Source organism: Nonomuraea candida (assembly GCF_000725485.1).
GTDB classification, from domain to species: domain Bacteria; phylum Actinomycetota; class Actinomycetes; order Streptosporangiales; family Streptosporangiaceae; genus Nonomuraea; species Nonomuraea candida.
Genome location: NZ_JOAG01000021.1, coordinates 1 through 54706, shown reverse-complemented (window position 1 = coordinate 54706; position 54706 = coordinate 1). Strand labels below are relative to the sequence as shown.

Annotated in this window: 58 protein-coding genes and 1 pseudogene (1 of these 59 cut by a window edge); 33 read left to right on the top strand and 26 right to left on the bottom strand. The window is 72.4% G+C overall.

Going from position 1 to position 54706, the window contains the following annotated elements:
- Together IO39_RS22280 and IO39_RS22275 are read right to left on the bottom strand one after the other, a co-directional pair.
- Nucleotides 1-198 carry the 5' portion of a MerR family transcriptional regulator gene (locus IO39_RS22280; RefSeq protein WP_043626498.1) on the bottom strand. 207 nt of this gene lie to the left of the window's left edge, so only the first 198 of its 405 coding nucleotides appear in the window; it begins with the start codon at nucleotides 196-198; its stop codon lies off the left edge, out of view.
- 358 nt (nucleotides 199-556) lie between these two features.
- Nucleotides 557-1195: a flavin reductase family protein gene (locus IO39_RS22275; RefSeq protein WP_043626495.1), complete on the bottom strand. Its 639-nt coding sequence runs from the start codon at nucleotides 1193-1195 to the stop codon at nucleotides 557-559.
- 66 nt (nucleotides 1196-1261) lie between these two features.
- Between IO39_RS22275 and IO39_RS22270 the strand changes: the two genes are divergently transcribed.
- The 3 genes from IO39_RS22270 (at nucleotide 1262) to IO39_RS22260 (ending at nucleotide 3108) form a co-directional block, all read left to right on the top strand.
- Nucleotides 1262-1996: a winged helix-turn-helix domain-containing protein gene (locus tag IO39_RS22270; RefSeq protein WP_043626490.1), complete on the top strand. Its 735-nt coding sequence runs from the start codon at nucleotides 1262-1264 to the stop codon at nucleotides 1994-1996.
- A 330-nt stretch (nucleotides 1997-2326) separates the two neighbouring features.
- A complete protein-coding gene (locus IO39_RS22265) occupies nucleotides 2327-2752 on the top strand; it encodes a hypothetical protein (protein WP_157548753.1) in 426 nt (141 codons plus the stop codon).
- Nucleotides 2749-3108, top strand: coding sequence for a hypothetical protein (locus tag IO39_RS22260; protein ID WP_043626485.1), 360 nt, complete (start codon nucleotides 2749-2751; stop codon nucleotides 3106-3108). Before IO39_RS22265 ends, IO39_RS22260 begins: the two co-directional genes overlap by 4 nt.
- Before the next feature lie 273 nt (nucleotides 3109-3381).
- Here IO39_RS22260 and IO39_RS22255 read toward each other — a convergent pair whose 3' ends face one another.
- From IO39_RS22255 to IO39_RS22240, 4 genes are all read right to left on the bottom strand, one after another.
- Nucleotides 3382-3717: a hypothetical protein gene (locus IO39_RS22255; RefSeq protein WP_052423212.1), complete on the bottom strand. Its 336-nt coding sequence runs from the start codon at nucleotides 3715-3717 to the stop codon at nucleotides 3382-3384.
- A gap of 228 nt (nucleotides 3718-3945) precedes the next feature.
- A complete protein-coding gene (locus IO39_RS22250) occupies nucleotides 3946-4329 on the bottom strand; it encodes a VOC family protein (RefSeq protein WP_043626482.1) in 384 nt (127 codons plus the stop codon).
- Entirely contained in the window at nucleotides 4316-4687 is a 372-nt protein-coding gene (locus tag IO39_RS22245) for an ArsR/SmtB family transcription factor (protein ID WP_043626479.1), read from the bottom strand. Before IO39_RS22245 ends, IO39_RS22250 begins: the two co-directional genes overlap by 14 nt.
- Nucleotides 4674-5108 (bottom strand): SRPBCC domain-containing protein, encoded by a 435-nt coding sequence (locus IO39_RS22240; RefSeq protein WP_043626476.1) that lies wholly within the window; start codon nucleotides 5106-5108, stop codon nucleotides 4674-4676. Before IO39_RS22240 ends, IO39_RS22245 begins: the two co-directional genes overlap by 14 nt.
- On the opposite strand from IO39_RS22240, the gene IO39_RS59660 reads away from it, so the two are divergent.
- Nucleotides 5062-5658, top strand: a complete 597-nt coding sequence (locus IO39_RS59660; RefSeq protein WP_084773319.1) for a LysR family transcriptional regulator substrate-binding protein — start codon at nucleotides 5062-5064, stop codon at nucleotides 5656-5658. The genes IO39_RS22240 and IO39_RS59660 overlap by 47 nt on opposite strands.
- Here IO39_RS59660 and IO39_RS22230 read toward each other — a convergent pair.
- Nucleotides 5630-5992 carry a hypothetical protein gene (locus IO39_RS22230; RefSeq protein WP_043626469.1) on the bottom strand — a complete coding sequence of 121 codons (363 nt, stop codon included), beginning with the start codon at nucleotides 5990-5992 and terminating at the stop codon, nucleotides 5630-5632. The genes IO39_RS59660 and IO39_RS22230 overlap by 29 nt on opposite strands.
- A gap of 398 nt (nucleotides 5993-6390) precedes the next feature.
- Here IO39_RS22230 and recD2 point away from each other — a divergent pair, with 398 nt between their 5' ends.
- The 3 genes from recD2 to IO39_RS22215 all read left to right on the top strand — a co-directional run bounded on the left by recD2 (nucleotide 6391) and on the right by IO39_RS22215 (nucleotide 10468).
- A complete protein-coding gene (gene recD2 / locus IO39_RS22225) occupies nucleotides 6391-8568 on the top strand; it encodes an SF1B family DNA helicase RecD2 (RefSeq protein WP_211267108.1) in 2178 nt (725 codons plus the stop codon).
- Nucleotides 8569-8756: 188 nt separating this feature from the next.
- Nucleotides 8757-9956 (top strand): L,D-transpeptidase, encoded by a 1200-nt coding sequence (locus IO39_RS22220; RefSeq protein ID WP_043626463.1) that lies wholly within the window; start codon nucleotides 8757-8759, stop codon nucleotides 9954-9956.
- Nucleotides 9953-10468 carry a GNAT family N-acetyltransferase gene (locus IO39_RS22215; protein ID WP_043626459.1) on the top strand — a complete coding sequence of 172 codons (516 nt, stop codon included), beginning with the start codon at nucleotides 9953-9955 and terminating at the stop codon, nucleotides 10466-10468. The genes IO39_RS22220 and IO39_RS22215 overlap by 4 nt, the downstream gene beginning before the upstream one ends.
- Before the next feature lie 236 nt (nucleotides 10469-10704).
- On the opposite strand, the gene IO39_RS22210 is transcribed toward IO39_RS22215, so the two are convergent.
- Complete coding sequence (locus IO39_RS22210) at nucleotides 10705-11628, bottom strand: LysR family transcriptional regulator (RefSeq protein ID WP_043626455.1); 924 nt, start codon at nucleotides 11626-11628, stop codon at nucleotides 10705-10707.
- A gap of 95 nt (nucleotides 11629-11723) precedes the next feature.
- Between IO39_RS22210 and IO39_RS22205 the strand changes: the two genes are divergently transcribed.
- Both IO39_RS22205 and IO39_RS22200 read left to right on the top strand, forming a co-directional pair.
- The gene (locus IO39_RS22205) at nucleotides 11724-12476 is read left to right on the top strand and encodes an alpha/beta hydrolase (protein ID WP_043626452.1); all 753 of its coding nucleotides are present in this window, start codon (nucleotides 11724-11726) and stop codon (nucleotides 12474-12476) included.
- A 118-nt stretch (nucleotides 12477-12594) separates the two neighbouring features.
- Nucleotides 12595-13467, top strand: coding sequence for an oxidoreductase (locus IO39_RS22200; protein WP_043626449.1), 873 nt, complete (start codon nucleotides 12595-12597; stop codon nucleotides 13465-13467).
- 142 nt (nucleotides 13468-13609) lie between these two features.
- Here the strand turns inward: IO39_RS22200 and IO39_RS22195 are convergent, their stop codons facing one another.
- Nucleotides 13610-14563 carry a radical SAM protein gene (locus IO39_RS22195; RefSeq protein WP_245642135.1) on the bottom strand — a complete coding sequence of 318 codons (954 nt, stop codon included), beginning with the start codon at nucleotides 14561-14563 and terminating at the stop codon, nucleotides 13610-13612.
- 222 nt (nucleotides 14564-14785) lie between these two features.
- The gene (locus tag IO39_RS22190; RefSeq protein ID WP_043626442.1) at nucleotides 14786-15271 is read right to left on the bottom strand and encodes an Lrp/AsnC family transcriptional regulator; all 486 of its coding nucleotides are present in this window, start codon (nucleotides 15269-15271) and stop codon (nucleotides 14786-14788) included.
- Nucleotides 15272-15373: 102 nt separating this feature from the next.
- Here IO39_RS22190 and IO39_RS22185 point away from each other — a divergent pair, with 102 nt between their 5' ends.
- The 3 genes from IO39_RS22185 to IO39_RS22175 all read left to right on the top strand — a co-directional run bounded on the left by IO39_RS22185 (nucleotide 15374) and on the right by IO39_RS22175 (nucleotide 19519).
- A complete protein-coding gene (locus IO39_RS22185; protein WP_052423211.1) occupies nucleotides 15374-16378 on the top strand; it encodes a threonine ammonia-lyase in 1005 nt (334 codons plus the stop codon).
- Between the two features lie 124 nt (nucleotides 16379-16502).
- Complete coding sequence (locus IO39_RS22180) at nucleotides 16503-17279, top strand: NAD(P)-binding domain-containing protein (RefSeq protein ID WP_245642133.1); 777 nt, start codon at nucleotides 16503-16505, stop codon at nucleotides 17277-17279.
- Between the two features lie 290 nt (nucleotides 17280-17569).
- The gene (locus tag IO39_RS22175) at nucleotides 17570-19519 is read left to right on the top strand and encodes a S8 family serine peptidase (protein WP_043626438.1); all 1950 of its coding nucleotides are present in this window, start codon (nucleotides 17570-17572) and stop codon (nucleotides 19517-19519) included.
- Nucleotides 19520-19690: 171 nt separating this feature from the next.
- On the opposite strand, the gene IO39_RS22170 is transcribed toward IO39_RS22175, so the two are convergent.
- The gene (locus IO39_RS22170) at nucleotides 19691-20068 is read right to left on the bottom strand and encodes a winged helix-turn-helix transcriptional regulator (protein WP_245642131.1); all 378 of its coding nucleotides are present in this window, start codon (nucleotides 20066-20068) and stop codon (nucleotides 19691-19693) included.
- A gap of 105 nt (nucleotides 20069-20173) precedes the next feature.
- Here IO39_RS22170 and IO39_RS22165 point away from each other — a divergent pair, with 105 nt between their 5' ends.
- The 4 genes from IO39_RS22165 to IO39_RS22150 all read left to right on the top strand — a co-directional run bounded on the left by IO39_RS22165 (nucleotide 20174) and on the right by IO39_RS22150 (nucleotide 22280).
- Nucleotides 20174-20806: an NAD(P)-dependent oxidoreductase gene (locus IO39_RS22165; RefSeq protein WP_043626433.1), complete on the top strand. Its 633-nt coding sequence runs from the start codon at nucleotides 20174-20176 to the stop codon at nucleotides 20804-20806.
- 228 nt (nucleotides 20807-21034) lie between these two features.
- Complete coding sequence (locus tag IO39_RS22160; RefSeq protein ID WP_043626430.1) at nucleotides 21035-21358, top strand: DMT family transporter; 324 nt, start codon at nucleotides 21035-21037, stop codon at nucleotides 21356-21358.
- On the top strand, nucleotides 21355-21963 hold the full coding sequence (locus IO39_RS56810; RefSeq protein WP_052423210.1) for a TetR/AcrR family transcriptional regulator: 609 nt from the start codon (nucleotides 21355-21357) through the stop codon (nucleotides 21961-21963). Before IO39_RS22160 ends, IO39_RS56810 begins: the two co-directional genes overlap by 4 nt.
- Nucleotides 21960-22280: a DUF952 domain-containing protein gene (locus IO39_RS22150; protein ID WP_043626427.1), complete on the top strand. Its 321-nt coding sequence runs from the start codon at nucleotides 21960-21962 to the stop codon at nucleotides 22278-22280. The genes IO39_RS56810 and IO39_RS22150 overlap by 4 nt, the downstream gene beginning before the upstream one ends.
- On the opposite strand, the gene IO39_RS22145 is transcribed toward IO39_RS22150, so the two are convergent.
- A complete protein-coding gene (locus IO39_RS22145; RefSeq protein ID WP_211267107.1) occupies nucleotides 22268-22720 on the bottom strand; it encodes a VOC family protein in 453 nt (150 codons plus the stop codon). The two genes, IO39_RS22150 and IO39_RS22145, sit on opposite strands and share 13 nt — an antisense overlap.
- Nucleotides 22721-22941: 221 nt before the next feature.
- On the opposite strand from IO39_RS22145, the gene IO39_RS22140 reads away from it, so the two are divergent.
- From IO39_RS22140 to IO39_RS22125, 3 genes are all read left to right on the top strand, one after another.
- Nucleotides 22942-23274 carry a nuclear transport factor 2 family protein gene (locus tag IO39_RS22140; RefSeq protein ID WP_084773278.1) on the top strand — a complete coding sequence of 111 codons (333 nt, stop codon included), beginning with the start codon at nucleotides 22942-22944 and terminating at the stop codon, nucleotides 23272-23274.
- Nucleotides 23275-23988: 714 nt separating this feature from the next.
- Nucleotides 23989-25752 (top strand): alpha/beta hydrolase family protein, encoded by a 1764-nt coding sequence (locus tag IO39_RS22130; RefSeq protein ID WP_245642130.1) that lies wholly within the window; start codon nucleotides 23989-23991, stop codon nucleotides 25750-25752.
- Between the two features lie 479 nt (nucleotides 25753-26231).
- Nucleotides 26232-26486 carry a hypothetical protein gene (locus IO39_RS22125; RefSeq protein WP_043626418.1) on the top strand — a complete coding sequence of 85 codons (255 nt, stop codon included), beginning with the start codon at nucleotides 26232-26234 and terminating at the stop codon, nucleotides 26484-26486.
- A gap of 224 nt (nucleotides 26487-26710) precedes the next feature.
- Here IO39_RS22125 and IO39_RS22120 read toward each other — a convergent pair whose 3' ends face one another.
- The 5 genes from IO39_RS22120 to IO39_RS22100 form a co-directional block, all read right to left on the bottom strand.
- Nucleotides 26711-27154: a hypothetical protein gene (locus tag IO39_RS22120; protein WP_043626416.1), complete on the bottom strand. Its 444-nt coding sequence runs from the start codon at nucleotides 27152-27154 to the stop codon at nucleotides 26711-26713.
- Nucleotides 27155-27281: 127 nt separating this feature from the next.
- Complete coding sequence (locus IO39_RS22115) at nucleotides 27282-27689, bottom strand: hypothetical protein (RefSeq protein ID WP_157548751.1); 408 nt, start codon at nucleotides 27687-27689, stop codon at nucleotides 27282-27284.
- A 577-nt stretch (nucleotides 27690-28266) separates the two neighbouring features.
- Nucleotides 28267-29523, bottom strand: a complete 1257-nt coding sequence (locus IO39_RS22110; protein WP_043626410.1) for a cytochrome P450 — start codon at nucleotides 29521-29523, stop codon at nucleotides 28267-28269.
- A 284-nt stretch (nucleotides 29524-29807) separates the two neighbouring features.
- Nucleotides 29808-30419, bottom strand: a complete 612-nt coding sequence (locus IO39_RS22105; protein ID WP_043626408.1) for a hypothetical protein — start codon at nucleotides 30417-30419, stop codon at nucleotides 29808-29810.
- Nucleotides 30409-30978, bottom strand: coding sequence for a TetR/AcrR family transcriptional regulator (locus tag IO39_RS22100; RefSeq protein WP_052423254.1), 570 nt, complete (start codon nucleotides 30976-30978; stop codon nucleotides 30409-30411). Before IO39_RS22100 ends, IO39_RS22105 begins: the two co-directional genes overlap by 11 nt.
- 959 nt (nucleotides 30979-31937) lie before the next feature.
- Between IO39_RS22100 and IO39_RS22095 the strand changes: the two genes are divergently transcribed.
- From IO39_RS22095 to IO39_RS22085, 3 genes are all read left to right on the top strand, one after another.
- Entirely contained in the window at nucleotides 31938-33641 is a 1704-nt protein-coding gene (locus tag IO39_RS22095; RefSeq protein WP_052423209.1) for an enoyl-CoA hydratase-related protein, read from the top strand.
- 16 nt (nucleotides 33642-33657) lie between these two features.
- Nucleotides 33658-35187 carry a helix-turn-helix domain-containing protein gene (locus IO39_RS22090; protein WP_043626404.1) on the top strand — a complete coding sequence of 510 codons (1530 nt, stop codon included), beginning with the start codon at nucleotides 33658-33660 and terminating at the stop codon, nucleotides 35185-35187.
- Nucleotides 35188-35278: 91 nt separating this feature from the next.
- Nucleotides 35279-36361, top strand: coding sequence for a tyrosine-type recombinase/integrase (locus IO39_RS22085; RefSeq protein ID WP_043626401.1), 1083 nt, complete (start codon nucleotides 35279-35281; stop codon nucleotides 36359-36361).
- 277 nt (nucleotides 36362-36638) lie between these two features.
- Here the strand turns inward: IO39_RS22085 and IO39_RS22080 are convergent, their stop codons facing one another.
- The 3 genes from IO39_RS22080 to IO39_RS22070 form a co-directional block, all read right to left on the bottom strand.
- A complete protein-coding gene (locus IO39_RS22080) occupies nucleotides 36639-38168 on the bottom strand; it encodes an FAD-dependent monooxygenase (protein WP_043626397.1) in 1530 nt (509 codons plus the stop codon).
- Nucleotides 38169-38355: 187 nt separating this feature from the next.
- Complete coding sequence (locus tag IO39_RS22075; protein WP_043626394.1) at nucleotides 38356-39627, bottom strand: erythromycin esterase family protein; 1272 nt, start codon at nucleotides 39625-39627, stop codon at nucleotides 38356-38358.
- 40 nt (nucleotides 39628-39667) lie between these two features.
- Nucleotides 39668-40282 (bottom strand): CatB-related O-acetyltransferase, encoded by a 615-nt coding sequence (locus IO39_RS22070; protein ID WP_052423252.1) that lies wholly within the window; start codon nucleotides 40280-40282, stop codon nucleotides 39668-39670.
- Nucleotides 40283-40486: 204 nt separating this feature from the next.
- Here IO39_RS22070 and IO39_RS22065 point away from each other — a divergent pair, with 204 nt between their 5' ends.
- Nucleotides 40487-41068 (top strand): TetR/AcrR family transcriptional regulator, encoded by a 582-nt coding sequence (locus IO39_RS22065; protein ID WP_043626388.1) that lies wholly within the window; start codon nucleotides 40487-40489, stop codon nucleotides 41066-41068.
- Between the two features lie 348 nt (nucleotides 41069-41416).
- Complete coding sequence (locus IO39_RS22060; protein ID WP_043626385.1) at nucleotides 41417-42310, top strand: LysR family transcriptional regulator; 894 nt, start codon at nucleotides 41417-41419, stop codon at nucleotides 42308-42310.
- Between the two features lie 324 nt (nucleotides 42311-42634).
- Here the strand turns inward: IO39_RS22060 and IO39_RS22055 are convergent, their stop codons facing one another.
- On the bottom strand, nucleotides 42635-42889 hold the full coding sequence (locus IO39_RS22055) for a helix-turn-helix domain-containing protein (protein WP_043626383.1): 255 nt from the start codon (nucleotides 42887-42889) through the stop codon (nucleotides 42635-42637).
- Nucleotides 42890-43016: 127 nt separating this feature from the next.
- On the opposite strand from IO39_RS22055, the pseudogene IO39_RS22050 reads away from it, so the two are divergent.
- Together IO39_RS22050 and IO39_RS22045 are read left to right on the top strand one after the other, a co-directional pair.
- Nucleotides 43017-43547: pseudogene (locus tag IO39_RS22050) on the top strand (sugar O-acetyltransferase); the annotation flags it as partial.
- Nucleotides 43548-43761: 214 nt separating this feature from the next.
- Nucleotides 43762-44340 carry a TetR/AcrR family transcriptional regulator gene (locus IO39_RS22045; RefSeq protein ID WP_043626380.1) on the top strand — a complete coding sequence of 193 codons (579 nt, stop codon included), beginning with the start codon at nucleotides 43762-43764 and terminating at the stop codon, nucleotides 44338-44340.
- A gap of 1195 nt (nucleotides 44341-45535) precedes the next feature.
- Here the strand turns inward: IO39_RS22045 and IO39_RS22040 are convergent.
- A complete protein-coding gene (locus tag IO39_RS22040) occupies nucleotides 45536-46345 on the bottom strand; it encodes a MerR family transcriptional regulator (protein ID WP_043626378.1) in 810 nt (269 codons plus the stop codon).
- Between the two features lie 131 nt (nucleotides 46346-46476).
- Between IO39_RS22040 and IO39_RS22035 the strand changes: the two genes are divergently transcribed.
- The 3 genes from IO39_RS22035 to IO39_RS22025 all read left to right on the top strand — a co-directional run bounded on the left by IO39_RS22035 (nucleotide 46477) and on the right by IO39_RS22025 (nucleotide 48421).
- Nucleotides 46477-47238: a MerR family transcriptional regulator gene (locus IO39_RS22035; RefSeq protein ID WP_043626376.1), complete on the top strand. Its 762-nt coding sequence runs from the start codon at nucleotides 46477-46479 to the stop codon at nucleotides 47236-47238.
- 77 nt (nucleotides 47239-47315) lie between these two features.
- Nucleotides 47316-47627, top strand: coding sequence for an ArsR/SmtB family transcription factor (locus IO39_RS22030; RefSeq protein WP_043626374.1), 312 nt, complete (start codon nucleotides 47316-47318; stop codon nucleotides 47625-47627).
- Nucleotides 47624-48421 (top strand): SRPBCC domain-containing protein, encoded by a 798-nt coding sequence (locus tag IO39_RS22025; protein WP_043626371.1) that lies wholly within the window; start codon nucleotides 47624-47626, stop codon nucleotides 48419-48421. Before IO39_RS22030 ends, IO39_RS22025 begins: the two co-directional genes overlap by 4 nt.
- A gap of 62 nt (nucleotides 48422-48483) precedes the next feature.
- On the opposite strand, the gene IO39_RS22020 is transcribed toward IO39_RS22025, so the two are convergent.
- Complete coding sequence (locus tag IO39_RS22020; protein WP_342671436.1) at nucleotides 48484-49512, bottom strand: DUF4037 domain-containing protein; 1029 nt, start codon at nucleotides 49510-49512, stop codon at nucleotides 48484-48486.
- A gap of 154 nt (nucleotides 49513-49666) precedes the next feature.
- Here IO39_RS22020 and IO39_RS22015 point away from each other — a divergent pair, with 154 nt between their 5' ends.
- Entirely contained in the window at nucleotides 49667-50323 is a 657-nt protein-coding gene (locus tag IO39_RS22015; RefSeq protein ID WP_245642129.1) for a GtrA family protein, read from the top strand.
- A gap of 476 nt (nucleotides 50324-50799) precedes the next feature.
- On the opposite strand, the gene IO39_RS22010 is transcribed toward IO39_RS22015, so the two are convergent.
- Both IO39_RS22010 and IO39_RS22005 read right to left on the bottom strand, forming a co-directional pair.
- The gene (locus IO39_RS22010) at nucleotides 50800-51474 is read right to left on the bottom strand and encodes a response regulator (protein WP_043626365.1); all 675 of its coding nucleotides are present in this window, start codon (nucleotides 51472-51474) and stop codon (nucleotides 50800-50802) included.
- Between the two features lie 22 nt (nucleotides 51475-51496).
- Nucleotides 51497-52732 (bottom strand): sensor histidine kinase, encoded by a 1236-nt coding sequence (locus IO39_RS22005; protein ID WP_043626361.1) that lies wholly within the window; start codon nucleotides 52730-52732, stop codon nucleotides 51497-51499.
- 134 nt (nucleotides 52733-52866) lie between these two features.
- Between IO39_RS22005 and IO39_RS58980 the strand changes: the two genes are divergently transcribed.
- From IO39_RS58980 to IO39_RS21990, 3 genes are all read left to right on the top strand, one after another.
- A complete protein-coding gene (locus tag IO39_RS58980; protein WP_084773270.1) occupies nucleotides 52867-53232 on the top strand; it encodes a MarR family winged helix-turn-helix transcriptional regulator in 366 nt (121 codons plus the stop codon).
- A 38-nt stretch (nucleotides 53233-53270) separates the two neighbouring features.
- The gene (locus IO39_RS56805) at nucleotides 53271-53582 is read left to right on the top strand and encodes a hypothetical protein (protein ID WP_043626358.1); all 312 of its coding nucleotides are present in this window, start codon (nucleotides 53271-53273) and stop codon (nucleotides 53580-53582) included.
- A 180-nt stretch (nucleotides 53583-53762) separates the two neighbouring features.
- Nucleotides 53763-54266: a hypothetical protein gene (locus IO39_RS21990; protein WP_043626356.1), complete on the top strand. Its 504-nt coding sequence runs from the start codon at nucleotides 53763-53765 to the stop codon at nucleotides 54264-54266.
- A 264-nt stretch (nucleotides 54267-54530) separates the two neighbouring features.
- Here the strand turns inward: IO39_RS21990 and IO39_RS59655 are convergent, their stop codons facing one another.
- Entirely contained in the window at nucleotides 54531-54698 is a 168-nt protein-coding gene (locus IO39_RS59655) for a GNAT family N-acetyltransferase (protein WP_084773316.1), read from the bottom strand.
- Between the last annotated feature and the right edge of the window lie 8 nt (nucleotides 54699-54706).

Below are 54706 nucleotides of genomic sequence, written 5' to 3'. Positions count from 1 at the left end.
CAGCAGTTCCGCGATCGTGGCGCTGTTGAGTCCCGCGGCGAGCATGAGGCGGATGCCCCGCACGATGCTCACGTCCCCTTCGCCGTACTCGCGGTAGCCGCTGGGCAGCCGCGCCGGCCGCAGCAGGCCCTGCTCCTCGTAGTACCGTAGCGAGCGCACGCTGGCCCCGGTCCGCCGGGACAGCTCGCCTATCCGCATGACATGCACCCTCCGATCCGGCTCGACTCTCACGTCGGTGCGAGGGTCCAACCTATCCCTCATGACGAGTCCGCAAGAGGCGCGGGCCACGGAACGCCCGACTGGCCGGCCGAGGCCGCCGGGGATCTGCTCGCCTGCGGCGCGGACCGCTTCCCTGCGTCGCCGTAGCCGTTCCCGATAGGCGGAATGCCGGTCGTGCTCGGGGTTGGCGCAGTGTTCCGGCGGCCTGCCGGGCCGGTCCGATGGTGACGGCTCCAGCGCGGGCGGCCGCCGATGGAGACTCGTGGGGGCGCGCGCTCATCAGGCGGTACGCCCTGGCCACCGTCGGCGACCCGGCGTTCGTTCGATCCGCTGGCGACTATCGTCGCACCGTCTGGGAGCGGAAGCTGTGCCCCAGTTCGGGCCCGAGAGCGTGGTAGTGACGGAAGTTGAAGATCAACGGGCTCCACGCGGACGGATCGATGTGGTCGGTGCCGGGCACGACGATGCCACGGGCCGCGTGCACCCGCAGCACGTGACTCTCGACGATCAGGAATCGGCCGGTCGCGTCCGCCCGGCAGGCCCGCGCCCGCGCCTCCAGCTGGAGAGGACACCCCGCCACCCGGGGCGGCCGTACCAGATGGGATGGCTCGGCGCTCAGCCCCGCCGCCTCGAACTTGGCCCGTTCATGCCGGTAGAGCTCCCGCTTGTCGTCCGGGACGGGGTCGAGGCCGGTGAGCGGGGCCAGCCGCTCGACGGCAGGCCACTGCTCCGGCGCCGGCAGATTGATCACCATGTCGGGCCTGGTGGAGAGGTTGTAGGCGGTCTGGCTCGACCGCATCAGCCCCAGGACGACCACCTGGCCGAGCGCCCAGGCCGAAGAGATGGGGGCCAGGTTGACGGTGGAGTCCTCGTTCTCCGTGGTCAGCAGGGCGACCGGGGTGCCGAAGTAGAGGATGCTCGGGCTGATCACCAGGTGCCGGTCGGCGGGATGCGTCTCAGGTGTGTGCGTCGTCATGACGGCCCACCGTAGAGCCGCCACGTTTCGGTGATTCCCTAACTATGGTTTTGCGACGATAGGGCGATGAGCAGCCGTGACATGCCCGACGGCCACCCCGACGTAGCCGCCCTGGCCGCCCTCCTGGCCAACCGCAGCCGCGCCGCCTTCTGCCTGGCCATGCTGGACGGCCACGAGTGGACGGTCAGCGAGCTGGCCGGGTACGCGGGCGTGTCCGTTCCGACCGCCACCGAGCACCTCAATCTGCTCGTGGACGGCGGACTGCTGACCGAGCGGCGCCGGGGCCGCCACCGTTACCTGCGCCTGGCCGGCGCCGACACCGCCGAGCTGATCGAGAACCTGGCCGCCCGCGCCCCGCAACGTCCCACCCCCGTCCGCTCCCTGGCCGACGCCAACCGCCGCCGCGCCCTGGCCCACGCCCGCATCTGCTACGACCACCTGGCCGGCGGGCTGGCCGTCGCCATCGCCGACGCCATGACCGCGCGCGGGCTGCTGACCTGGGACGCACCGCAGTACGGCCCCCGCCTCAGCGAACGCGGCCTGGCCTGGCTCGCCGAACAGGGCATCGCTTCGCAACCGCTGCCCGCGGGCTGGCACCCCCACATCCGCACCTGCCTGGACTGGACGGAACAACGCCTTCACCTGGCCGGCGCCCTCGGCGCGGCGCTCTACCGCCACCTGCTCGACGCGGGCTGGCTGGCCAGGAACGGATCCGCGCGGCTCATCACGCTCACCCCCGAGGGGCGGGCTGCCCTGCTGCGGCATCTGAACGTGCCGGAGGAGGACCTCACCCCGAACTGACCCAGCCGCGCTCGGGGCCTCGCCGTGGTCCCGGGGAAGTCCCCACGAATGTTCCTGACCTGCAGAGCGTGCCGGCGCTCGTGGCGGCCGGCAGGCCGGCAGGTCGGCAGGCCGGCGCACCGGGGCCGGCGCACCGGGGGCGACGCGTCGTCCGCTTCACGTGGTCCGCCGCAGGCTGGAAGAGGGAGTGGGGCTGCCGCTGGGCGAGGGACACGCGCACGACAGAAATCGTTTACCGCCCGGCCATCCAAATTCGCCCGGCCGGACGTAAGTGATCTTTAGGTTTGCGGCGTTTAGGCAAGACCCCTCACTGCACGTGGAAGGACATCCATGCGTTCTCCGGCTCGGGCATTGGTCGTCGCGTTAGCGACGGCCCTGACGCTCAGCAGCGCGTACGTGGCCGGCACCCCGGCCTTCGCACAGGACGAAGACCCGGCACTGGCCGCCCTCACCCAGGTCGTCCCCGAGATCGTCGAAGAGGCCAGGACCGTCCCGCCCACGGTCATCCCCGACGGTGACGTGCAGCGGACTTTCGCCATCGCCACCGACCCCGACCGCACGCTGTCGGTGAACGTCAGCGAGGAGACGATCGGCATCGGCATGCCGGACGCCACCGGGGCCGGCAATCAGCCGCTGCCCGGCCTGGTCACCTACGCCGCCACCGAGCCCAGCGTGGCCTTCGCCCATCAGCGCACCGGTCAGATCGCCCGCGCGCTGACCATCATCAAGAACGCCTCACGCTCGTCCAGACCGTGAACCACGCGGGCGCCGCCTACCCCGTGGTCGCCGACCCGGCGCTGAAGCTGCAGTGCGAGTGGTGGAAGGCCATGTGCCGGGTGATCTTCTCCAAGAAGCTCACCAAGCAGATCCACAGCGCCTGGCTGTACGCCGGCGCGGCCGGCGCGGCCGAAGTGATCAAGTCCCGCTGCGACAAGATCAAGAACAGCAAGATCAAGCTGGCCTGCAAGGTGCTCACCGTGGGAGGCGTCGCCCAGTACCTCTACCGGATCAGGGAAGCCGCCAACAAGAACCAGTGCTTCGCGCTGCGCATCCAGATGCCCGGGCCCGTCTTCTGGGGTGAGGTCCGCAAGAAGAGCTGCCAGAGCAAGTAGCTCCCTCTTTCGACTCGATGCCCCCGTCGTAGCCCGGCGGGGGCGTCGCCCTGTCCCGGAGCCTTCATGCCTGCCCTCATGTCCAGGGCCCTCGCTGGTGGCCTCGCCATGGTGGCCGGGTGCGGTGAGTTCGGCGTGCCGAGCCGGTCGCTTCGTTACGGCCGGCGGGGCGGCGCGTTCCACCCGACCACCCTGGACGGGACGGCCCTGGTGGCGAACCGCCTGTACGATCCGCCGCCGGGCCGCTGCCTCCGGCGCCCCTACTGGGCCGGGTCAGGCCAGACAGACCGAGCCCGGCCGGACCGACAGCACGGTGTGCGTCCTGGTCGCCGTCTGGCGGGCGGACAGGACGTAGTTGTAGGGCGTGCCGGCCACGCAGTACGCCACGCCGGTCTGGTTGGACACCTTGCTGACCTGCAGCCCGCCCGGGAAGGACCGGGCGTCCCCCTCCTTGACGAGCAGGAGCCGGGCCGCGGGCGCGCTCGGCTGCAGGCACAGGTAGCTGGTCGGGCAGACGGCGGCGGCCTGGCTCGCGGCGACGGCCGGCTGCGCGGCGATGGCGGTCAGGGCGATCACGGTGGTGGCCAGCAAGTGGCGCTTGATCCTCATGTGATCTTGATGCCAGGCAGGGACGACGTTCCGGTGAACACCGGGTTTTCGATCTTGACCCTTCCGGCGAATTCCCTGACACCGCCAGGGACGGAGCGACGGGGCGTCACTCAGAGCGGTGATCCTTCGCGGCCGGCCTGATCCCGGTGGCCGAGGAGATCCGGCGCTGCCGCCGCAGGGCACGTACCGGCGGCGGCCTGACGTCTCGTCGAGGCCGAGACGCCGGGCTCAGGCCGACTCGGCGAGCAGGTGCACGACACCGGCCGGGTTCTTGATCCAGTGGGTTCTGGAGCCGGGGATCTCCAGGGGCTCGACCTCGTCGCACGGGTGGACGCCGCTGCCGGCCAGCGCGGCCGTCGCCGCGTCCAGGTCGTCGGTGTGCAGCTGCAGCCACAGGTCGGGCCGGCTGTAGTTGTCGACGCAGTCGAGCCACAACGTGGTGGGCCCGAACCGCACCGCGTGCGTTCTGGAGACGGTCGGAGCGTAGGAGACGTCGTCCTCTCGGACGTCGAAGCCCAGGGTGTCGCGGTAGAAGGCCACGGTGGCCTCGTACTGCGCCTTGGGGATCTTCATGGCGATGTTCAGGCCGGCCGTGAATTCAGGCTTGCTCATGGTCGCGTGACTCCTTGGTCGTGTCGGTGACGTCCAGCGCGTGTTCCAGCGCGGCCAGCCGGTCGTCCCACCTGGTCGCGAGCCGGGCCAGCCACACCTGGGCGGTGCGGATGGCGGCCGGGTCCAGCCGGTAGGGGCGGCGGCGGCCGGCCGGTTCGCCGGCGCTGACCAGGCCGGCTTCGGCGAGCCGGTCGAGGTGCTTGGCGATCGCCTGGCGGCTGATCGGCAGCCGCCGGGCCAGGTCGGTGACGGTGGCGGGCCCGGCGCGGGCGAGCTCCTCCAGCAGCGCCCGCCGCGTCGGGTCGGTGAGCGCCGCGAACACCGCGACGGCCCGCGCTTCCGCGTCAGGCGGCCGCATCGAGCCAGCTCTCCAGGTCGGCGAGCTCGGCGTCCCATCCGTGACTGTTGGCCTGGCGGGCGGAGCGGGCGGCTGCGGGCCCGGCCTGGGCGAACCCGCTCTCGACCAGGCGCAGCCGGGTGCCGCCCGGCACCGGCTCCAGGGTGAAGTCCACCAGCGTGTGGGGCGCGCCGTCCGCCGGCAGGCCCGGGATCGGCCAGCTGAACACGAGACGGCGGGGCGGGTTGACCGTCACGATCGTGGCGACGGATTCCTCGTCCAGGTCGTCCCAGCGAAAGAACGCGCGCCCGCCGGGCCGCAGATCCATCTCCGCCACCGAGCCGAACCAGCGCGAGAGCCCTTCCGCGGTGGTCAGCGCGGCCCACACCCGCTCGATGGGGTGCCGCAGCACTGTCACGCGTTCGATCGTGTCCGGATCCATGCCACCCTCTTTCGCAACCTCCGGGTTGCCATCAATGGCAACCTATAGGTTGCGATCGCCGTCCACAAGCCCCGGCAGCGCGGCCTTCCGCCTGCCGCCCAGGGTGCTGGCGCGGTTCGGGCGGCGGTATCCGAAGGTGACCGTGCGGATCGTGACCGATCTGGGCGGGGGATCGCGGGGGATCGCGGGGGAGGTGGCGGACGGGCGCGCCGGCGTGGGGGCGGTCTCACCGCCGGTGTACGTGGACGGGCTGGTGACCAAGAAGCTGTACGCCGAGCCGTACCTGCCGGCCTATCCGCGAGGGCATCCGGATCCGCAGTCGCCACATCCGCGATCCGCTCGGCGAGCTACGGGCGATGAAGGGCGTGCCCGGCCCGGCCCCCGCCGGGCAGTGATCTGTCCCGGCGGGAACGGTGCAGGGCCGGGGGAGCGGCGCAGGGCCGGGGGAGCGGTGCAGGGCCCGTGCCGGCCCCGCCGCCGGAGCGGGCGGGGCCGGATGGTGGCCGGTGACGGCCGGTCTGTCAGTCGGCGCAGATGGCGAAGACGCTGATGCCGACGTCGTTGTAACCGATCTGGCGGCCGAGGGCGATCCAGCCGCGTCCGTCGTCGGTGGGGAACGACCCCACCAGGATGGCGCCGTTGCCGCGAGCCTCCGCGCCGCCGCCCAGGACGCGCTTGGAGCCCGGGCAGTAGAGCGTGCGGCGCTGGAAGTTGGGGACGTTGGCGTTGGGCAGGGTGACGAGCTGCCAGCCCGGGGGCAGGGCAGACTGGCGCGCGAGCGCGGCGGCGGGGGCGGAGGGCTGCAGGGCCACGACGGTGGCCGTCACGCAGGCCGCCGCGGCGAGAGCGGAGATGGACAGGAGCAGAGACTTCTTGGATTTCACGGTCTCTCCTTGTCTTGTCCCCCGGCGGCCACGAGGTCCCGGGGGCAGCGCACGGCGAGCCGGCTTCGCGGCGCTGTGGGGACGGTGTGAAAGCAGAGGGAAGAGGGCTGACACGAAGAGTATCCGGCCAGTTCCTCTCCGTGTCTATAGGGTGTCCCAAGCGGTTCTTCGGCCCGGCCCGCGCACCTGGCGCGCGGATGACCCGGCGGCTGCCGCTGGACGGTCGCGGCGCCCGGCCCGCGCGTCGCCGGCACCCGCCGCGCGGGCGGCACCCGTGGCGGGTCGAGGCGCCCCGGCGCGGGCTGGGTGTCGGGGTGAGCAAGATCTGCCCTAATCTCGTCGATGTGGGGAGGCCTGAGGGGAGCCCGGACGCCGGCTCCGAAAAAGTCGGTACCAGTTTGAGCGCGGTACTCGAACGGGTGACGTACGCCAACGAGGAGACCGGCTACACCATCGCCCGCGTGGCCACCGAACGCACCGGCGCCGAACTGCTGACCGTCGTCGGCCCCCTGCTCGGCGCCCAGGTCGGCGAGTCGCTGCAGCTGCACGGCCGCTGGACCTCCCACCCCCGCTACGGCCGCCAGTTCGAGGTGTGGTCCTACACCACCGTGCTGCCGGCCACCGTCCAGGGCATCCGCCGCTACCTCGGCTCGGGCCTGATCAAGGGCATCGGCCCCAAGATGGCCGAGCGGATCGTCGACCACTTCGGCACCGGCACGCTGGAGGTGATCGAGCAGCACCCCGAGCGGCTGGCCGAGGTGCCCGGCCTGGGCCCCAAGCGCACCAAGATGATCGCCGCCGCCTGGGAGGAACAGAAGATCATCAAAGAGGTGATGATCTTCCTGCAGGGCGTCGGCGTGTCCACCTCCATCGCGGTGCGCATCTTCAAGCAGTACGGCGACACCTCCATCAACGTCGTGCGCACCCAGCCGTACAAGCTCGCCGACGACGTGTGGGGCATCGGCTTCAGGACCGCCGACACCATCGCCCAGGCCGTCGGCATCCCCCACGACAGCCCCGAGCGCGTCAAGGCCGGCCTGCGCTACACGCTGTCGCAGGCGGCCGACGACGGCCACTGCTACCTGCCCGCCCCCAACCTCGTCGCCGACGCCGTCAAGATCCTCGACGTGCCCGCCGAGCTGGTGACGGCGTGCCTGGAGGAGCTGGTGGCCGACGAGGGCGTCGTCCGCGAGCCGGTGCCCGCCGGCGAGGCCGTCCTGCCCGCCGTCTACCTGCCGCCCTTCCATCGCGCCGAGACCGCGCTGGCCGCCGGCCTGCTCACCCTGCTGCGCAGCGGCCACGACCGGCTCAAGGCCTTCGCCGACGTCGACTGGGAACGCGCCGAGACCTGGCTGCACGGCCAGACCGGCGCCGAGCTGGCCACCGAGCAGCGCCAGGCCGTCCGCCTGGCCCTCACCGAGAAGGTCGCCGTGCTGACCGGCGGCCCCGGCTGCGGCAAGAGCTTCACCGTACGCTCCATCGTGCTGCTGGCCCGCGCCAAGCGCGCCAAGGTCATCCTGGCCGCCCCCACCGGCCGCGCCGCCAAGCGCCTGGCCGAGCTGACCGGCCACGAGGCGACCACCGTGCACCGGCTGCTGCAGCTGCGCCCCGGCGGCGAGGCCACCTTCGACCGCGACAACCCCCTCGACGCCGACCTGGTCGTCGTCGACGAGGCCTCCATGCTCGACCTGCTGCTGGCCAACAAGCTCGTCAAGGCCGTCGCCCCCGGCGCCCACCTGCTGTTCGTCGGCGACGTCGACCAGCTGCCCTCCGTCGGCGCCGGCGAGGTGCTCAAAGACCTCCTGGCGGCCGACGACATCCCGCGGGTGCGCCTGACCCAGATCTTCCGCCAGGCGCAGGAGTCGGGCGTCGTCGTCAACGCCCACCGCGTCAACACCGGCCGCCACCCCGTGCTGGAGGGCATGGCCGACTTCTTCCTGTTCCCCTGTGAGGAGCCGGAGGAGATCGCCGCCCTCACCGTCGACGTCGTCGCCCGCCGCATCCCGCGCCGCTTCCGCCTCGACCCCCGCCGTGACGTCCAGGTCCTGGCCCCCATGCACCGCGGCGCGGCCGGCGCCGGCGCGCTCAACACCGCCCTGCAGGAGGCGCTGACCCCCGCCCGCGAGGGCATGCCCGAACGCCGCTACGGCGGCCGCGTCTTCCGCGTCGGCGACAAGGTCACCCAGCTGCGCAACAACTACGACAAGGGCGCGGCCGGGGTGTTCAACGGCACCGTCGGCATCGTCACCGACATCCGGCCCGACGAGCACAAGCTCACCGTCCTGACCGATGAGGACGAGTCGGTCGACTACGCCTTCGACGAGCTCGACGAGCTGGCCCACGCCTACGCCGTCTCCATCCACCGCTCCCAGGGCAGCGAATACCCGGCCGTCGTCATCCCGCTGGCCACCAGCGCCTGGATGATGCTGCAGCGCAACCTGCTCTACACCGCCATCACCCGCGCCAAGAAGCTCGTCGTCATCGTCGGCTCGCGGCGGGCGCTGGCCCAGGCCGTGCGCACCCGGGGGGCGGGCCGCCGCCACACCGGCCTGACCCGCCGCCTCACCCCCCGCTGACGCGCGCCTGACCCCGCCGCCTCACCCGCGGTCGACCGGCTCTTGACGGCCGCCGCGGCCGGCTCGTTCCCGCGCCGGACGAGAAGTAATTCAAATGTGATCGAACTCTCCCATACGATTCGGCGTCTTACATGCGGGAGCATTACAGTTTTTGAGGTGCCTTGTGGTGCCGTGGGGAGAGGACAGAGTTGAACGTTGCGCCCGCCCGGAGGAAGCCCGTCGCCGCGATCGCGCTGCTCGCCGCGGCCGCCCTGACCTCCTCCTGCTCCGGCGGCCCCGCCGCCGCGCCGCCCGACGGCTCCCAGGCCACCACGGCCGCCACCCCCCAGGCGCCCGTCGTCGAGATCACCCCGGCCGAGGGCGCGGCCAAGGTCAGCCCGGACAAGAAGGTCGTCGTCACCGCCTCCGGCGCTGCCCTCGACGACGTCACCGTGCAGGCCGGCGACGAGCGGCTCGAGGGGGCGTACAACGCCGACAAGACCCGCTGGACCTCCAAGACCGCGCTGAAGCCGTCCACCAGCTACAACGTCTCGGCCACCGCCGGCGCCACCACCGCCACCAGCACCTTCACCACCGCCAAGCCCGAGCGCGCCCTCCAGGTCGCCGACGTCACCCCCAACGCCAAGGGCGAGACGCTCGGCGTCGGCGCCCCCATCATCGTCACCTTCAACCAGCCCGTCACCCGCAAGGCCGCCATCGAGCGCGCCCTGCGCGTGGAGGCGGAAAAGCCCGTCCCGGGCGCCTGGCGCTGGATCAACGACACCGTCGTCATCTACCGCACCCAGAAATACTGGCCCGCCCACCAGAAGGTCACCTTCAACGCCGACATCACCGGCATCAAGGCCGGCAAGGGCCTGTACGGGGTCAAGGACTACACCGCCAACCTCAAGATCGGCGCCAAGCAGATCAGCAAGATCGACACCCGTACGAAGATGATGTACGTCTACAAGGACGGCAAGCGCGTGCAGACCATGCGCATCAGCGCCGGCATGGCCACCACCCGCGAATACACCACCACCTCCGGCGTCCACCTCACCATGGAACGCGGCAATCCCGTCCGCATGATCAGCCCCGGCCGCAAGAAGGGCGACCCCGGCTACTACGACGTCATGATCAACCACGCGGTGCGCATCTCCAACTCCGGCGAGTACGTCCACGCCAAGGACAACGTCTGGGCCCAGGGCGTGCGCAACGTCAGCCACGGCTGCATCAACGCCCGCCCCGACCAGGCCAAGTGGTTCTACGACAACGTCCAGCGCGGCGACGTCGTCGACATCACCGGCACCGACCGCGCCCTGGAGTGGAACAACGGCTGGGGCTACTGGCAGATGTCGTTCTCCCAGTGGAAGAAGGGCAGCGCGCTCAAGGGCGGGGAGAGCAACCGATGACGCACGGCACCCGCACCCTGATCAGGCCCACCCGCGACGGTGACGTGCCCGCCGTGCTGGCCATGTTCGACAGCGCCGTCGCCTGGCTCACCGCCCGGGGCCGCACCGGCCAATGGGGCACCCGCCCCTTCACCGGCGACCCCGGCCGCACCCGCCAGGTCACCTCCTGGCTGGAGGGCGGCGGCATGCGCATCGCCGAGCACGACGGCCGGCCGGCCGGCTGCATCTCCGTCGGCCCCGCCCACGACTACGTCACCCCCGCCACCGAGCCCGAGCTGTACGTCCAGGCCCTGGTCACCGACCGCCGCCACGCCGGACACGGCGTCGGCGCCGCCCTGCTCGACTGGGCCGCCGAGGAGGCCCGCGCCCGCCGGGCCGCCGTGCTGCGCGTGGACTGCTACGCCGGCGGGGACGGCCGCCTGGTCGCCTACTACGAGAGCCGCGGCTTCACCCGCGTCGCCCCCTTCACGGTGGGGGAGTGGCCCGGCATGCTCCTGCAGCGCCGCCTGTGACCCCACCGTCAACGCGCTGTCGTCCCCGACGCGCCAAGGGGCCCGCTCGGGGCGCGCAGCGGTTCTTCGCCGGCTGGGACGAGGCCGCCGCCGTCAGCGCCGCGCCGCGCGCCGAGGCCGGACGCGAGAACGCCGCGCACGGGCGGCGCCTGGTGTGCTGCCCGACCTGCCGGTGAGCCGGCGGTCCTTTCCGTCGGGACACCGCCCCCGGGAACCCTCCCGTCGGCGGGACACCACTACGCGGAACGGGCGGGAGGGGCCGCACCGCTGGTGATGTGCCCGGCCAGGAGGTCCTTCGCGGATCGCACGAACTCTGCGACGAGCGGGTTCGTGTCGGCGGCCCGGGTGGCTACGACGACCTGGCAAGGCCCGATCCCGTCGAGCGCGACGGTGACCAGGCCGGGGCGCAGGGTGTAGCGCCGGTCGCCGGCCGGGACGACGGCGATGGCGGTGCCGTCGGCGATGGCCTCGAGTTTGTCCTCGTAGGTCTCGGCCAAGGCAGGACCCACCGGGGCGGGGTCGCCGCCCGATCGGGGTTCGAGCCGCCAGAAGGCGGTCCAATCGACGCCCATCCCGGTGCAGCCCACGAGCGGTTCTGCGGCGATGTCGTCGGCCGTGACCGCCTCTTTCCCCGCGAGGCGGTGCGACGCGGGCACGAGCAGGACCCGGGCCTCGGAGTACAGGACCGTCACCTCCAGATCCTCGGCCGGGATCGGCAGCGGCGTACGGGTGACCAGGACGTCGACCCGTCGCTCCAGCAGCGCGGAGGCGTCCTGCGAGCCGAGGTGACGAGTACGGACGTGGGCGTCGGGACATCGCTGGCGCAGGGCGCGCACGGCGGGCGTGATGACGAGATCGTCGACGTACCCGATGGTGATGGTGCGGGCCGGCGCCGCGGCCAGGGCGGCCTGGACCGCCTGCCGGGCGCCGTGCAGCAGTTGCTGCGCCTGGGGCAGGAAAGCCGCGCCCGCGGCGGTGAGGCGGCTGCCCTGGGTGGTGCGCTCCAGCAGCCGCACGCCGAGAGTGTTCTCCAGGCGCTGGATCTGACGGCTCAGGGAAGGCTGGGCGACATGCAGCTCCTCGGCCGCCCGGGCGAAGTTCAGCCGCTCGGCCACGACCGTGAAGTACCGGACCAGTCGTAGATCCAGATCGGGAGACATGCCCCCAGACTAGCCCTCCGTTATGCACTTCTCGCATCACGGGGTGCAAGGCAGGTCTTGGACGCCTGCGCCGCCCCGGTGGTGTCATACCTGGTATGACCATTGTCTTTGTCCACGGCGTACCGGTGACCTCTGCGGTCTGGACCCCTCTGATCAGCGAGCTGCCCAAGCCCCGGCAGCAGGACGTGGTCCGGCTCTCGCCTCCGGGCTTCGGCGCCGCGCTTCCCGCCGGCTTCGGCGCCACCTTCCTGGACTACCGGGATTGGCTCATTGACGAACTGTCGCAGCTCAGGACCCCGGTGGACCTGGTCGGCCACGACTTCGGCGGCGGTTACGCGCTGGAAGCCGCGATGGCCCGCCCCGACCTGGTGCGCAGCTGGACCAGCGACACCATCGGCGGGTACGAACCCGACTTCACCTGGCACGAGATCGCAAAGGTCTGGCAGACGCCAGGGGACGGGGAGCGCCACATCGAGGAGACCTTCTCCGGGGACGCCGCGGAACGGACGGCGCGCATGATCTCGTGGGGCATCCCGGAGCCGGCGGCCGGCCAGGTGGCGCTCGGACAGGGCCCCGAGATGGGCGCAGCCATTCTGTCGCTGTACCGCTCCGTACCCGAGAACACGCTGGCCGAACGCGGGCGCAGGCTGCCGGCGGCAGCAGCCCGGCCCGGCCTGGTTCCCGTGGCCACCGGCGACCTCACTGCCGGCAGCGTCGCCCTCCGCCACCGCGCCGCCCGGCGCGCCGGCGCCCGTGCCGTCGACCTCGACGCGCTCGGTCACTGGTGGATGCTTCAGGACCCGGCCCGGTCCGCCCGCATGCTGACGGACTTCTGGGACACCCTGTGACGCGGCACCTCCGGAAGCCATCGATCTTACGCACCGCCTTGAACACCGCCTTGAACACCGCCTTGAACACCGCCTTGAACACCGAGCGACACGATCACGGAAAGACCGCCATCACCTCATGAGCATGCACATCCCCGATCAGACCGGCCGGACCGTCATCATCACCGGCGGCAGCAGCGGCATCGGCAAGGCCACCGCTGCCGCCCTGGCCGCGAAGGGCGCACGGGTCATCCTCGCCGTGCGCGACCAGGCCCGCGGCCGCGCGGCCGCCGCCGAGATAGGGGGCCTGACCGAGTCACGCCCGCTCGACCTCGGGTCGCTGGCCTCCGTGCGTGAGTTCGCCCGCACGACGGACGGCCCCATCGACTATCTGATCAACAACGCCGGTTCCATGTCCGGCACCCTGCGGCACACCGCCGACGGCTTCGAGAGCCAGCTCGGCGTCAACCATCTCGGGCACTTCGCGTTGACGAATCTGCTCCTGAGCCGGATCACCAGGCGGGTGATCACCGTGTCCTCCACCACTTACCGCGGCGCGCACATCGACTTCGAGGACCTGCAGTGGCAGCGACGGCCCTACCGGCCGTTCGGCGCCTACGGACAGACCAAGCTGGCGAATCTGCTGTTCACCCGGGAACTGCAGCGCCGCCTGAACAGGGCCGGCTCACCGATCCTGGCCACGGCGGCGCATCCCGGCTGGGCGGCCACCGGATTCACCATGACCACCGGCCGGCGCATCCTTGACCGCACCCTCGCGCTGGGAACGCGGCTACTGGCCCAGAGTCCCGAAGGCGGGGCCCGGCCGACCCTGCTGGCCACCGTCGGCGACGTCCCCGGCGCCAGCTTCTCCGGCCCCAGCCGGTTCGGGGTACGCGGCCCCGCCGCCCTCGAAGAACTGTCCGGCGAAGCACTCGACGACGACACCGCGCAAAAGCTCTGGGAGGTGTCCGAACTCCTCACCCACACCACGTTCCCCCTGCCCACCGCCTGAGCGGCCGGTCCGGCCAACGGGCGCGGCGGCTGCACGGCCTCCGGGGGGTTTCGCAGGCGGCCACCTGGGAAACAGCCCCTCGGTCGCCCGCTCGTCCAGGCCGTTCCCTGCCCGGCTCCGTTTCATGAGCCGTTTCCCGCGGTCAGACCAGGGCGAGCTGGGCCGCACGTGGCTCGCGCCGCTCGGCCGGCGGGGCGCCGCACTCCATCCCGTACACCCGGCACAACTGCTCGATCTGCCCCGTGATCCGCCCCTCGTAGCCGGGCGACGGCAGCCCCGCCCGGTCGTACAGCTCCTCGTAGCGCTCCACGAGCTGCGGGTGCGCCTGCGCCAGCCAGCGCAGATACCACGCCCGCGTGCCCGCCGGCAGGCGCAGCACCACCGGCTCGACGCGCCGCGCCCCGGCCGAGGCGATCCGCCGCACCGTCGCCGAGAGCTGGTCGGCGGCGTCGCTGAGCAGCGGCAGCACCGGCGCCATCACCACCCGGCAGTCCACCCCGGCCTCCACCAGGGCCGACACCAGCTCCAGCCGCGCCTGCGCCGGCGGCGCGCCGGGCTCCACCGCCCGGCGGATGCGCTCGTCGACGAACGCGATCGACACCGCCACCCGGGCCCCGGCCCGGGCCAGCGGCGCGGCGTCGCGCAGCACCGCCGCGCCCTTGGTGTAGACGGTGAACGGTGTCCCCGCCGCCGCCAGCGCCGCGATCACGCCCGGCATCAGCCGGTAGGTCTCCTCGGCCGCCTGGTAGCAGTCGCCGCCCAGGCCGACGGCCAGCTCCTGGCCGTCCCAGCGGGCGAGCTCCGCGCGCAGCCGCTCGGCCACGTTGGGCCGCACCACGATCCGCGTGTCGAAGTCGCGGCCCTCGTCCAGGCCCAGCTTGCGGTGCCCGGCGCGGGCGCCGCAGCCCCGGCAGGCGTGCGCGCAGCCGCGGTAGGGGGACACGGCCCACCGCTGGGCGATGCCGGCGGCCGGCGGCACCCGCTCGATCACCGTTCTGGCCTGCAGCTCCAGGAAATCACCGCGCACCACCGCGCGCCGCTCGATCGGCGGCCGGTCGTCGGCGGCGTCGACCAGCGAAAGCGCGTCCCAACCCACACCCTCCAGTGGAACACGTATTCGACTGCGTTTTCAAGCGGTTCCGGCAAGCCGCCCCCGCACCGGCTCCCCGTGTCGCCCGCCCGCCGCCGTGCCCGCCGCCTCCGGCAGGCGCACGATCCGGCCGGCCGGGCCGGCGAACCCGCCCGGCCGCGCTCCGCCCCCCCGGCCTCACACGGGTCGTCCCGCCCGCACCCGCCCGTCGTCCTGCGGCCGGGCGGGCTACGGTGCGGGGAGCGGCAGGGCCAGGCCGGTCTTGACGGTGTCGAAGACCATCAGGGTCTCGTAACGCCTGATGTTGTCGTCGGCCTTGAACAGGCGGTCGCCGAGCCGGCTGCAGTCGCGCATGCTCCGCGCGGCCAGGACGACCACGTAGTCCCACGGCCCCGCCACCCGGTGGCACTGCTGGACCTGCGGGTCCGCGCGCATCCGCGCGGCGAAGGCCCGGTGGAGCTCGAACGACTCCCGGGCCAGGGTCACCAGGACCACGGCCAGCACGGTCGGGCCGAAGCGGTGCGGGTCGAGGACGGCGACCTGCCGGGCGATGAGGCCGTCCCTGCGGTAACGGGCGAGGCGCCGCTGCACGGCGCTCGGCGAGAGCCCGACCTGTCCGCCGAGGTCGTGCAGGGTACGTCCGGCGTCCTGCTGGAGCAGGTCCAGGAGCCGCACGTCGATCTCGTCCAGGCGCGGCGGCGGCGATTCGGGCATGCAAGATTATTGCGTCGCGGCGGGAAAATTCTCAATCGCTTCGATCGGCTGTCCGGATAGCGTCGGCCGGGTCCGCAAGCCCCCTGAGGAAAGGCGACCCGCATGGACCTGGACGTGGCCCGGATCGAGAACGCCGTACAGGTGATCGATCCGGTGTTCCTCGACACCCCGCAGTACCGTGACGAGCAGCTGTGCCGGGCGCTGGGCGGCCGCGCGGTGACGGTGAAGGTGGAGACGGCCAACCCCGTGCGCAGCTTCAAGGGCCGGGGCGCCGACCTGATGCTGAGCACGCTCGCCCCCGGCACGCCGGTGGTGTGCGCCAGTTCGGGCAACTTCGGGCAGGCCGTCGCCTATGCGGGCCGCTCCCGCGGGATGCCGGTCGAGGTGTTCGTGCCCGAGACGGTCAACCCCGTCAAGCGGGAGCGGATGGAGGCCTTCGGCGCCCGGGTCCTCACGGCCGGGACGGACGGCAGCTCGGCACGCGAGGCCGCGGCCGCCCACGCCGCACGCCACCGCGACCGCGTCCATCTGCAGGACGGCCTGCAGGCGGCGATCGCCGAGGGGGCCGGGACGATCGGGGTCGAGCTGACCCGCGGCACGCCGGACGGCGGGGGCTTCGACGCCGTCGTGCTGCCGGTCGGCGACGGAGCGCTGATCAACGGCGTGGCGCGCTGGATGAAGGAGCACGCGCCCGGCACCCGGATCGTGGGGGTCAACGCCGCGGGCGCCCCCTCGATGCGCGAAAGCCTGCGCGCCGGCCGCGCGGTCGGCATCGCACGAGCCCGCACCTTCGCCGACGGGATCGCGGTGCGCACCCCGCTGGAGGTCTCGGTGCGACGGGCCCGCGCCCTGGTGGACGAGATCGTCCTGGTGACCGACGAGGCCATCGCCGCCGCCATGGAGCTGGCGGCGCGCACGCTCGGGATCGTCCTGGAGCCGGCCGGGGCCGCGGGCCTGGCGGCGATCGCGGGGGGCGCGGTCCCCGGCGACCGGGTGGCGACGGTGCTGACCGGCGCCAATCCGCGTCCCGAACAGGTCCGGGAACTGGCGGCCCGGCTGGCACCGCCGCCCGCCACGTCCCGGCCCCGCCGCCCCGCCGCACCCTGAGGGCCGGCCGCGGCTCGAACGCGGGCCGGGGGAGCCGAGGCGCCCCCGGCCCGGACCGTCACGAATCCCGGGCCCGGCCGTCAGCGGCCGCACGGGACCGGCACACCTGATGGAGGAAGAAGCAGTGAAGCGCATCGGCGTCATCGGAGTGGGCGAGATCGGCCGGGCCCTGGTGGAGGGCCTGTGCGGCGGGGCCGGCAGGCCGCCGGAGGTGTTCCTGTCCCCCCGCGGAGCCCGCACGGCCGCGCAGCTGTCCGAGCGCCATGAGGGCGTGCGGGTGTGCGCCGGCAACCAGGAGGTGGTCGACCGTTCCGAGGTGGTGATCATCGCCGTCCGCCCCCGGGACCGGCACGCGGCACTGGCCGGGCTGACGGTGCCCGGCGACAGGGTGGTGATCAACGTGATGTCCGGGGTCGGCAACGACGACCTGCGCCGGACCCTCGCCACCGACGCCGCGCTGGTACGGGCCATCCCCCTGCCCGCCGTGCGCGAACGCCGCTCGGTCACGGTCACCCACCCGTCGCACCCGGCGGCGGACTCCCTGTTCGAGCGCCTGGGCGGGGCCCTCCCCGTTGCGGACGAGGCGTCCTTCAACGTCTTGTCCGCGCTGACAGGAACGCTCACCACCCACTACTCCTACCTCGCCACGCTCATCTCCTGGGCCGCCGGCCACGGCATCGCCCCCGACGTCGCCGACGGCTACGTGCGCGGCCTCTTCCAGGGCGCCGGCCGGGCACTGGGCGACCGGACCCGCTCCCTGCGCCGGCTGGCGGCCGACCACGAGACCCCGGGCGGGAACAACGAACGCATCCGCACCACCTGGTTCGGCCCGGCCGCCGCCGAAGCCCTCGGCAAGGCCCTGGACGACCTGCTCGCCGCCCTGGACCGGGGATCAGCGTGAGCGGCCCCATCCGCCGCCGGGCCCGGCCCCCGGCAGGCCCCGCGCGCCCGGCCCGGAGGCGCTCCCGGGGGAACCGGCCCATCACTTTTGGTCACATATTGTCACTTTAAAGTTACGTTACGTAGTTATGGCGGGTGGAAGGAATATCACCACGGTCGTCCGGCCCGAGCGCCCGCCCCCAGGCCCGCACCCCCCGGCTCACCGGCCCCGCGACCGGACCCCCACCACCACAGGCACCGGCCCGAGCCGAGAAAGGCGACCCCCATGCCCCCGACCAGCCCGCGCATCTCATGACCCGCATCACCATCAACGGGCACTCCTTCGACCCCGCACACGACACCACCCGCGCCCCCGCCCCCGACGCCGCCCACTCCGACTACCTCCTGCTGCAGGCCGACGACCTGCTCACCGCCGAGCACAAGGCCGAGCTGGCCGCCGCAGGCGTGGAGATCCTCGAATACGTCCCCGACGACACCTACCTGTGCCGCTACCGCCCGCCCGACCTGGCACGCCTGCGCGCCCTGCCGTACATCGGATGGGCCGACGTCTACCGGCCCGACCTGAAGATCGAGCCCGGCCTGCGCGGGCACGACGGCGCCGGCGAGGTCGACGTCGTCTTCCACCCCGGCGTCGACCCCGCCCGCCTCGCCGACCGGCTCACCGCCCTCGCCACCCCCGGCCGCCCGCCCCGGCTGGCCGCGCACAAGGCCCGCCTCACCCCCGCCGAAGGCCGCCTGACCGAACTGGCCTCCTGGGACGAGGTCCGCGCCATCACCCGCACCCCCCGCTACAGCCTGGCCAACAACGTCGCCCGCGTCATCCTGGGCGCCGACGTCCGCGTCGGCGACACCGTCTACCAGGGCGAGGGACAGGTGGTGTGCGTGGCCGACACCGGCTTCGACAAAGGCTCCACCACCGACGTCCACCCCGCCTTCACCGGACGGGTCCGCAAACTCTACGCCCTCGGCCGCCCCGGCAGGGCCGACGACACCGACGGCCACGGCACCCACGTGGCGGGCTCGGTCCTGGGCAGCATCCACTCACCCGAGATGGGCGGCCAGATCGACGGCACCGCCCCGCGCGCCCACCTCATCGTGCAGGCCATGGGAGACGAGGAGGGAGGACTCGGCGGCATCCCGATCGACCTGCGCGAGCTGTTCACCCCCGTCTACGAGACCGACGGCGTGCGCGTGCACAACAACTCCTGGGGCAACCTCGAGGCCGGCCTGCCCTACGACGACGACTCCTACGCCATCGACGACTTCGTCTGGCGTCACCCCGACATGGTCATCCTCTTCTGCGCCCACAACTACGGCACCGACGCCGACCGCGACGGCGTCGTCGACCCCGGCTCCGTCGGCAGCCAGGGCGCGGCCAAGAACTCCATCACCGTCGGCGCCAGCGAGAACCTCCGCCCCGAGCACGACATCGTCTACGGCCGCCGCGCACCGCAGCGCTTCCCCGCCGAGCCCATCCACTCCGACCGCGTCGCCGACGCCCCCCACGGGATGGCCGCCTTCAGCAACCGCGGCCCCACCAGGGAAGGCCGCTTCAAGCCCGACCTGGTCGCACCCGGCACCATGGTCCTGTCGGCCCGCTCCCGCAACGCCCCGCCACCCGGCGGCACCCCGACCCGTGACGCGAGGCTGGCGTACATGAGCGGCACCAGCATGGCCACCCCGCTGGTGGCCGGCTGCGCCGCCGCCATCCGCCAAAGCCTCATCGAGAACGGCACCCCCGGCCCCAGCGCCGCCCTGATCAAAGCGCTGCTCATCAACGGCGCCGTCGAACTGACCGGCCAGTACGCCCCCAGCGAGGCCGGCAGCAGCCCCAACAACGCCTCCGGCTTCGGCCGCGTCGACCTGGCCCGCTCCATCATCGTCCCCGGCCGCAGCCGCGACGCCGGCTTCCACCAGGGCGACCCCCTCGACCAGGCCCAGGAGCACACCATCGGCATCGACGTCCCGGCCCGCAACCCCGCCGCCACCCTTAAAGTCACCCTGGTGTGGACCGACCCGCCCGGCGCCGGCCTGCAAAACGACCTCGACCTCACCGTCCGCGCCGCCGGCGGCGACGAACGCCACGGCAACATGGGCGGCGCCACCGGCCACGACCGCCACAACAACGTCGAACAGGTCTGGTGGACCGGCGTCCCGGCCGGCCAGGCCACCATCACCGTCCGCGCCCACCGCATCACCACCGGCCCCCAGCCGTACGCCATCGCCTGGCGCGTCACCTGAAACGTGCCATGAGCCCCTAAGGCACTGATCGTGCTGTGACCTGCCTGGTCAAGGCCGGCCGGGCCCGAAACGCCCCCCGACGCACGCCGACGGGCCGGTCGGGCACCGGACGATATCGCCGATCCGGCGAGCGGGGAGGTACGCCGAGCGGACCGGGACGCCCTTCGGCCTTCAGCCGGAGACCCGGTGGTCGTAGGCTTCACGCGCCTCGAGCAGCTGGGGAAGATGGTTCTGCGCCCAGGCGCGGCAGGCCGCGATCGGTTCGAGCAGCGTGCGGCCCAGCGGTGTCAGCTCGTACTCGACCCGGGGCGGGATCTCCAGGTAGGCGGTGCGGGTGACCAGCCCGTCGCGTTCGAGCGCGCGCAGCGTCCCGGTGAGCACCTTCGGCGTGATCCCGCGCAGCGGAGTGCGGATCTCGGTGAACCGGCGAGGGCCGTGCTCAAGGCAGATGAGGACCATCGCCGACCATTTCTCGCCGATCCGGATCGGCATGACGCTGGAGGGGCAGGCCGGGTCGAACATCTCCGGGTCGAGTGGCGGCACAGTCACTATCCCGACGCTAACTCAGTATCGTTGAAGTAACAAGTACCTCGTGGATACCGTTCCGGAGCAGCGGCGGGTGCCCCTGCCCGCCGGACAGAACGGAGTATCCAGATGGGCAAGATCGTTGTTTTCGGCGCCGGCGGCAAGGCCGGCCGCGCGGCGGTCGCCGAGGCACGCCGGCGCGGCCACCAGGTCACCGCGGTGGTCCGTGATCCGGCCAAACACGGCGACCTGGCGGCCGGCGAGGTGGCGGTCGTGGCGGGCGATGTCACGGACGCGGACAGCGTCGCCGCCGTCGCCGCCGGCCACGACGCGGCCATCAGCGCCGTCTATGACGCCCAAGCGTCACCCGGCAGCTTCTACGCCGGCGCGGCCACGGCACTGCTGGACGGATTGTCCCGTGCCGGAGTCGGCCGGTTGCTGGTGGTCGGCCTCGGCACCCTCCTGGAGACCGAACCAGGAGTGCGGCTCATGGACACCGGCGGATTCCCGCCCGAGTATCGGCCCTTCTCCGACGGCCATGCCGCAGGACTGCAGGTTCTGCGCTCCACCACCACCGGCCTCGATTGGCTGTACGCCAGCCCCACCGGAAATTTCGACCACGACGGCCCGCGAGCCGGCCACTACCGGACCGGTGGCCCTGCCGGCACCGGCCTCATCTCCTACGCCGACTTCGCCATCGCCCTGCTCGACGAGATCGACACCCCCGCGCACCACCGCACCCACATCGCCTTCACCAACTGACCCCCCGGGCGAGACGGCGACTGCTCGGCGACTCAACGGCGGGGGAACCCCCACCCCAACCACCACGCCGAGCGAGCAAGCGGCGAGTCAGGCCAGGTCAGGAACAGCCCTTCGGCGAAGTGATCCGGGCCCATGCCGTCCCCCGGCCCGCCCCATCCGGTACGGACGCCTACCCGATAAAATTTGGCACACCCGTACCACTTCGCCTTCCCCGGGGGAGAACCACCCATGGCCTGGCTCCTGCTCGCCCTCGCCATCGCCTCAGAAGTCCTCGCCACCACCGCGCTCAAACTCAGCAACGGCTTCACCCACCTCGGCTGGACCCTCGTCGTCGCCGCCGGCTACCTCACCTCCTTCACCCTCCTGGCCCGCGTACTCAAACTCCACCTCGACATGGGCACCGCCTACGCCGTCTGGTCCGGCGCCGGCACCGCCGCCATCGCCCTGATCGGCGCCGCCTTCATGGGCGAGACCCTCACCCCCCTCAAGATCGGCGGTATCCTGCTCATCATCGGCGGCGTCGTCCTCCTCAACCTCGCAGGTGGCCATTGAACCCACACCCGCACCAGGACCCCGCACCCCCCGGCGGCCACACCCCCGCACAGGCACGCGGCCGCCGCCGCCGCGCCGCCCTCCTCGACACCGCCGTCACCCTCCTGGCCGAGGGCGGATTCGCCGCCGTCACCCACCGCGCCGTCGCCACCCGCGCCGGCCTGCCCCTGGCCGCCACCACCTACTACTTCGCCTCACGCGACCAGCTCCTGGCCGAAGCCTTCGCCCAGCTCGTCCAGACCGAACTGGCCACCACCCGCGCCTGGATCACCCGGCACGGCCTCACCGCCCTGCCCGACCAGATCGCCGCCGCCGACCGCCGCCGCCAGCTCGGCCTGTGGGAGCTCTACGTCCACGCCGGCCGCGACCCCGTCCTGCAGCACATCGCCCGCCGCTGGACCGACGGCTGCGTCCGCATCATCGCCGAAACCCTCGGCCTGCCCGCCACCGACACCCGCGTCCGCCTCCTCTACACCACCGTCAGCGCCCTCTGGCTCGAGCACGTCGTCGAACAACGCCCCCTCGACCAGGCCCGCACCCTCCTCACCCACGCCCTGCACCACGCCACCGGCCCGCACCCGCCCGCCACCGGAGACACCCGATGAACCCCGCGAGCAACCCCGCGAACCCCATCCACCACCTCGCCCTGCGCACCGACTGGGAAGCCGCCCGGAAAGCGGGGGAGTACCGCATCTCCACTCTCGGCCGCACCCTCGAAGAGGAAGGTTTCATCCACTGCAGCCGCGACCTCACCCAGCTGCGCACCGTCCACGCGACCTACTACGGCCACCTCACCGAACCACTCCTCATCCTCGACATCGACCCCACCGGGCTCGACATCCGCATCGAGAACGGCTACCCCCACCTGTACGGGCCGCTGCCCCTCACCGCCGTCACCGCCACCCGCCCCTACACCGACTGACCCCGGCCGCCCCTGACTGACCCCGCCTGACCCGCACGCCGTGCGGAGGCCGCCCACCCGTCCCTCACCGGCCCTGGAAGCGGCCCCGCGGCCGGCCAGGACCGCCGCGCGGCGATGTGCACCATCCAGCTGACCCCGACCCGGTCCACCGGCGAACCGGCCTCGTCACCCCACGACTGCCTCCCCAGGGGCAACGTCACGGCGCGGCCCGCGGACAGCCTCTCGAAGAAGCCGCGCAGCCGCGCATCGTCACCCCCCAGGAACAGCGCGACGTTCCCGCCCGGCCTGAAGGGCACCCGCTCCGGGACGTCCCACGCCATCACCGTGTAACCGTCCGGGGTGTCGAGCACCGAGTGCATGATCTTGGAGGCGTCACCGCCCGGCGCCTCCGGCGAGCCGTAGTCACCGTACGTCCCCAGCCGCAGCTCGCCGCCGAGCACATCCCGGTAGAACTCGGCCTTCGAGGAGGCCGAGTGCAGAAATTGGCGGTACGGAGTTGATCTTCGTACCGGTTCGGCGACGGCGCCCGTTTGGGCTGGTTACGAGCCCTACGCTCCTGTTTCAGTGTCGAATTCAGCCCATACGGTCGCTTCCGAGTCGCCATCAGGCCCACCAGACCGCACGATCACCGGAAGACGAAACCTCCGAAAGGGACAAGGCAATGATCCTGGTGATCGGGGCCACGGGAAACGTAGGGCGGCACGTGCTCTCCCAGCTCCACGCGACCGGCACGGCCGACATCCGCCCCCCGCACCACGGCAAACAGGCCATCGCCGGCTACATCGCCTGGTCCTTCACCGCGGAGAGCGACCCCCGCGTCACCTTCTCCACCCCCATCGTCGACGGAGACCAGGCCGCCATCGAATTCCGCGTCCACGCCCGCGACAACGGCCGGCCCATCACGCTCGCGGGCTGCGTGTTCGCCCGCTTCGACGCCGACGGCCTCGCCGTACGGACCCGCGACTACTGGCACACCGGCGACGGCCACCTCTGACCCCGCCACCCGAACCATCCGCACGGGGGCCGGCCATCTCCGCCGGACCCCGCACCCCCCGAAACCAGAAAACCCGAACCCTTCAGCGCACCACCCGCAGCGGCGCACGCCCCGCACCCACCGGAGCCTGCATCGGCGCCGCACCCGCCACAGGAGCGGGGGAGGGCTGCGGACGCGCCATCTGCCGCGTCTGCTCCGCCACCATCTCAGCACGCCGCTCGGCGCACCCACCCGGGCAGTAACCGTTCGTCACGATCAACCGCCCCCGGCCGGCCGTGTACGACTCCTTACCCGAAGCGGGCAGAACCCCCTGACACACCGGGCATAACACCGACTCGTTCCCCACGTGCTGCTCCTCTCGCGGCGCGAATAGCAGGAGCTCCACCCTAAAACCACACCTCCGCAAAGAACAGCGAATCAACAGAGCGTCAACACTCCAGTCAAGACCCCTGCGGCACCCCGCCCGCCCTCCACGACCCGCGAAACCCCTGCTCAACCCCTCCGCACCACCCGCCGGCCACCCCCACCGGACCACGGAAAAAACTTCCCACCAGACCCCCGCGCCCCACCATCCCGCCACCGGAACCCGGGGGAGCGACCCCGCAAACCCACCCACCCCCGCACCACCACGCGGGACCCCATCACACCACCACGAAGATCAACATATGCGAGCATCGGGCGATGCTGACCGCAAACCTGATAGCCGACGCACGCATGCCCGTACACCCCGTCATCTCACCGGACGGACAATGGGTCGCCTACGGCGAGATGCCCGGTACAACCCTCTGGATCATCCGGACCGACACCGACACGCCACCCAGGAAACTGGGGGAGGGGACCCACCTCCAATGGTCGGCCGACTCCCAGCACCTCTACTACACCACCGAAACCCGCCTCCACCGCCAGCGGCCCGAAGGCGGCGACCGAACCTCATGGAACACCGGCACCACCGCCTACCTGCCCCTCACAGACCCCCGCACCGTGATCCTGCTCGCACCCGACCCCCGCCACGACGACCCCTGGGTATGGAGCCAAGCCACCGGCCACCACCGCCTGCGCCTGCTCGACCTGCCCACCGGCACCATCCACACCCCCGACCTCTTCCCCGGACGCCACGTGGCCGAAGTGACCGAACAACCCGGGGGAGGGACACTCGCCGTACTCACCCAAGACTCACCCCACCCCGACCCCGGCGTGCTCACCCCACGCCTGCACCTGTACGACCCCGCCACCGGCAAGACCCGCGAACTCGGCCCCGCAGCCACCTCCGCACACTCACTCACCTGGTGGAACACCACAGACGGATGGCACCTCGCCTACATCGCCACGACACCACCCGGCATCACCGGCGGCAACGCCATCCTCGACGTCCCCCTCACAGACCCCACCCACCACCACAACCTCACCCAAGACCTCCCCGCCTGCCCGCTCGACCTCACCACAGGCGGACTCGCCCTGATCGCCGACGGACTCGACTCCGCCATCCACCGCCTCCACCCCGCCACCCGGAAACCCACCCCACTCCAACCCCTGCCAGGACAGGCCCTGTGGCTCACCGCCACCACCGACGGCACCACCGTCGCCGTCGCCCGAAGCCACGCAGACCACACCCGATCGATCTACACCGGACCCGCCCACGGCCCCCTCACCCGGCGAACCGACACCGCACCCGAACTCCGCACCATCACCTGGGGCCACCGCCAACGCCTGACCTACCGCGCCCAAGACGGCCTGGAACTCGACGGCCTGCTCATCCTCCCGCCCGGCAAAACCCGCCGGCACGGCCCCTTCTCCCTCATCACCCTCGCACACGGCGGCCCCTACGCCCGCTGGACCGACCACCTGCACCTGAACCACCACGAACCCGCACAATGGCTCGCCGCCGACGGACACGCCGTCTTCCTCCCCAACCCCCGCGGCGGACAAGGCCACGGACCCGCCTTCGCCGCCAACCCCGCCCCCGGCCAGGAAGAATGGCACGACCTGCGCACCGGCATCGACCTGCTCATCGACCAAGGCATCGCCGACCCCGACAGACTCGGCATCGCCGGCCACAGCCACGGCGGATACCTCACCGCCTGGGCCGTCACCCAGACCGACCGCTTCAAAGCAGCACTCATGAGCGCCGGAATCAGCGACTGGGGCATGCTCGCCGCCACAGGCGAACTCGGCGCCTTCGAAGCAGCACTCGGCGGCAGCGCCGGCTGGGAAGGGGAGGGCCCCCACCCGCACGACCGCCGCAGCCCCATCTCCCACGCCGCCAGAATCCGCACCCCCATCCTCATCGTCCACGGCGCCGACGACACCAACGTCCCGCTCAGCCAGGCCGAATTCCTCCACCGCGCCCTGCGCAGACACGGCATCGAACACGAGTTCGTCATCTACCCGCGCGAAGGCCACATCATCACCGAACGCCGCCACCGCATCGACCTGCTCCGCCGCACCCGAGCCTGGTTCAGCCGCCTGCACAGACCCTGACCACTCCCGCACACGCCGCCAGAAAGAAGATCATCCAGCCCGGGGGAGAGGGGCCGCCCGGTCCTGCCCGCCGGCCAGGACCGGGTGACGGCGCACAGGACGGGCTTACGTGAGGCCGCCCCTGACGGCCGCTCCGCCGGGCGGGGAGAGCCGTGTTCGAACCGGTTTCGAACACCAAGACGTTCGCACCGCCGGCCGGCCGGGAGGCCGGCGCACGCGAGCCGGGAAGCGGTGAACCGCACACGCCACCCGGGGACAGCACAGTGAGAGGACGCGAAAGACGCCGCGGCGACAGGGCGCGCCGTCGAGACAGGAGACGCCCGATACGCCGACGAGACGAGAAGGGACGGGAGGGGCGGAGGGAGGGCCGAGCAGGGCGGGCAGCTCCTCTCGGAATGCTCTACTTGACATAATGTTCATTATCAAGCAACCACGGAAGCCCCGCATAAACCGCACACACCCGGGCAGAACGCCACAACATGGCGCCCCTCGCAGTCAGCACGTCCAGCCTCATCGCCCTCACCGCCGTCATCACCGCCGGCGTCATCTGGCTCATCATCTTCGCCGTCCGGCTCACCAAAAGGCCGCGCAACCGGCCCGGCATCCGCGTCGACCTCGTCGATCAGGCGCGTGAGCTCAAAGCCCTCGGCCAGATCCAGGAAGCCGTCTTCCTCGTACGCGGCGAAACCGGCATGAGCCAGCGCGCCGCCGCCCGCTTCGTCAACCGTTTATGAGCTCCGGCCGGCCGGTGACCCCTCCTGCTGGCCGTCTCCGGTGAGCCGTCCCCGTCCCCTCCCTCCGGCCGCCGTACGGGCCGGCGCCGCCCTCGTGGCTGAATCGCCACAAAGTACGCATATGTCCCATACCAGACAGAAGCTGGATTCTGTCTGGTATGGGATTTCTTTCCGGGTCTCCGGTAGCGCGGCGCTCGCCACGCCGGCCGGTCTCGATCTCCCGGTCACGAGTACAGCCGTACCTGCTCTTCCTCCTGGGCGAGGCTGGCACACAGTGAGTGCGGGTTCACCTCGTCGTCGCCCTGGCGGCTCTGGCAGGACCACTGCTGCCCGTCGACCTCCACCGTGAGGCCGGAGCCGCTGTCGGGGCCGGGTGCGCTGCCCTCGATGGCGGCCTTGGCCACCTTCTTGGCCCTCTCGCAGGCGTTCTCCTTGTCGTCGGCGCTCTTGGCCACGACCCAGAGCCCGGCCGACCCGCATTGGTACTCCCGGGTCTCGGGCTCGCCGGGCGCGGGCTCTGCGGGCTGCGCGGGCACGGGGCGGCCGGTCATGAGCCGGGCGTCAGCCGTCTCGGCTGCGGAAGCCGATGCCGGGAGGGGCGGGCCGGCGGCGGTGAGGGCTGCCGCTGCCAGCAGGGCGGTGGACAGGCGGATCATGATGGTGCGCATCTGGGACACTTCCCTCCGAAGGCCGGAGTCGTGCGGGGCGGTGTCAGGACGGTGCGGCGGGCGGCCGCGGTGTCGCCACGGTGTCGCCTGCGGTCGCGCCCGGGGTCCTGGCCGGTCCGTGGCCTGTTCAGGTCATGGACCGGAATTCGGACAGCGAGAGCGTCTCGTCGGCGTGGGAGCATTCGACGTAGGCCTCGTCCATCTCGGTCTTGTGGACGCAGGCCCAGTTGGCGCCGTCGACGTTCACGGAGACCGCTTGTTCCTCGCCGGCCTGTTGCGGGGCGGCGGCGTATGCGTTGGCCACTTCTCCGGCTTTGGCGCAGGCCTGGGACATCTCCCGGTTGCTCTGCATGGTCATCTTGAGCCCGCCGGGGCCCTGGCCGCAGGCGAAGGTGTCGCGGGTCGTGGTCTGGATGATCGGGGTCAGCGGTGTGCCGGTGGTGGCCGCGTGGGAGGGGCCGGCTGTGGCCAGGACGGGTGTCGTGGCCAGGATGGCCGAGGCGAGGCAGGTGGTGATCCTGGGTGTGTGAGGCATGTGCAGCACTCCCCCGAATGCTCGGAGTCGTTCCCGACCTTTCCAGGATGACTGTGTCGAGGGGCTGTGCAGGTCATGGGGTGGGTGGGGATTGCTCAAAGTGAGTGCCGGGGGTTGGTGTGCCGGGGTGATCCAAACTCTTCTGCTGGGCGGGACCGGCCGGGCCGGGGCTCTGTCCGTCGGGGAGGCCCCTGTCGGTGCGGAGCCTGTCGGTGTGGAGCCTGGGTTGCCGGCCGGTTGGCCCTCGCGGTGGGAGCGTGTCCGGGTCCTCTCCCCTACGGGGTGGTCATGGTCGGCTGGTGGCGTTGTGTGCTCACCTTGTGCTCGCCTGTGTGCTCACCGTCGCCGGCTCGCCGCTTCCGGTATCGGCTTCCGCGGCCGGGACGGGTGGCCGGGTGTCATGGGGTTGGGGAGGGTGGTGACCAGTTCTGGTCGGGTGTGGGTGTCGGTCGTGCCGTGGGCATGTGGTTCCCCTTTTTGTGTTGTGGGTGTTCGGGGTCTTGTCGGCAGGGTGTAGGGGGTGGCGGGGTGGCGGCATGGTGTTTCGGGGTGGGCCGAAACAGGGAGGTGGGGGCGGTCAGGTGAGGGTGTAGCGGATGGGCAGGCGTTTGAGGCCGCCGACGAAGGTGGTGGCGGTCCAGGCGGGTTCGCCGTCGAGTTCGACGTGGGTGAGTCTGGGGATGAGCTCGGCGAACAGGGCGCGGATCTCCATGCGGGCCAGGGTGGCGCCGAGGCAGAAGTGGGCGCCGTGGCCGAAGGCGAGGTGTTTGTTGGGGTCGCGGGTGATGTCGAAGCGGAAGGGGTCGGTGAAGACGTCTTCGTCGCGGTTGGCGGAGGGGTAGGACAGCAGGACGGCTTCGCCTTTTCTGATGGGGGTGCCGTTGAGGTGGGTGTCGGTGGCGGCGGTGCGCATGAAGGATTTGACGGGGGTGACCCAGCGGATCATCTCTTCGGTCGCGGTGGTCAGGAGGGTGGGGTCGTGGCGTAGGCGGCGGAGTTCGGCGGGGTGGCGGATGAGGGCTTCGAGGCCGCCGGCGATGGTGGAGCTGGTGGTGTCGTGGCCGGCGGTGGCGATGAGGACGTAGTAGGAGATGGCCAGGGCGTCGTCGAGGTGGCGGCCGTCGATGCGGGCGTTGGCGATCTGGGAGGCGAGGTCGCCGGTGGGGTGGGTGCGGCGGTGGGCGGTGAGGTCGCGGAAGTAGGCGAAGAGGTCTTCCAGGACGGAGGTGTGGTCGTCGGGGGTGCCGGTGCCGCGTCCGGTGTCCTGGTCGTGCTGGCCGAAGAGTTGCTGGGTGAGGTGCAGCATGCGGGGGAAGTCGGATTCGGGCAGGCCGAGGAGGGTCAGGATGGCGTACAGGGGGTAGTGGGCGGCGGTTTGGCGGGCGAAGTCGCAGGTGCCGCCGTGGTCGGCCATGGCGGTGACGTGGCGTTGGGCGAGGTGGCGGATGCGGGTTTCGAGGGCGCGCATGGCTTTGGGGCGGAACCAGTCGGCGGCGATGGCGCGCAGGGCGCGGTGTTCGGGGCCGTCCATGTGGACGATGCTGCGGAAGGCGTTTCCGCGGGTGTTGCGGGTGTGGAGTGCGGCGTCGAGGTCGGCGGTGCGCAGGACGGGGCGGGGGGCGCTGAGCCATTGGGCGGGGTCGCGTTCGATGGTGAGGATGTCGGCGTGGCGGGTGATGGCCCAGAAGGGGGTGTAGCCGGGGGCTTGTACGTGGTGGACGGGGGCTTGGCGGCGCAGGAGGGTGAGGGCTTGGTGGAGGCGGGGTTCGTCGGTGTAGGCGGTGGGGGTGGCGAGGGTGAGGCCGGCTTGGGCCGGTGACAGGGTGGTGGCCATGGCGGGTGTGTCTCCTGTCGGTGGGGGGTGGTGCCGGCCCGGTGTGGTGTCGGTGGTGGCCGGGGCTGGTGGCGGACAGGGTGTGCCATTCCCGGGGTGGGGTGCCGGCATGCGGTGTCGTCGGGGTGTCGTCGGGGGTGTCGTCGGGGGTGTCGTGTGGCTGGGCCCGTGTGGCTGGGCCCGTGTGGCTGGGCCCGTGTGGCTGGGCCCGTGTGGCCGGGCCGGTCGGGGTGCGGTGGGGTCGGGGGTGCGGGGCGGGTGCTCCCCTCCCCCGGCGGTGTTCTTCACCGGGTGTGCTCGCCGGGCCGGCCCGGCGATCGCAGGGGCGCCTCGGGGACGAGGTGGCAGACGAGGAGTTTGAGGAAGAAGAGGGTGGTGAACCAGTCGAGGGTGTCGGGTACCGGCAGGGCGGTCTGGTTGACCAGGATGGCCGTCATGTAGGCGGCCATGGCGGCGGGTCGTTTGGCCTCCAGTCTGGCTTTCTCGATGAGCAGGGCGCCGGCCAGGAGCAGGGTGGTGTTGGCGAGGAACCAGCTCCAGGCGGTGTCCATGACCACGAAGGCCATCGCGGCGAGGTAGGCGGTGTGGGCGGCGACGAAGCCGAGCCGTGCGCGGGGTGGCTTGTGGTGGTACCACCTCTTGGCGGCGTTGGTCGCGTTGGTCATGACGCCGCCGACGAGGTCGAGGCCGATGAGCGCGGCCAGGGCCCATTGCGGCCAGGAGCCGTGGATGGGCGCGGCGATGAGGTGCCAGCCGAGCAGTGCCGTGCAGGCGAGTGAGCCGGTGAGTTCCGCTTGTTGTTCGGCGCGGGTCTTGCCGGGGCCCATGAAGCGTTGCAGGGCGCCTTTCCAGCCGGGTGGGGTGGCGGGGATGTCCCAGTCGATCTCAGCTTTCATGGGGGGTGCTCCACAGTCCTTCGATGAGGCTCCAGGTGAGGTCGGGGGCGGTGGCGCCGTCGCGGAGCCGGGCGGCGGTCCAGAGGTCGGCGGCGCGCAGGACGGCGGCGGTGGCGGTGAGCATGAGGTCGCGGTCGACGTCGGTTCTGATCACGCCGAGGGCGCGTCCGTTGTCGATGACGGGGGCGAGCCAGGGGGCGGGGTCTTGTGCGGTGGTCGCGTCGAGGAGGGCGAGGTCTTCGGGGTGGGTGAGGCCGTGGGTGACGAGCCGGTCGGAGGCGTCGCGGAGCTGGCGCCGGAACTGTTCGGGTGTGTGGGCGGGGGGCCAGTCGCCGAGGGTGTGGAGGATGCGGGTGTGGACGTCTTCGATGACGGCGGCGAAGAGGTCTTCCTTGCCGTCGAAGTACTGGTAGGCGGAGGTCTTGGAGATCCCGAGCTCGGCGATGATCTTGTTGTAGGAGGCGCGGTCGGCGCCGTCGCGGGCGAAGTGGGCGCGGGCGACGCGCAGGATCGTTTCCCGCCGGTCGTCGGGGAGGCGGTAGAAGCGCGGCAACGGCATGTACCGATGGTACACCCCACCGGTCTGGGCGGCGGGAGGGGCGCATCCGAGCCCGCTGGACCCCCGGGGCGGTCCGGTCCGGCGGCGGGTGAGTGACGGCAGGGGCAGGGCGCCCGGCCGGCCGGGCTGGTCGGCGCCGGGAGTGGCCGGGAGGCGGGCGGGAGGCGGGCGGGAGTGGCCGGGAGTGGCCGGGAGTGGCCGGGAGGCACGCGGGGGTGCCGGGGCACGGGCGGGTGAAGGGCGGCCCAAGGGCGGTTGGGGCGCGGGGATGCCGGGGTGGGCGGGAGGGTTTGGATCGCCGCCGGGCCGGGTTGCGCCAAGAGGCCGTCGGGAGGTCGTGTCCTGGCCGTGACCTGGGGTGATGCGATGGGGGGCGATGCTGGGGGTGTCGGCCGGTGTCGTGGTGGCGCGGCCTTCCCCGGGTGAGCCTGGCAAGGGGTTCCCGGGCGGGGGCCCGGTCATCGCGGTGGACGCCCGGGCAGCCTCCCCCGCCCGGGCGCCCTCGATGACGGGTGGCGCTGGAATGCGGCGGAAACCGGGGCCGCCCGCACGCCCGCACCCTCGGGATCGGCCGCTCCGGCCGCCTACGAGGCGCTGGCCGGGCGCTGCGAGGGTGTCTCTGATCCCAGCCTCTCCCCCGCGCCCGGGGAGTCTTCGGGTTCGGGGGCTCCGGAGCCTCGGTTGCCGGGCCGGGGTCTCGGGTTTCGGGCGCGGTTCCGGGGGGTGGCGGGAACCTCCCGACAGGATATTTTCGGGCAAAGCGGGTCAATGGGGGCTGCTCAGGGCGGCTTTTTGCGGTGAATCGTCACGAGCAGTGGATGTTTCATGTCAGCATCGTGGGCATGTATGGGGCATATGGGACTGCCGTAAATGTCTGGGACGCGTGGGTTTGCCCGTTGTCCGGCCGGTAGTCCCCCGCCCTCCCACCGTCCGCTCCCCGCCTGGAAAGAAGTCCCGCGTTGCGTATCCTGCTGCTCTGTTCCTCCTTCAACGGCCTGACCCAGCGTGCCTGGCTGGAGCTGCGGCGGGCCGGTCATGACGTCTGCGTGGAGCTGGCGATCTCCCCGGAGGCGATGACGGAGGCGGCCGAGCTGGCCAAGCCCGATCTGATCATCTGCCCGTTCCTGAAGGAGCGGGTGCCGGCGGCGTTGTGGCGCGCCTGGCGTACGGTGATCATCCACCCGGGGCCGCCCGGCGACCGGGGGCCGTCGTCGCTGGACTGGGCGATCGCCGACGCCGAGCCGGAGTGGGGGGTGACGGCGCTGCAGGCGGTCGAGGAGATGGACGCCGGCCCGATCTGGGCGTACCGGATGTTCCCGATGCCGGCCGAGGCGCCGCGCAAGTCGGCGCTGTACAACGGGCCGGTGGCCGACGCGGCGGCGGAGCTGGTGCTGGAGGTGGCGGCGCGGGCGGCCGACCCGTCGTTCGCGCCGGTCCCGCTGGACTACCGCTCCCCCGAGGTGCGCGGCCGGTTGCGGCGCGCGATGCGTCACGCCGACCGGGAGTTCTCCTGGGAGGAGCCGACGGAGGACATCCTGCGGCGGGTGCGGGCGGCCGACGGCGCGCCGGGCGGGAGGGCGCGGTTGTGCGAGCTGCCGGTGCGGGTGTTCGACGTCTACCGGGGGCCGGAGCTGGCGGGCACGCCGGGCCGGGTGGCCGGGCGGCGGGAGGGCGCGGTGCTGGTGCACACCGGTGACGGGACGGTGTGGGTGGGGCATCTGCGGCTGGAGCAGGACGGCGCGGTCAAGCTGCCGGCCGCGATGGCGCTGGGCGAGCGGGTGGCCGGCGTGCCGGAGCGGCAGGGCTACAGCGAGATCACCTATGACCGCAGCGAGGGGGTCGGGGTGGTGAGTTTCGACTTCTACAACGGGGCGATGTCGTCGGAGCAGTGCCGGCGGCTGGCCTCGGCGCTGCGGTACGCGGCCGCGCAGGACACCCGGGTGCTGGTGGTGCGGGGCGGGGAGGTGTTCTCCAACGGCATCCACCTGAACGTGATCGAGGCGGCGCGCCATCCGGAGCTGGAGGCGTGGATGAACATCAACGCGATCAACGCGGTGTGCCGGGAGATCGTGGGCTGCACCTCGCAGCTGGTGGTGACGTCGATCGGGGGCAACGCGGGCGCGGGCGGCGTGATGATGGGGCTGGGCGCCGACCGGGTGATCGTACGGGAGTCGGTGGTGCTGAACCCGCATTACCGGACGATGGGGCTGTTCGGCAGCGAGTACTGGACGTATGTGCTGCCGCGGCGGGTGGGGGCCGCGCACGCGCGGCGGCTGACGTCGCAGGCGCTGCCGATCGGCGCGGCCGAGGCGGTGGCGTGCGGGCTGGCCGACAAGGCGCTGCCGGGGCCGCGGCTGGACTTCGAGCGGCGGGTGCTGGAGTACGCCGAGCGGCTGGCGGCCGATCCGGGCTACGATCGGCTGCTGGCCGGGCGGCGGCAGGCGCGCGAGGCCGACGAGCGGCGCAAGCCCCTGGACGCCTACCGGGCCGAGGAGCTGGCGGAGATGAGCCGGGACATGTTCGACGACCGGTGCGGGTTCCGGCAGGCGCGGCGGGCGTTCGTGCAGAAGGTGAAGGCGCAGGCCACGCCGGAGCATCTGGCGCGTCACCGGGAGTTGTCCGGCGCGTCGGACCCCTCCGTCGCGGCCGCATCTCATATGTGAGATATGGTGGCCTGTTGTGGCAGATGATTACCTTGTGCGGATCGGCCGGCTGATCCGGGATGCGCGTCAGCATCGTGGATGGACGCAGCTGCAGCTGGCCGATGCGCTGGCGACGAGCCAGAGCGCGGTCAACCGCATCGAGCGCGGCAACCAGAACATCAGTCTTGAGATGATCGCCCGGATCGGTGAGGCGCTCGACAGCGAGATCGTCTCGCTCGGCTATGCCGGGCCGATGCATCTGCGGGTGGTGGGCGGCCGGCGGCTGTCGGGCAGCATCGACGTCAAGACGTCGAAGAACGCGTGCGTGGCGCTGCTGTGCGCGTCGCTGCTGAACTCCGGCCGCACCATCTTGCGGAAGGTGGCGCGCATCGAGGAGGTGTACCGGATCCTGGAGGTGCTGGCCTCCATCGGGGTGCGGGCGCGGTGGATCAACGAGGGCAGCGACCTGGAGATCGTGCCTCCGTCCCGGCTGGAGCTGGAGGCGATGGACACCGACGCCGCCCGCCGCACCAGGAGCGTGATCATGTTCCTGGGGCCGCTGATGCACCGGACCGAGCAGTTCCAGATCCCGTACGCCGGCGGCTGCGACCTGGGCACCCGCACCGTGCAGCCGCACATGACGGCGCTGCGCCACTTCGGGCTGGACATCACCGCGACCGGCGGTTTCTACCACGCGCGGGTGGACCGGTCGGTGACGCCGTCGCGGCCGATCGTGCTGACCGAGCGCGGCGACACCGTGACGGAGAACGCGTTGCTGGCCGCGGCCCGCCACGACGGGGTGACGGTGATCCGCAACGCCTCCTCCAACTACATGGTGCAGGACCTGTGCTTCTTCCTGGAGGAGCTGGGCGTGCGGGTGGAGGGCATCGGCACCACGACGCTGACCGTGCACGGGCTGCCCCAGATCGAGCGGGACGTCGACTACTCCCCCTCCGAGGACCCGGTGGAGGCGATGAGCCTGCTGGCCGCGGCGGTGGTGACCTCCTCGGAGCTGACGATCTGCCGGGTGCCGGTGGAGTTCCTGGAGATCGAGCTGGCGGTGCTGGAGGAGATGGGGCTGGATCACGACCGGGGGCGGGAGTATCCGGCGGCCAACGGCCGTACCCGGCTGGTGGACCTGACGGTGCGGCCGTCGAAGCTGACCTCCCCCATCGACAAGATCCACCCGATGCCGTTCCCCGGCCTGAACATCGACAACGTGCCGTTCTTCGCCGCGATCGCGGCCTCGGCGCAGGGCTCGACGCTGATTCACGACTGGGTCTACGACAACCGGGCGATCTACCTGACGGAGCTGACCCGGCTGGGCGCCTCGGTCAAGCTGCTCGACCCGCACCGGGTGCTGGTGGAGGGGCCGACCCGGTGGCGCAGCGCGGAGATGATGTGCCCGCCGGCGCTGCGGCCGGCGGTGGTGGTGCTGCTGGCGATGATGGCGGCCGAGGGCACCTCGGTGCTGCGCAACGTCTACGTCATCAACCGGGGGTATGAGGATCTGGCCGAGCGGCTGAACGCGCTGGGGGCCCGCATCGAGACCTTCCGCGACATCTGAGGCCCGTTGTCGGTGGCGGCCGCTACCGTCGTTTCCGGATCTTCTCGCGCGCGGGACCGGCCGCGCGCGGCCGGGGAGGAAGGAGGCGGCGGTGCGGCCTGCGGAGCTGGACCGGGTGACGGTGGCGGAGGCGGCGGACCGCTATGTGGAGCTGGTGCGGGCCAGGACGGTGACGGGGGCGCTGTCGCCGGCGTCGGCGGAGGTGTACGCGCGTGACGTGGCCACGCTGGTGGAGCTGGCGGGCGCCGACGTGGTGCTGGACGACCTGACCGGGGCCGACGTGGACGCGATCCTGCTGGCGTTCGCCCGCCGGCCGGACGGCCGCACCGCCCGTGCCCGTGACGGGCGCGCGGGTGCCGGTGGGGGCGCGCAGGCCGGGGCGGGGCAGTCGCCGTCGTCGCAGGCGCGCTTCCGGCGCTCGATCTCGGCGCTGTTCAAGCACGCGACGCTGGCCGGGTGGGTGCAGATCAACCCGATGACCCGCTCGACGGTGACCGCGCGGCAGCGGGGCGGGCTGCGTGCCGAGCGGCGGGCCCTGACCCGCGAGCAGGCGCAGGGGCTGATCGGGGCCGCGCGTGAGCTCCGCGAGGCGCCGCCCGAGCACGGCAAGCGGCGTGACCAGCGCACCGAGCTGCGCGACGCGGTGATCGTGCTGCTGCTGGCCACGGTGGGGCCGCGGGTGTCGGAGCTGGTGCGCGCCAACGTGGAGGACTTCTTCACCAACGACGGGGTGCGCTACTGGCGCATCTTCGGCAAGGGCGGCCGCACCCGCGACGTGCCGCTGCCCGGTGACGTGGCGCGGGTGCTGCAGGCGTACCTGGAGCAGGAGCGCGAGCCGCGCCGCGAAAGTGACCCCCGGGACGGCCGGGACGACGGCAAGGCGCTGCTGCTGTCGTGGCGGGGGCGGCGGCTGGCGCGCGGCGACGTGCAGGCGGTGATCGACCGGGTGCAGCGGCGGGTGGACCCCGACCGGCGCCGCTCGGTGACGCCCCACGGGCTGCGGCACACGACGGCGACGCACCTGCTGGCCGACGCCGTGGACATGGACGCCGTACGCCGGGTGCTGGGCCACAGTGACCTGTCGACCCTGGGCCGTTACCGCGACGAGCTGCCCGGCGAGCTGGAGGTCGCCATGCGCTCCCACCCGCTGCTGCGCGACCGCCCCGCACCCTGAAGACCGCCCGCGCTTTTGAAGACGGCGGGCGCGGGCGGATCGGCGGGCGCCCGTGCCCGGGGCGCAGACCAGTACGGGAGAAAGGGATCCGGACGAGATTCCCGACGTGGTGATCGACCACGTCCGGCGCTGCCTGGACTTGGCCGAGGACATCTGGCCGGACCATGGGTCCTCCCCGAGCGCGAAGGCGCAGCGGACGATGGCCCGCGCGGCGCGCGGGCCATCGTGGTGGCGCGGGATCCGGCCGGGACTCGGCCGGGGCGGGCCGGAGTGGAGGTCAGCTCGGGCCGAACCAGGTGGAGAGTGCTTCTCGCAGCGCAGGCGTAGCTGTTGCGGCGGGTTCGTCGACGGGGGCCGCCCAGGCGATGTGAGCGTCCGGGCGGATCAGCAGGGCGTCGGCCGGCCGGGTGCCGGTCCTGGCGGTGTGGACGTCGACGCGGTCCTTCCAGTCGTGGGCGGCCTCGCGCAGGTCGGGGCGGTCGGCGAGGTCGAGCAGGACGGGTCTGGCGGGGTGCATGAGCCGGGCGACGCCGGTCATGCCCTCGCTGGTGTGCAGGGTGAGGTCGGGGGCGAAGGCGCCGGTCAGTGAGTGGTCGTTCGTGCCGGGCATGGGGTAGCGCAGGTCGCTGCCGGCGACCAGGGCTCCCATGCGGCGCAGCGGTTGTTCGTCGGTGAGCAGTTCGGTGAACATCTCGCGCAGGGCTTCGGCGGCCGCGTCGTGGCCGCGGCGCAGGGCGACCTGGGCGCGGGTGTGCAGCATGGTGCGGGCGGCGGCCAGGTGGCGTTCGTCGTGGTAGGTGTCCAGCAGTCGGGGCGGGGCCCAGCCGTGCAGGTCGGCGGCCAGCTTCCAGGCCAGGTTGACCGCGTCCAGCATGCCCGCGTTGAGTGCCACGCCGGTGGCGGGGAACAGGTGGGCCGCGTCCCCGGCCAGCAGGATGCGGCCTTTGCGGTAGTGGTCGGCCTGGCGGGCCTTGAAGGTGAAGCGGGACAGCCGGGTCGCGGCGGCGATCGGCAGGTGCGCGCCGAGCACGCGGTGCACGCTGTCCTGGAGTTCGGTGACGGTCATGGGGACGTCGTCGTCGTACTCGGTGGTCTCGTCCTCGATGGTGTAGAGGGAGACGCTGGTGGCGCCGGGTGCGCCGCCGAGGCCGAACAGGCCGTGGTCGGTGCGGGTGAATCCGGCGCGGATCGTGCCGTAGCCGGGGACGTCGAGATCGCCGTTGCCCAGCACGGTCACCGCGGCGGGCAGGGTGACCTGGGCCAGCCGGTTGACCTCCGGGTAGACGGTGCCCGGAAAGCCGATGCCGGCCCAGTCACGGACGCGGCTGCGGGCGCCGTCGCAGCCCACCAGATAGCGGGCGCGCACCTGAGATGGCCCGTCCGGGCCGCGCACGTCCACCGTCACCGCCGCGTCGTCCTGGCGGATGCCGGTCACCTCGCGTCCTCGGTGGATTTCGACGTCCAGCTCCGCGGCACGTTCCTCCAGCAGCCGCTCCAGCTCCTGTTGCGGCAGCGGCAGGGCGTGCATCGGCGGATCGGGGAGCCGGGTGAAGTCCAGGTGCACGCCGCCGAACGGGAACCGGGGCGCCGGCGGCGGTCCCGGGCAGGCGGCCTCGAAACGCTCCAGCAGGCCCCGGTAGCGCAGCAGCTCCAGGATCTGCCCGCCCAGGCCGCCGGCCTTCGGGGTGTCCCGGCGGCGCGGCTGCCGCTCCAGCACCAGCGGCCGCACCCCGGCCAGCCGCAACTCGGCGGCGAGCATCAGGCCGGTCGGGCCGGCCCCCACAATGATCACATCGGCGTTCGTCACTTGTCGGTTTTCCTCGTCATTCGTCGTTGCCGTCAGCGTCGTCAGCGTGCGCATGGCGCTACTCCCCGGTCCGCCGATCCCGGGCCCGGCCGGTGATCCCCCGGGCGGCTCAGCCGGCAGGGTGGTGCCGGCCTGAATCAGGGGCGGCATGGCGGGGTGGGATGGTGACGGGTCATCGGGGGATGTGTCAGTTTCCCAGGTCGGCCACGGTCGAGGCCGGGGCGGTCAGGACGGCGTCGAAGGCGTCCAGGACGGGCGTGTGCAGGTAGGCGCTCTGGATCCGGTAGCGGTCGGGGCCGGGAGTCTCACGGGGCGCCTGCCGGAGGTCGGCGATGCTGAGCCCGAGTCCGGCCTCGGCGAAGGCGGCCTCGACGCTGCCCGGCTCGGGCGGTTGCAGCGGGGTGTCGTCGATGGCGAAGCCGTAGCGGGCGTTCTCGTCGGGGCGCATGTCGGCGGTGTGCCCGCCGATGCTGGTCAGGGCGAGCGCGACGTAGTCGCCGCCGAGGGCGTGGTGCAGGTGCTGGCCCATCGGCAACCCGGTGAGCCGGCCGTTGAAGGAGACGGGCGTCTTCTGGATGTGGGCGTTGTGGGCCGGCAGCACGATGCGGGTGCCGGGGCCGGAGCGTTGCAGGTGCCACTGGACGGATCCGGCCATGTAGACGTCGCGGCCGGAGGTGTCGGCGGTCCAGCCGTTGCCGGCGTACAGGCCGGCCATGGCGCGGAAGCCGTAGTCGGCGTGGCAGGCGGCCTCCAGGCGGCGCAGCGCGACATCGTAGCTGTGCCGGTCGCTTCGGGAGACGTACAGCACCTCGACGGCGCGGAAGCGGAGGAGCAGGCGCATCAGGATCGCGCTGAGGGCGTCCTGCTCGGCTGCGGGCAGGCGGGTCCAGGCCGGTGCGGCCGAGGCGGCGGAGGCGCCGGCGAAGGATCCGGCGATCCGCATCGCCTGCTCGATGGCCGGCAGGGTTTCGGGGTCGACGTCGCGCAGGTAGCCGGCGACGGGGGCCAGGGCGGGCAGCAGGGATCCGCCGGCGGCCGGGATGTCGATGCCGGCGAACCGCGTCGGCACCCCGGCGGTGGCGTTGTGCCGGCGCATCCAGCGCAGCGGCTCCTCAACGCCTACCGGGATGGTCGCGTCGAGCAGGGTCTTCAGGTCGTCGTCGGTGCCCTGGCCCTGGGCCCAGGCGTCCAGGGGGAAGCCCTCGCTGAAGCCGTACTCGAAGGCCAGGACGGTGAAGCCGCAGCGTTCGGCCAGGAAGCGCAGGATGCGCTGCCGCAGGTGCGCGAACTCGGTGATGAAGTGGGAGTTCTCGCCGATCGCGACGACGCGCGCGTCGCCGATGAGCTCGCGCAGCGGCTCCAGGTCGTCCAGCGGCGCCTCGGGGTCGAGGTGGCCGAGCGGGACGGCGTGCTCGCGCAGCCAGCCGGTGAACGGGTCGAGGTGGGACGAAGCAGGCATGCTGATGAACCGATTCTGTCGTGCTCTGGTACGGAATGGATCAGAGGTGCGGCAGCGCGGAAGCCGCACGCTCCAGGTCGTCGACGCTGCCGGACATGATCGTCCGGACGTGCGTGGTGATGTGCTCCAGCGGCCAGTCCCACCACGCCACCGCCAGGAGCCGGGCGATGTCGGCGTCGCTGTGGCGGCGGCGGATGAGCCGGGCGGGGTTGCCGCCGACGATGCCGTAGTCGGGCACGTCGTCGACCACCACGGCGCCGGAGGCGATGATCGCGCCGTGCCCGATCCGCACGCCCGGCATCACCGTGGCCCCGTAGCCGAACCACACGTCGTGGCCGACCACGGTGTCACCCCGGCCGGGCAGGCCGCTGATGAGGTCGAAGTGCCCGGCCCAGGACCCGCCCATGATCGGGAACGGGAACGTCGAGGGCCCGTCCATGCGGTGGTTGGCGCCGTTCATGATGAACCGCACCCCGGTGCCCAGCGCGCAGAACCTCCCGATGACCAGCTTCTCCGGCCCGTAGTGGTACAGCACGTTGCGGGTCTCGAACGCGGTCGGATCATCCGGATCGTCATAGTAGGAGAACTCTCCCACCTCGATCAGCGGCGAGGTGACCAGCGGCTTGAGCAGCACCACCCGGGGCTGGCCGGGCATCGGGTGCACCACGGTCGGATCGGCGGGAACAGCGGAGGTCACGAACTCTTTCCTCTCTGAAAGCCGGCCCGCAGGTGGAGTAAGGCCACCTGCGCATGCCTTGAACCAGAAAACGGGACGGGGCGTCCCGTATGGCTGCGCCAAGCGTGCAAGAATGTCTTCTCCATTGTCAAACCAGACGTCCCGTCCCGATATGGTGGCACCATGAACGCCCGCCGCCGCTCCCACGACCGGACAGAAACGATCATGCAGACCGCCCTCGACCTGGCCCTTGAGGTCGGCTACGCCAAGCTCAGCATGGAGGCGGTCGCCGCCCGGGCCGGCGTCGGCAAGGACACCATCTACCGCCGGTGGCCCTCCAAGGCCCTGCTGTTCCTCGACGCCGTCCTCAGCTCACGCACCCAAGGCCTGGAACATCCCGACACCGGTGACATCGTGGCCGACCTGCGCCAGGTGATGACCCGGGCCTGCGACCTGCTGGGCCGGCCGCCATGGGGACCGCTGTATCAGGACCTGATCGGCGAGGCGCAGCACAACCCCGAAGTCGCCGCGGCCCTCAACGAACGCTTCATCCAGCCCCAGGCCGCCGACACCCTGGCCCGGATCAAGGCTGCGCAAGAGCAAGGGCAGCTCGCCCCCGACTTCGACCTGGACCTGGCCTTCGAGCTCCTGTCGGGACCGTTGTACTTCAGGCTGCTGATCACCCACGAGCCGCTGACGCCCGCTTACATCGATCGTGTGCTCCAGGCGGTCTTCGCTGGTATGGGCCCTCGGCCACAGCCCTGACACGCGAGCGCTCATCCGGGCCGGCCGCCGCGCCGCCACCACCACGATGCCGGCGCCGTCCGGACGGGCGAGCATGACGAAACCTGTGGCCGCCACCGACTCGTGAAAGCCCAGATGCGTGGTGAAGACATCGATGGAGGCCGCCAGGTCGTCGACGTTCAGCGACACGGCCGAGCTGATGATGTGCAGAGCGCCTCCCCAGAAACGGAACATCCGACAGCCCGGCGAGCACCACCAGCCATCGTGATCTCTTCGGGCGCCCTCCAGCCTGGCCGCAAGCCGGCACCGGTGACAACGCCAGCTCCGATAAGGTGCCTTAACCTCTCGCTTAACAACGAAAGAGCAAGTGTGGAGCTGCGGGACATCGAGATCTTCCTGACCCTGGCCGAGGAACTGCACTTCGGCCGGACCGCCGAACGGTTGCACGTGACACCCGCCCGTGTCAGCCAGGCGATCAAGAAGCAGGAGCGCCGGATCGGCGCCGCCTTGTTCGAACGCAACAACCGGGCCGTGACGCTGACGCCGATCGGCAGGCAGCTCTTCGAGGACCTCGCGCCGATATACCGCGGCCTGCACGAGAGCCTGGAGCGCGCCATCCGCGCGGCCGGCGGAAAGACCGAGGTACTGCGCCTGGGCATGCTCTCCAGCAACGTCCAGGACTTCCGGCCGCTGCTCGACGGGTTCCACGCCCGCAATCCCGCGTGCGAGGCACAGATCCGCTACGTCGGGTTCGGCGACCCGTTCGGGCCCTTGCGGGCCGGGGAGGTCGACGTCCAGATCGCCTGGCTGCCGATCAGGGAGGCCGACCTCACCGTCGGGCCGCTCGTCCGCGTCGAGCCCGTCGTCCTCGCCGTCGGCGCCGGCCACCGCCTGGCCCAGCGGGAAACGGTGTCGTACGAGGACCTGGCCGACGAGATCGTCATCGGTGGCGCCAAACCCGACTACTGGCGGCAGGCCCTCGTCCCCAGCCACACCCCCGGCGGGCGGCCGATCCGCGTGGGGCCGGCCGTCACGGCCGAGAGCGAACTGCTGCCGATCCTGTCCAACGGCGAAGCCGTCGCGCTCGTACACTCCCACGCCGGCCGTTACCACTCCCGGCCCGACATCGTCTACGTACCGATTCGCGACGCACCTCCAGCACGGTGGGCGCTGCTGTGGCGCACCGCCACCGAAACCGACCTGATCCGCTCCTTCGCTCACACCGCCCGCCAGGTCGGACCCGGCGTCGCCGGACACGAGTGACCGGTGGACAGCCCCCGGCGCTGAGATGGATCGTGATCACCAAGATCCCTCAGCTGGTGCCCGCTTCGTCGTGCAGGCCGCAGACTTTCAGAGGCGCGGATACCGAACACGTAGGCGGTCTCGAACAGCACGTGTTTCACAAGCGACCACCTATGAAACAGCACTCCCAGCGGGACGCGTCCAGGGTGAACGCTGTTCATAGGTCGGTGCAAACAGGTGGACGGATGAAACACCCATGAAACGATCTCCGGGGGCGCGACGACGACGACCTCCGCGTGGAGGCCCACGCCTGCCCGATGACCTCCTGCGCCCCGGCCGGGAATGTCAGGGGGCGGCGGCCGGGGTGGAACGGGTGGCGAGCCGGTCGAGGGAGATGCCGAGCACATCGGCCAGGGCGGCGATCGTGAAGAACGCCGGCGTGGCGATGCGGCCGGTCTCGATCTTGCGGAGGGTCTCGGCGGACATGCCCGCCGCCGCCGCGACCTCGACGATGCTGCGCTCGCCGCGGGCCTGGCGCAGCACCTGGCCGAGCTGCTCGCCGCGGAGCCGCTCCTCGGGGGTCAGCGGAGGTCGCACCATGGCCCCACTCTATACCGGCCTCCCCCCCGGCCCGCCGGGACGACCCCCTTTTTGTACGTGCGTACACATGATGTGTACGGTTGTCCGTATGATGCATGACGGGGACCAGCGCACCATGCGCGAACGGATGATCGCCGGCGACCTCTACCTCGCCGACGATCCGGAGCTGGCCGAGCAGCTGCTGCGCGCCGCGGAGCTGATGGAGGCGTACAACAGCGCACCGGCCCGGGACAGGCGGGAGCGGCGCCGGCTGCTCACCGAGCTGCTGGGCCACGTCGGCGAGGGCACCGAGATCCGGCCGCCCCTGCGCGTCGACTACGGCGCCCACATCCGCATCGGCGCCCGATCGTTCGCCAACTACGGCCTCGTCGCCCTGGACGTCGCCCCGATCACCATCGGCGACGACGTGCAGATCGGCGCCAACGTGCAGCTCATGACGCCCACCCACCCGATCGACCCGCAGCTGCGGCGCGCCAAGTGGGAGGCCGCCCGGCCGATCGCCATCGGCGACAACGTCTGGCTGGGCAGCGGGGCGATCGTCCTGCCCGGCGTCACGATCGGCGACAACACCGTCGTCGGGGCCGGCGCGGTCGTCACCCGCGACCTGCCGGCGAACGTCGTCGCGGTGGGCAACCCCGCCCGCGTCATCCGCACCATCGAACCCGGCACCGAGCCCCACACCCTGCCGCCCGCCGAGCCGACCTCCGAGACCACCGAGTCGCGTGCCGAGTCGCGTATGGGGCCCGGCGGCGAGGCCGCCGCGGGGCCCGCTGCTCCCGCCCAGCCCTCCGCGCCCACCACCCGGCCTTCCCCGTGACCGTCAGGACCGTCAGGACCGTCCCGGGGGCCGGCACGACGAGCGGCGGCGCGGCATGAGCGGGACGGACACGCCGCGACCGCCCGCCCCGCGACGCCGGCCACGGCGGCACGACCCCGGGCGGCGCGACCGGCTGATCGACGCCGCGCTCACCGTGATCGCCGAGCGCGGCGCCGCCGCCACCACCCACCGCGAGATCGCCCGCGCCGCCGACGTGCCCCTGGGCTCCATGACCTACCACTTCACCTCCCTGCAAGAGGTGCTCGCCGAGGCGTTCACCCGCCACGCCGAGACGGTGGCCCGCCTCTTCGACGAACGCCTCGCCGCCGCCCCCGACCGGGACGCGGCCGTCGAGGCGGTCATCACCCTGGTGGCCGACGACCTGCTCGGCTCCCGGCACGACCTCGTCCTGTCCGTGGAGCTGTACGCCGCCGCCGCCCGCGACCCCGCCCTGCGCGCCGTCACCCAGTCCTGGATGGCGCGCAGCCGCCGGGCGCTGGAACGCCACTTCGACCCCGCCACCGCCCGCGAGCTGGACGCTCTCATCGAGGGGCTCGTGCTGCACAGCGCCCTGTCGACCGACCCGATGACGCCGCAGCAGATCCGCCACGCCATCCACCGCTTCCTGCGCTGACCCCGTCCCGCGCCGGAGAACCTCCCCGTGACTCCCCCGGCCTGAAAGCCCGTCGCCGCCACCCCGTCGCCGCCTTCCGGACCGCCATCTCCGGTGACACCCCGCTCGGAGTGACAAGCCGCCGGCGCGGGCCGACCCCGTCCGGGGTGACAATCCCGCTGTCGCGGGCGGCCGGGTAATAACCCGTGGTCCGGGGCCGGAACGCAGCGGCGCGGCCTGCCGGCCCGCACCCCCGCCCGGGGGATGAGCCCGCACCTCACGAAGGGCCCGCGCGCGGGCCCGCGAGCGGGGCACAGGACCGGCGCCCGGTCCCGGTGGGGTGGCCGGCCGGCGGCTCGCGCAGGATCTCGATGGCGGGGGTCCGCCTGGTGGCGAACACCACCCTGAACGCCGCCTTGAACACCGCCGTGAACGCCGCCTCGAACGCCGCCCTGAACGCGATCGCCAGGCTCAGCCGGCCGCGATAACCCCGGCTCCGGCCGCACGGCCCCCCGCGCGCACCGCGGCCGGGTGGCGGCCAGGACTCCTGCGGCGCACGCCGGGGTGCGCCGGCCGAAGCGCTTCACAACCGCCACCCGGCCGCGCCTGCGCCCGCCTTCCCCCGCGGTTAAGGTGCGCCGCCCCGGCGGCCGCCGCACCTCGTCCCGCCCCGGCCCGCCGGCCGGAGCCGCCCCCCGCCCGGGCCCCTGGGCGGACAGCCGGGCAGGCGCGGCCCTACGGCGTCCCACACGGCCCGCCCGTCCCACCCGGCCCGGTCGTCCCGCCCGTCCCGGCCGGACACCGCCGGCGCCGCACCGGGCGGCACTGGCCGCGCACCGGGCGGGCAGGCCCGCACAGGCCGCCCGCGGCCCCCCGCGCACGACACCGGGGACGATCACCGGCCACCCCTCCCACGCCATCGCCCCCACGGGCGACGCCGGCCGGGCGGCCCCGCGAAAGGCACTGGTCATCACCGTCGTCATGGACTCGAAACGACACCGCCCGGCACCCCGACACGGCCACCGGACCCGCCGTCACCTCCAGGCTAAGCCCGCGCCCAGCGCAAAGCCGCCCAGGTCAAGAAGCCGCAGGAACTTTTGACCCCGCCATGGGAAACGCCACCCGCCCGTGCCCGCCCGTCCCCGGGCACGGGCGGACACGGGCGCCGACCTCGCGCACCGGCGTCCCGCACACCCCTACGAGGCCGGGCCCGCGCTCACGGCTCCTCCTCCAGGCAGACCATCAGATGCGTCACCAGCTCCTCCGGCGGCGTCACAGCCGGGTCCGACACGTACACCTCGCGAAGCGGGCCCCGCACCACGTGCCGCCGCTCCGCGCACCAGGCCAGAACGGCGTGCGCGGTCAGCGAGATCTGGTCGTAGGGGCCCACATGCGTCGCCCGGGCGAACAACCCGCCCGGCAGCACCCGTACCTGCGCCCCCTCACCGTCCTCCCAGCCGGCCCCTCCGGCGGCCCCTCCGGCGAGCAGCAGCGCGGCCGACACCTCCACCACCTCGCCCACGTCCACCGGGAACAGCCCGATCAGCCGCACCGGCGTCACCCGCGCCGCCTGCGTGCGCAGCAGCCGCGCGATCGCCGCCGACGTGGCGCGTCCCACGTCCTCCGCGCCGGCCGCCCGCTCCCGTACCAGCAGCGCCCGCCGCGCGGGCTCGGCCACCACCCGCACCGGCGCCGCCGGCAACCCCTGCGCCATCACCCGCTCCAGCGTCGCCAGGGTCCGCCGCCGCCGCGCCAGCTCGGCCTCCAGCTCCGCGCGCACGCCCTCCAGCACGCCCGCCGACCCCGCCAGCACCTCGCCCACCACCGCCAGCGGCACGTCCAGCGACCGCAGCAGCCCGATCGACAACGCCGTACGCGCCTGCGAGGCCCGGTAGTAGCGGTAACCCGTCTCCGCGTCCACGTACGCCGGCCGCAACAACCCCAGCTCGTCGTAATGCCGCAGCTGTTTGACGCTCAACCGCCCCAGCCGGGCGAACTGCCCGATCGGCAGCAACTCCTCTTCCACGCCCCCCACCCTGGCCCCTCCCCGTGGGGGAGAGTCCAACCGGCCCCCTCTTTTCCGTGCCCCCTTTTTCCGTGCCTCTTTTGCGGGGCCCTGTTGACCCTCACGTCACGTCACCCGGCAGGCTGAACCCCATGAGCTTCTCCGTGGGACAGGTCGCCAGGCTCGCCGGCGTCACCGTGCGCACCCTCCACCACTACGACGAGATCGGCCTGCTCACCCCCGGCGAGCGCACCGGCACCGGCTACCGCCGCTACACCGACGACGACCTGACCCGGCTGCAGCAGATCCTCCTCTACCGCGAGCTCGGCTTCCCCCTCGACGAGATCGCCGTCATCCTCGACGCCCCCCACGCCGACGAGCTCACCCACCTGCGCCGCCAGCACGAGCTGCTCACCCGCAAGGCCGAGCGCCTGCACGAGGTCATCGCCGCCGTCGAGCGCGCCATCCAGGCCCGCGCCACCGGCATCGCCCTCACCCCCGCCGAACGTTTCGAGATCTTCGGCGACTTCCGCCCCGAGGACCACGACGCCGAGACCGAGCGCCGCTGGGGCGGCAGCGCCGCCTACGAGCAGAGCCGCCGCCGCGTCGCCTCCTACACCAAGGCCGACTGGCTCCAGCTCAAGGCCGAGGCCGCCGCCCTCACCGGCGACCTCGTGGCCGCCCTCAAGGCCGGCCTGCCCGCCGGCGACCCCCGCGTCATGGACCTCGCCGAGCGCCACCGCGGCCACATCGGCCGCTGGTTCTACGACTGCGGCCACGACCTGCACGCCCGCCTGGGCGACCTGTACGTCGACGACCCCCGCTTCACCGCCACCCTCGACGCCGCCGCCCCCGGCCTGGCCCGCTACCTGCGCGACGCCATCCACGCCAACGCCCGCCGCGCGGCCCTCTGACCCCCGGCCGGCCGCCATCCACCCATCCCCCATACATGCCCTTGCAGGCATATAACCGAGCCGGTATATTCACGGGCGTGACCTTCGACGTCCTCGCCGAACCCACCCGGCGCCACATCCTCGACCTCCTCCTGCAACGCCCCCACCAGGTCGCCGAGCTCACCCGCCACCTCGGCCTCACCCAGCCCGGCACCTCCAAGCACCTGCGCGCCCTGCGCCAGGCCGGTCTCGTCACCGTCCGCAAGGACGCCCAGCGCCGCTGGTACGAGCTGCGCCCCCAGCCCCTGGCCGAGATCGACGCCTGGCTCACCCCCTACCGCCACCTGTGGGCCGCCACCCTCGACCGCCTCGAACACCACCTCGACACCATGGAAGACCCCACCCCATGAACGAGACCCTCACCCTGCACCCCGACGGCCGCACCAGCCTGCGGATGCGCCGCCGCCTGCCCCACCCCCCGCACAAGGTCTGGCACGCCATCACCACCCCCGAGCACCTCGCCGCCTGGTTCCCCGCCGAGGTCACCATCGACGGCGACCGCATCGGCTACGGCTTCGGCCCCGACGGCCGCATCACCGAGAACGACCCGCCCCGCACCTTCGCCCACACCTGGGGCGAGGACGAGCTGCGCTGGCAGCTGGAGCCCGACGGCGAGGGCGGCACCCTGCTCACCTTCACCCACACCTTCACCGACCGCCACGGCGCCGCCAGCTTCGCCGCCGGCTGGCACACCTGCGTCAAAGCCCTGCACGCCCACCTCGACGGCCGCCCCACCCGCCTGCCCGACCGGCCCGACCCCGCCCGCTCCGCCCGCCTGCACGAGGACTACATCGCCATCCTCGGCCTGCCCTCCACCACCACCGCCGGCGGGACCGTCCGCGTCGAGCGCCAGCTCACCCGCCCCGCCGAGGACGTCTGGCGCCTGCTCGGCGGGCCCGCCGCCACCCCCGGTGCGCCGCCGCCCGCCCCGTTCACCGTGCCCGGCCTGCGGCCCGGCCCGGTCACCCGCGCCGAGCCCGCCAAGCTCCTGGAGTACGGCACCGAGGACGGCGGCGTCCGCTGGGAGTTCGCCGAGGGCACCGGCCAGGGCCCGCGCCTCATCGTCACCTGCACCGGCGACCCCGCCACCGCGGACGCCTGGCGGGTCCGCGTCGAGGATCTGGCGGCCTCCCTCGTCGAATGAGGGGTTGTCAGGGGTAGGAAATGATTATGTCCAATTTCTCGCCCTTTACGATGTAGATCATGTTATGCGGTGAGTCCCAGGGCCGCCGCCGTCACCAGCCGCGTCCGCTCCGGCCGCACCAGCAGCTCCGTGGAGTCGGCCAGCTGGTCCACGCACCCCGTCAGCGGCAGCCCCCGCACCACCGGGTCCGACACCGACGCCATCAGCGCCTCCTGGAACCGCTCCCCTCCGATCACCCGGAACGGCCGGTCGTGAAAGCCCCGCACCCCCTCGTCCAGCCGCGCCGCCAGCGCCATCCGGTTCTGCAGCGCCGCCACCCGCCCGTACGCGGCCGACAGGCCCTCCTCCCGCTCCCGCCACGACCGCGCCGCCACCGCCGCGCCCAGCGACTCCCCCAGCTCCGCCGACCCCGGCAGCCGCGCCAGCGCGCTGCCCAGCCACTTGGCGTACGGCGGATAACGCCGCCGCAGCAGCAGCGCCAGCCGCATCACCTCCCGCACCAGCCGCGTCCCCACCACGGCCGAGCCCAGCTCGTCACCCACCTCCCCGCACCGCCCCACGAACGGCTCCTCCTGGGCGATCCGCCGCCACTGGCAGGCCAGCACGTAACGCCACACGTCCTGCGGATACCAGCGCAACGCCGCCCTGACCGCCTCCAGGCCCGGCTCCGGCAGCCCGTCGTGGAACACCTCGCCCCCCGTCACCTCCGCCAGCCGCTGCCACGGCGCCGACAGCCAGTCCAGCAGCGACACCCCGCCGCGCGGGTCGAACCCCAGCCGCTCCACCAGCCACCGCCCCAGCTCCGTCACCGTCACCCCGGGACGCACCCGCTCGTGGTAGCTGAACACGGTCGGGAACCCGCCGAACCGCTCCGGCAGCCCCGCCACCACCTTCGCCTCCACCTCGGCCACCTGGCCCGCCGGCACGAACACCAGCACCCGCGGCCCCCAGTCGTGATCGGTGGAGCGCGCCGTGTCGAACGCCAGCACCTCCGACCCCGGCCCGATCAGCGCGGCACTGTGCGGCACCCCTGACACCAGCGGCGCCACCACCTCGCCGTAAAAGGCGCGCGACAACTCGATACCCGGCACAAAATCGCACATCACGCCGACAACTCTGCACCACCGCCCGCCGGACCACACCCGATTTTCACCCCGCCCCACGCCGCCCCGCCCTGCCCCCGCGCCGGCCCCGCGCCGGCCGGATCGTGTCACCGGGGGTCCCCGGCGGGTGAGAAGATCGAGGGTGCCCCGAATAGCGAACGCAGTACGCGCAAGACTCCCCCGGCCGCTGCACGCACTCGCGCGCAAGCATCGTGAACTGCTGAAGTTCGTGGTGGTGGGCGGGACCGCGTTCCTGGTGGACAACACCGTGTTCTACGGGCTGAAACTGACCGTGCTGGAGCCGAAACCGGTGACCGCGAAGATCATCGCGGTGCTCGTGGCGACGATCGTGTCCTACGTGCTCAACCGTGAATGGTCGTTCCGGGCCAGGGGCGGCCGCGAGCGCCGCCACGAGGCGGCGCTGTTCTTCCTGGTCAGCGCGGCCGGCCTGGTGATCAGCTCCGCGCCGCTGTGGATCTCCCGGTACGTGTTCCTGCTGGAGACCCCGCAGGTGAGCCTGGCGGCCCAGGAGATCGCCGACTTCGTCAGCGCGCAGGTCGCCGGCACCCTGATCGCCATGGTCTTCCGCTTCTGGGCACTGCGCACATGGGTCTTCCCCGACGAGAGGCCCGAGCCCGCCGGCCCCCGGCCCGGCCGGGCCGCAACCGCCGCCGCCGCCGCCCGCTCCGGCGCCCCCGGGCCGGGCGGTCCGGCCGGCCGCGTGTCACGCCACGGCCGGCGCCCGCCGGGCCGGACCTCACCCCGGGCGAGCGAGAACGCCGGAATCCTGCGGCCGTAGAACGCCGCAGCCCCCGGCCGTGACCTGCACAGGCGGTGAGGGCCGGTCCCGTGGCCACCGCCCCGCGCAGGGGAGGCGGTGGCCGGGCAACGCCCCCTTCCCGGGGACAAAGGCGGCGCGGCTCGTGCCCGACGCGACCCCGTGAGCACCCCCAGCTCGGCACGCCGGAGCCGCGCCGCCTGGCATATCGGCCGCGAGACCGGCTCAGCAGCAGGCCACCGCGGCGCTCGCCGCGGGAGCGGTCACGGCGAGCACGCCCGCGCCCATTCCCACCGACACCAGCACGGCCAGGACGATCGAGGCGATTCTGCGGCGCATGTTTCCCTCCAGAGGTGAGATCTGACAAGGAAAGTCTCGTGCGCGGCCGGGCGCCGGTAAATCGGCCCGGCGATGGATTTCCCGCTCCACCGTTCGATGGAACCGGCGCCGCGCGTCCATCGAACGATTACCCTCGATCGCCTACCCGCCGCCGTCGCCTACCCGCCGTCGTCGCGGCTCGCCGGCACGACCAGGCCGGACTCGTAGGCGTACACGATGGCCTGCGCGCGGCTGCACAGGCCCAGCTTGGACATCAGGCGGTGCAGGTGCGTCTTGATGGTCGCCTCGCTCAGCGACAGCTGGGCGGCGATGTCGGCGTTGGACAGGGCCCTGGCGACCAGGCGCAGGACCTGCAGCTCGCGGCCGGTGAGGGTGCTCAGCGCGGCCGGGGACGCGGCCCGGCCGGGCCGCGTGGCGTAGGCCTCGATGAGGCGGCGCGTGACGGTGGGCGCGAACAGCATGTCTCCCGCGGCGATGACCTGGACCGCCGCCAGCAGCTGCTGCGGCGGCGTCTCCTTCAGCAGGAACCCCGACGCGCCGGCGCGGAGTGCGGTGTAGACGTATTCGTCCAGGTCGTACGTCGTGAGGATGGCCACCTTGGGCGGCGGGCCGGCACCGGCGGACAGGATGCGCTCGGTCGCGGTGATGCCGTCCAGCCCGGGCATGCGCACGTCCATCAGGACCACGTCGGGACGGACGGCCGCGGCCATCGCGACGGCCGTCTCGCCGTCGGCGGCCTCCCCGGCCACCTCCAGGGCGGGGGTGGCCCGGATCAGCGCGGCCAGCCCGGTGCGGACGAGCATCTGATCGTCGACGATGAGCACGCTGACCATGCGGGGCGCCGTCCTTCACCGGTCAGCCGGCGGCGGACGGCTCCGCCGCCGGGAGGGGCAGGGTGAGCGTGACGGCGAAGCCCCCGCCGGGGCGCGGGCCGGCCGTCAGCGTTCCGCCGTACAGCTTGGCCCGTTCCCGCATGCCGATCAACCCGTGGCCTGAGCCGCCGCGGGTCTTCGCGGGCGCGCCGTCGTCGGTCACCCGGACGAGCAGGGCCCGCGGCTCGTAGGTGAGCGCCACGGTGGCGGTGGCCGGGCGGGCGTGCTTGAGCACGTTCGTCAGCGCCTCCTGCACGATGCGGTACGCGCACAGGTCGAGCCCCGGCGGCAGCGGGCGCGGGCTTCCGTTCCTGACCACCCGGACAGGCACGCCGGCGGCCCGGACGCGGTCGGCCAGCGCGGCCAGCCCGGCCAGCCCGGGCGAGTCCTGCCCGGGCGGGCCGGGCGCGTCCTGGCGCAGCAGGGTGAGCACGCGCCGCATCTCGCCGAGTGCCTCGCGGCTGGTGCCGGCCACGGCCGACAGCGCGCCGCGGGCCTGCGCGGGGTCGGAGTCGAACACCACTTCGGCCAGCCCGGCCTGCAACGCGATGGCGGACATGTGGTGGGCGACCAGGTCGTGCACCTCCCAGGCGATCCGCAGCCGCTCCTCGGCCACGGCCTGCCGCTCCCGGTCGGCCTGCTCCCGCCGCAGCCGGCCGGTGAGCTCGGCCAGGCGCGTGTTGGCGGCGTTCAGGCGCGCGTTGGCCTCGGCGAGCCGGGCGTTGGCGTCGGCGAGCTGCCGGTTGCGCTCGCCCCGCAGCCGTGACCCGGCGCCGACCGCCCAGATCATGCCCAGCCCGATCAGATCGACCGGGTTCGCCCAGTCGAAGCCGGGCGGCGCCGAGGCCGAGGCGTGCACGAGCACCCCCAGCGTGAGCGCTGCCCCCGCGGCCGCCACCCGCGGCGGCCGGTGGGCGGCCACCGTGTAGAAGGCGAGCAGCGGCCCGTAGATGTTGAGCACGTACTGGTATCCCAGCGCCTGATAGCACAGGGCGGCCGTGCAGCAGGCCACCAGCACCGCCGCGGGCGCCCGCCTGCGCAGCGCCAGCGGCGCGTTGGCGGCCAGGCACAGCAGCACCGACAGCGCGTCGTGCGGCCGATGGCCGGCGGGCGCGTGCGCCGCCACGAACGGCAGCGCGGCCAGCACGGCCAGCGCGAGCAGGGCGTCGGCCGCCGGCGGCGGAACCTGTCTCAGCCTTCGAAACAGCCGCACTGCCATCCGGCGACCCTAACCGCCCCGGCCGCGTGTGTCATCAACCGGACGATTGACCCGCCGCACGCACAAACCCCGCCCCGTCGGTGGGTGCTTCCCGGGGCCCTGCGGTGGTACGGGCGGCGGGCCATCCCAAATACATGGAGTTTCCAAAGGAACTGGCCCAGCAAGCAGGGCTGACCGACACCCAGACCGACGCGCTGTGGAGGCTGAGCCGCGGGCAGGAGATGACCGCGCGACGGCTGGCCGACCTCCTGCAGTGCGACGCCTCGACCGCCACGGCGATGATCGACCGGCTGGAGAAACGCGGCCTGGTCCGGCGGGTGCCCCACCCCACCGACCGGCGCGTGAAAGTCATCCAGCTCACCCCCGAGGGATGCGCGCTGCGTGATCGCGTCATGCGGCACACCACCGAGCACTCACCCTTCGCCCGCCTCGACCACGACAGCAGGCTGCACCTGCACGCGCTTCTCCGCCAGGCGATCGACGGCGATCTCGGCAGCTGAGCCCGCCGGCGTCACGGGCACCCCGGAAAGGAACACCATTGAGCAGCGAGACCGCGGTCATCACGGGCGGAGCCTCCGGCCTGGGCCTGGTGATCGCACGCCACCCAGCCCAGGCCGGGTATGGCGTCGTCCTGGTCGGCCGGGACGCCACACCCGCCACACCCGCCGTGCCTACCGACCTCCAGGGCTTCCACACCTCCGAGACCACCCACCCCCCGTACACCCTCCTCACCGGTCCCGCCAAGGCGTCGTGGTTGTATTGCCCGCGTATGGTGATCGTGATGTATGGCCATCGGGAGTCCCGCGTCGTTTCCGTGCGACGGGCCGGAGGACGACAGAAGCGCCGGTGAAAACGCCTGGCCGGACGATCGTCAAGAGGGCTCCCCGCACTCCTTCTACTGGGCGGCAAGGAACCCTCTGGCCTGCGGAAACACTGTCGGGAACACGTATACGGGCGGGGCCGGCGGGAAGCCTGGATTCATCGCGCCGGAGATCTGCAGCGCCCCATACCGCAACGGAGATTGATCAGCATGGCCAAGGACGCCGTGGTAAATAGGGTCTGCCCTGGCGGCTACGTCTACCTGGTTCCGGGCAGACTCGCCGTAAGGACTCCCTCTCCCTACTACCAGCCCGAGAGCGAAGAAATCATCGTAGACATCATGCCCACCGGTAGCGAAGTAGTGGTGTTCAAGAACCCCACGGCGCTCTTGCGACTTACGGGGCCCGCCGGCTGCGAGTTCCAGCTTCCGAACAAGGACCTTCCCAACCACTTCGAGTGGAGTCATCCAGTCACTGGTGACAAAACCCAGGTGAGGGCTGTCTTCACGAAGCCCACGCCGACGACTCTGAACCGAGGGAACTCGCTGAGCTACAGATTCCCGATCTCGGGCCGGGACGGTCGTGACTGCACCGTGGAGATCGTCATGTCAGCCGAGCCGGTCCAGGTGGTGGCCGATTCATGCCGGTGGACGGTGTCCGGTCTCGGCACTGACACGACCAACCTGGGGGCTCACCCCCTCGACGCCTTGCCGTAGGGCTGACCGCCGGAACCGGCGAGACCCGGGCCCAGCTGCACGCACTCCTCCTCGCCGTGGCCGCGACCACGCTGGCGTACGCGACGCGCATCTGAGACGAGAAGGCCGCCGACAGGGCAGGGCCCACGCGCCGCCACGCCCGAGACCTCCCTGCCGAGGCCGAGCTCACGGCCGGCACCCCGGCCATCACCGGCCGGCAGCACCGGCGTCCCGCTCGCCCCGGGCAGCCGGCGACAGGAAGGCAGCCGCAAGGAAAGCCGGCCCTCAGCCGCCGTGGCCGGCCACGTGAGCCGCCATCACCCGGCGCCGCCGGTACCCGATCCGCTCATACACCCCGACCGCCACCGCATTGCCGTCGTCCACCATCAGCGCCGCCCGCCCGTACGCCGCCACCAGCTCCGCCGACAACCACCGGCACACCCGCCCGGCCAGCCCCCGCC

Excerpts from the sequence above, each read along its gene's own strand:
- IO39_RS22160 (WP_043626430.1), top strand. The coding sequence starts at position 21,035 with ATGGCCTGGCTCCTGCTCGCCCTCGCCATCGCCTCAGAAGTCCTCGCC.
- IO39_RS22125 (WP_043626418.1), top strand. The coding sequence starts at position 26,232 with ATGGCGCCCCTCGCAGTCAGCACGTCCAGCCTCATCGCCCTCACCGCC.
- IO39_RS22010 (WP_043626365.1), bottom strand. The coding sequence starts at position 51,474 with ATGGTCAGCGTGCTCATCGTCGACGATCAGATGCTCGTCCGCACCGGG.
- IO39_RS22240 (WP_043626476.1), bottom strand. The coding sequence starts at position 5,108 with ATGGATCCGGACACGATCGAACGCGTGACAGTGCTGCGGCACCCCATC.
- IO39_RS22055 (WP_043626383.1), bottom strand. The coding sequence starts at position 42,889 with ATGGTGCGACCTCCGCTGACCCCCGAGGAGCGGCTCCGCGGCGAGCAG.
- IO39_RS21990 (WP_043626356.1), top strand. The coding sequence starts at position 53,763 with ATGGCCAAGGACGCCGTGGTAAATAGGGTCTGCCCTGGCGGCTACGTC.
- IO39_RS22035 (WP_043626376.1), top strand. The coding sequence starts at position 46,477 with ATGAGCTTCTCCGTGGGACAGGTCGCCAGGCTCGCCGGCGTCACCGTG.
- IO39_RS22150 (WP_043626427.1), top strand. The coding sequence starts at position 21,960 with ATGAACCCCGCGAGCAACCCCGCGAACCCCATCCACCACCTCGCCCTG.
- IO39_RS22190 (WP_043626442.1), bottom strand. The coding sequence starts at position 15,271 with ATGCCCGAATCGCCGCCGCCGCGCCTGGACGAGATCGACGTGCGGCTC.
- IO39_RS22255 (WP_052423212.1), bottom strand. The coding sequence starts at position 3,717 with ATGAGGATCAAGCGCCACTTGCTGGCCACCACCGTGATCGCCCTGACC.
- IO39_RS22120 (WP_043626416.1), bottom strand. The coding sequence starts at position 27,154 with ATGCGCACCATCATGATCCGCCTGTCCACCGCCCTGCTGGCAGCGGCA.
- IO39_RS22200 (WP_043626449.1), top strand. The coding sequence starts at position 12,595 with ATGAGCATGCACATCCCCGATCAGACCGGCCGGACCGTCATCATCACC.
- IO39_RS22185 (WP_052423211.1), top strand. The coding sequence starts at position 15,374 with ATGGACCTGGACGTGGCCCGGATCGAGAACGCCGTACAGGTGATCGAT.
- IO39_RS22270 (WP_043626490.1), top strand. The coding sequence starts at position 1,262 with ATGAGCAGCCGTGACATGCCCGACGGCCACCCCGACGTAGCCGCCCTG.
- IO39_RS22100 (WP_052423254.1), bottom strand. The coding sequence starts at position 30,978 with ATGCCGTTGCCGCGCTTCTACCGCCTCCCCGACGACCGGCGGGAAACG.
- IO39_RS22075 (WP_043626394.1), bottom strand. The coding sequence starts at position 39,627 with ATGCCTGCTTCGTCCCACCTCGACCCGTTCACCGGCTGGCTGCGCGAG.
- IO39_RS22110 (WP_043626410.1), bottom strand. The coding sequence starts at position 29,523 with ATGGCCACCACCCTGTCACCGGCCCAAGCCGGCCTCACCCTCGCCACC.
- IO39_RS22115 (WP_157548751.1), bottom strand. The coding sequence starts at position 27,689 with ATGCCTCACACACCCAGGATCACCACCTGCCTCGCCTCGGCCATCCTG.
- IO39_RS22210 (WP_043626455.1), bottom strand. The coding sequence starts at position 11,628 with ATGTCTCCCGATCTGGATCTACGACTGGTCCGGTACTTCACGGTCGTG.
- IO39_RS22140 (WP_084773278.1), top strand. The coding sequence starts at position 22,942 with ATGATCCTGGTGATCGGGGCCACGGGAAACGTAGGGCGGCACGTGCTC.
- IO39_RS22175 (WP_043626438.1), top strand. The coding sequence starts at position 17,570 with ATGACCCGCATCACCATCAACGGGCACTCCTTCGACCCCGCACACGAC.
- IO39_RS22025 (WP_043626371.1), top strand. The coding sequence starts at position 47,624 with ATGAACGAGACCCTCACCCTGCACCCCGACGGCCGCACCAGCCTGCGG.
- IO39_RS22105 (WP_043626408.1), bottom strand. The coding sequence starts at position 30,419 with ATGAAAGCTGAGATCGACTGGGACATCCCCGCCACCCCACCCGGCTGG.
- IO39_RS22275 (WP_043626495.1), bottom strand. The coding sequence starts at position 1,195 with ATGACGACGCACACACCTGAGACGCATCCCGCCGACCGGCACCTGGTG.
- IO39_RS22250 (WP_043626482.1), bottom strand. The coding sequence starts at position 4,329 with ATGAGCAAGCCTGAATTCACGGCCGGCCTGAACATCGCCATGAAGATC.
- IO39_RS22045 (WP_043626380.1), top strand. The coding sequence starts at position 43,762 with ATGAGCGGGACGGACACGCCGCGACCGCCCGCCCCGCGACGCCGGCCA.
- IO39_RS22215 (WP_043626459.1), top strand. The coding sequence starts at position 9,953 with ATGACGCACGGCACCCGCACCCTGATCAGGCCCACCCGCGACGGTGAC.
- IO39_RS22070 (WP_052423252.1), bottom strand. The coding sequence starts at position 40,282 with ATGCCCGGCCAGCCCCGGGTGGTGCTGCTCAAGCCGCTGGTCACCTCG.
- IO39_RS22065 (WP_043626388.1), top strand. The coding sequence starts at position 40,487 with ATGAACGCCCGCCGCCGCTCCCACGACCGGACAGAAACGATCATGCAG.
- IO39_RS22205 (WP_043626452.1), top strand. The coding sequence starts at position 11,724 with ATGACCATTGTCTTTGTCCACGGCGTACCGGTGACCTCTGCGGTCTGG.
- IO39_RS22165 (WP_043626433.1), top strand. The coding sequence starts at position 20,174 with ATGGGCAAGATCGTTGTTTTCGGCGCCGGCGGCAAGGCCGGCCGCGCG.
- IO39_RS22130 (WP_245642130.1), top strand. The coding sequence starts at position 23,989 with ATGCCCGTACACCCCGTCATCTCACCGGACGGACAATGGGTCGCCTAC.
- IO39_RS22265 (WP_157548753.1), top strand. The coding sequence starts at position 2,327 with ATGCGTTCTCCGGCTCGGGCATTGGTCGTCGCGTTAGCGACGGCCCTG.
- IO39_RS22005 (WP_043626361.1), bottom strand. The coding sequence starts at position 52,732 with ATGGCAGTGCGGCTGTTTCGAAGGCTGAGACAGGTTCCGCCGCCGGCG.
- IO39_RS59660 (WP_084773319.1), top strand. The coding sequence starts at position 5,062 with ATGGGGTGCCGCAGCACTGTCACGCGTTCGATCGTGTCCGGATCCATG.
- IO39_RS58980 (WP_084773270.1), top strand. The coding sequence starts at position 52,867 with ATGGAGTTTCCAAAGGAACTGGCCCAGCAAGCAGGGCTGACCGACACC.
- IO39_RS22245 (WP_043626479.1), bottom strand. The coding sequence starts at position 4,687 with ATGCGGCCGCCTGACGCGGAAGCGCGGGCCGTCGCGGTGTTCGCGGCG.